This window comes from Phycisphaerae bacterium (assembly GCA_019636475.1).
GTDB lineage: Bacteria > Planctomycetota > Phycisphaerae > UBA1845 > UTPLA1 > JADJRI01.
The window spans coordinates 1-57,671 of the sequence record JAHBXN010000009.1 but is presented as its reverse complement, the minus strand read 5'-3'; the positions used below and the strand labels follow the sequence as shown (position 1 = coordinate 57,671).

General features: G+C 59.5%; 46 protein-coding genes and 3 tRNA genes (1 of these 49 running past the window's edge). 32 read left to right on the top strand and 17 right to left on the bottom strand.

Annotated features, from left to right (window positions below; all coding sequences use genetic code 11):
• The 13 genes from KF841_14130 to KF841_14070 all read left to right on the top strand — a co-directional run.
• On the top strand, positions 1–348 hold the 3' portion of the coding sequence (locus tag KF841_14130) for a hypothetical protein (GenBank protein MBX3396495.1). 297 nt of this gene lie to the left of the window's left edge; 348 of the gene's 645 nt are visible here — the last part of the coding sequence; its start codon lies off the left edge, out of view; the stop codon is at positions 346–348.
• Positions 345–836 carry a hypothetical protein gene (locus KF841_14125; GenBank protein ID MBX3396494.1) on the top strand — a complete coding sequence of 164 codons (492 nt, stop codon included), beginning with the start codon at positions 345–347 and terminating at the stop codon, positions 834–836. The genes KF841_14130 and KF841_14125 overlap by 4 nt, the downstream gene beginning before the upstream one ends.
• A complete protein-coding gene (locus KF841_14120; GenBank protein ID MBX3396493.1) occupies positions 829–1,374 on the top strand; it encodes a hypothetical protein in 546 nt (181 codons plus the stop codon). Before KF841_14125 ends, KF841_14120 begins: the two co-directional genes overlap by 8 nt.
• A gap of 6 nt (positions 1,375–1,380) precedes the next feature.
• Complete coding sequence (locus KF841_14115) at positions 1,381–2,205, top strand: hypothetical protein (protein ID MBX3396492.1); 825 nt, start codon at positions 1,381–1,383, stop codon at positions 2,203–2,205.
• Positions 2,205–2,936, top strand: a complete 732-nt coding sequence (locus KF841_14110) for a hypothetical protein (protein MBX3396491.1) — start codon at positions 2,205–2,207, stop codon at positions 2,934–2,936. Before KF841_14115 ends, KF841_14110 begins: the two co-directional genes overlap by 1 nt.
• Positions 2,937–3,089: 153 nt before the next feature.
• Positions 3,090–3,848: a hypothetical protein gene (locus tag KF841_14105; GenBank protein ID MBX3396490.1), complete on the top strand. Its 759-nt coding sequence runs from the start codon at positions 3,090–3,092 to the stop codon at positions 3,846–3,848.
• A gap of 290 nt (positions 3,849–4,138) precedes the next feature.
• A complete protein-coding gene (locus tag KF841_14100) occupies positions 4,139–4,744 on the top strand; it encodes a TetR/AcrR family transcriptional regulator (protein ID MBX3396489.1) in 606 nt (201 codons plus the stop codon).
• A 37-nt stretch (positions 4,745–4,781) separates the two neighbouring features.
• Positions 4,782–6,368: an SRPBCC domain-containing protein gene (locus tag KF841_14095; protein MBX3396488.1), complete on the top strand. Its 1,587-nt coding sequence runs from the start codon at positions 4,782–4,784 to the stop codon at positions 6,366–6,368.
• A gap of 306 nt (positions 6,369–6,674) precedes the next feature.
• The gene (locus KF841_14090) at positions 6,675–7,337 is read left to right on the top strand and encodes a DUF1579 domain-containing protein (GenBank protein MBX3396487.1); all 663 of its coding nucleotides are present in this window, start codon (positions 6,675–6,677) and stop codon (positions 7,335–7,337) included.
• A gap of 67 nt (positions 7,338–7,404) precedes the next feature.
• Positions 7,405–7,896, top strand: coding sequence for a VOC family protein (locus tag KF841_14085; protein ID MBX3396486.1), 492 nt, complete (start codon positions 7,405–7,407; stop codon positions 7,894–7,896).
• A gap of 323 nt (positions 7,897–8,219) precedes the next feature.
• Positions 8,220–10,250 carry an elongation factor G gene (locus KF841_14080; protein MBX3396485.1) on the top strand — a complete coding sequence of 677 codons (2,031 nt, stop codon included), beginning with the start codon at positions 8,220–8,222 and terminating at the stop codon, positions 10,248–10,250.
• Complete coding sequence (locus tag KF841_14075) at positions 10,247–11,311, top strand: lysophospholipid acyltransferase family protein (GenBank protein ID MBX3396484.1); 1,065 nt, start codon at positions 10,247–10,249, stop codon at positions 11,309–11,311. Before KF841_14080 ends, KF841_14075 begins: the two co-directional genes overlap by 4 nt.
• A gap of 132 nt (positions 11,312–11,443) precedes the next feature.
• Positions 11,444–12,310 (top strand): HAMP domain-containing histidine kinase, encoded by an 867-nt coding sequence (locus KF841_14070; protein ID MBX3396483.1) that lies wholly within the window; start codon positions 11,444–11,446, stop codon positions 12,308–12,310.
• Positions 12,311–12,443: 133 nt separating this feature from the next.
• Here KF841_14070 and KF841_14065 read toward each other — a convergent pair whose 3' ends face one another.
• The 6 genes from KF841_14065 to KF841_14040 form a co-directional block, all read right to left on the bottom strand.
• A complete protein-coding gene (locus KF841_14065; GenBank protein MBX3396482.1) occupies positions 12,444–13,271 on the bottom strand; it encodes a carboxypeptidase regulatory-like domain-containing protein in 828 nt (275 codons plus the stop codon).
• Between the two features lie 134 nt (positions 13,272–13,405).
• Positions 13,406–15,682, bottom strand: a complete 2,277-nt coding sequence (locus KF841_14060) for a DUF3488 domain-containing protein (protein ID MBX3396481.1) — start codon at positions 15,680–15,682, stop codon at positions 13,406–13,408.
• The gene (locus KF841_14055; protein MBX3396480.1) at positions 15,679–16,968 is read right to left on the bottom strand and encodes a DUF58 domain-containing protein; all 1,290 of its coding nucleotides are present in this window, start codon (positions 16,966–16,968) and stop codon (positions 15,679–15,681) included. Before KF841_14055 ends, KF841_14060 begins: the two co-directional genes overlap by 4 nt.
• Before the next feature lie 128 nt (positions 16,969–17,096).
• Positions 17,097–17,191: transfer RNA gene (locus KF841_14050), tRNA-Sec, on the bottom strand.
• Between the two features lie 135 nt (positions 17,192–17,326).
• The gene (locus KF841_14045) at positions 17,327–18,007 is read right to left on the bottom strand and encodes a hypothetical protein (protein MBX3396479.1); all 681 of its coding nucleotides are present in this window, start codon (positions 18,005–18,007) and stop codon (positions 17,327–17,329) included.
• A 171-nt stretch (positions 18,008–18,178) separates the two neighbouring features.
• On the bottom strand, positions 18,179–20,266 hold the full coding sequence (locus KF841_14040) for an elongation factor G (GenBank protein MBX3396478.1): 2,088 nt from the start codon (positions 20,264–20,266) through the stop codon (positions 18,179–18,181).
• Between the two features lie 667 nt (positions 20,267–20,933).
• Between KF841_14040 and KF841_14035 the strand changes: the two genes are divergently transcribed.
• The 11 genes from KF841_14035 (at position 20,934) to KF841_13985 (ending at position 36,907) form a co-directional block, all read left to right on the top strand.
• Complete coding sequence (locus KF841_14035; protein MBX3396477.1) at positions 20,934–22,907, top strand: hypothetical protein; 1,974 nt, start codon at positions 20,934–20,936, stop codon at positions 22,905–22,907.
• Between the two features lie 305 nt (positions 22,908–23,212).
• Positions 23,213–26,524 (top strand): VCBS repeat-containing protein, encoded by a 3,312-nt coding sequence (locus KF841_14030; GenBank protein ID MBX3396476.1) that lies wholly within the window; start codon positions 23,213–23,215, stop codon positions 26,522–26,524.
• A 256-nt stretch (positions 26,525–26,780) separates the two neighbouring features.
• Entirely contained in the window at positions 26,781–27,299 is a 519-nt protein-coding gene (locus tag KF841_14025; GenBank protein ID MBX3396475.1) for an Rrf2 family transcriptional regulator, read from the top strand.
• A gap of 87 nt (positions 27,300–27,386) precedes the next feature.
• On the top strand, positions 27,387–27,719 hold the full coding sequence (locus KF841_14020) for an iron-sulfur cluster assembly accessory protein (protein ID MBX3396474.1): 333 nt from the start codon (positions 27,387–27,389) through the stop codon (positions 27,717–27,719).
• 92 nt (positions 27,720–27,811) lie between these two features.
• Positions 27,812–29,263: a Fe-S cluster assembly protein SufB gene (sufB, locus tag KF841_14015; protein ID MBX3396473.1), complete on the top strand. Its 1,452-nt coding sequence runs from the start codon at positions 27,812–27,814 to the stop codon at positions 29,261–29,263.
• A gap of 136 nt (positions 29,264–29,399) precedes the next feature.
• Positions 29,400–30,161 carry a Fe-S cluster assembly ATPase SufC gene (sufC, locus tag KF841_14010; protein MBX3396472.1) on the top strand — a complete coding sequence of 254 codons (762 nt, stop codon included), beginning with the start codon at positions 29,400–29,402 and terminating at the stop codon, positions 30,159–30,161.
• Positions 30,162–30,235: 74 nt separating this feature from the next.
• On the top strand, positions 30,236–31,633 hold the full coding sequence (gene sufD / locus KF841_14005) for a Fe-S cluster assembly protein SufD (protein MBX3396471.1): 1,398 nt from the start codon (positions 30,236–30,238) through the stop codon (positions 31,631–31,633).
• Entirely contained in the window at positions 31,569–33,320 is a 1,752-nt protein-coding gene (locus tag KF841_14000) for a SufS family cysteine desulfurase (protein MBX3396470.1), read from the top strand. Before sufD ends, KF841_14000 begins: the two co-directional genes overlap by 65 nt.
• A 32-nt stretch (positions 33,321–33,352) precedes the next feature.
• Positions 33,353–34,174: a 4-hydroxy-tetrahydrodipicolinate reductase gene (dapB, locus tag KF841_13995; protein ID MBX3396469.1), complete on the top strand. Its 822-nt coding sequence runs from the start codon at positions 33,353–33,355 to the stop codon at positions 34,172–34,174.
• An 82-nt stretch (positions 34,175–34,256) separates the two neighbouring features.
• Positions 34,257–36,683 (top strand): tetratricopeptide repeat protein, encoded by a 2,427-nt coding sequence (locus KF841_13990; protein ID MBX3396468.1) that lies wholly within the window; start codon positions 34,257–34,259, stop codon positions 36,681–36,683.
• A 150-nt stretch (positions 36,684–36,833) separates the two neighbouring features.
• Positions 36,834–36,907: transfer RNA gene (locus KF841_13985), tRNA-Arg, on the top strand.
• Between the two features lie 102 nt (positions 36,908–37,009).
• On the opposite strand, the gene KF841_13980 is transcribed toward KF841_13985, so the two are convergent.
• Complete coding sequence (locus tag KF841_13980) at positions 37,010–38,053, bottom strand: DUF89 family protein (GenBank protein MBX3396467.1); 1,044 nt, start codon at positions 38,051–38,053, stop codon at positions 37,010–37,012.
• A 195-nt stretch (positions 38,054–38,248) separates the two neighbouring features.
• On the opposite strand from KF841_13980, the gene KF841_13975 reads away from it, so the two are divergent.
• The 4 genes from KF841_13975 (at position 38,249) to KF841_13960 (ending at position 42,759) form a co-directional block, all read left to right on the top strand.
• On the top strand, positions 38,249–39,541 hold the full coding sequence (locus KF841_13975) for a HEAT repeat domain-containing protein (GenBank protein MBX3396466.1): 1,293 nt from the start codon (positions 38,249–38,251) through the stop codon (positions 39,539–39,541).
• A 159-nt stretch (positions 39,542–39,700) separates the two neighbouring features.
• Positions 39,701–41,581, top strand: coding sequence for an ABC transporter permease subunit (locus KF841_13970; GenBank protein MBX3396465.1), 1,881 nt, complete (start codon positions 39,701–39,703; stop codon positions 41,579–41,581).
• 162 nt (positions 41,582–41,743) lie between these two features.
• The gene (locus KF841_13965; GenBank protein ID MBX3396464.1) at positions 41,744–42,196 is read left to right on the top strand and encodes a DUF4265 domain-containing protein; all 453 of its coding nucleotides are present in this window, start codon (positions 41,744–41,746) and stop codon (positions 42,194–42,196) included.
• An 80-nt stretch (positions 42,197–42,276) separates the two neighbouring features.
• Positions 42,277–42,759 carry a hypothetical protein gene (locus KF841_13960; GenBank protein MBX3396463.1) on the top strand — a complete coding sequence of 161 codons (483 nt, stop codon included), beginning with the start codon at positions 42,277–42,279 and terminating at the stop codon, positions 42,757–42,759.
• 8 nt (positions 42,760–42,767) lie between these two features.
• Here KF841_13960 and KF841_13955 read toward each other — a convergent pair whose 3' ends face one another.
• From KF841_13955 to trpB, 3 genes are all read right to left on the bottom strand, one after another.
• A complete protein-coding gene (locus KF841_13955) occupies positions 42,768–43,895 on the bottom strand; it encodes an aminotransferase class V-fold PLP-dependent enzyme (GenBank protein MBX3396462.1) in 1,128 nt (375 codons plus the stop codon).
• Between the two features lie 1,094 nt (positions 43,896–44,989).
• Positions 44,990–45,799, bottom strand: a complete 810-nt coding sequence (gene trpA / locus KF841_13950) for a tryptophan synthase subunit alpha (protein ID MBX3396461.1) — start codon at positions 45,797–45,799, stop codon at positions 44,990–44,992.
• 4 nt (positions 45,800–45,803) lie between these two features.
• Positions 45,804–47,015: a tryptophan synthase subunit beta gene (gene trpB, locus KF841_13945; GenBank protein MBX3396460.1), complete on the bottom strand. Its 1,212-nt coding sequence runs from the start codon at positions 47,013–47,015 to the stop codon at positions 45,804–45,806.
• Positions 47,016–47,188: 173 nt separating this feature from the next.
• Here trpB and KF841_13940 point away from each other — a divergent pair, with 173 nt between their 5' ends.
• From KF841_13940 to KF841_13930, 3 genes are all read left to right on the top strand, one after another.
• Positions 47,189–47,671, top strand: a complete 483-nt coding sequence (locus tag KF841_13940; GenBank protein MBX3396459.1) for an acetolactate synthase — start codon at positions 47,189–47,191, stop codon at positions 47,669–47,671.
• Positions 47,672–47,795: 124 nt separating this feature from the next.
• A tRNA-Val gene (locus tag KF841_13935) sits at positions 47,796–47,868 on the top strand.
• Between the two features lie 115 nt (positions 47,869–47,983).
• Complete coding sequence (locus KF841_13930; GenBank protein ID MBX3396458.1) at positions 47,984–49,252, top strand: site-specific integrase; 1,269 nt, start codon at positions 47,984–47,986, stop codon at positions 49,250–49,252.
• A 110-nt stretch (positions 49,253–49,362) separates the two neighbouring features.
• On the opposite strand, the gene KF841_13925 is transcribed toward KF841_13930, so the two are convergent.
• Entirely contained in the window at positions 49,363–49,647 is a 285-nt protein-coding gene (locus KF841_13925; GenBank protein MBX3396457.1) for a DUF1580 domain-containing protein, read from the bottom strand.
• A 447-nt stretch (positions 49,648–50,094) separates the two neighbouring features.
• Between KF841_13925 and KF841_13920 the strand changes: the two genes are divergently transcribed.
• The gene (locus KF841_13920; GenBank protein ID MBX3396456.1) at positions 50,095–50,892 is read left to right on the top strand and encodes a hypothetical protein; all 798 of its coding nucleotides are present in this window, start codon (positions 50,095–50,097) and stop codon (positions 50,890–50,892) included.
• Positions 50,893–50,897: 5 nt separating this feature from the next.
• Here KF841_13920 and KF841_13915 read toward each other — a convergent pair whose 3' ends face one another.
• From KF841_13915 to KF841_13890, 6 genes are all read right to left on the bottom strand, one after another.
• Complete coding sequence (locus tag KF841_13915; protein MBX3396455.1) at positions 50,898–51,536, bottom strand: hypothetical protein; 639 nt, start codon at positions 51,534–51,536, stop codon at positions 50,898–50,900.
• Positions 51,533–52,981 (bottom strand): TraM recognition domain-containing protein, encoded by a 1,449-nt coding sequence (locus KF841_13910; GenBank protein MBX3396454.1) that lies wholly within the window; start codon positions 52,979–52,981, stop codon positions 51,533–51,535. The genes KF841_13915 and KF841_13910 overlap by 4 nt, the downstream gene beginning before the upstream one ends.
• A gap of 165 nt (positions 52,982–53,146) precedes the next feature.
• On the bottom strand, positions 53,147–55,246 hold the full coding sequence (locus KF841_13905) for a hypothetical protein (GenBank protein MBX3396453.1): 2,100 nt from the start codon (positions 55,244–55,246) through the stop codon (positions 53,147–53,149).
• Entirely contained in the window at positions 55,236–56,009 is a 774-nt protein-coding gene (locus KF841_13900) for a protein phosphatase 2C domain-containing protein (protein MBX3396452.1), read from the bottom strand. The genes KF841_13905 and KF841_13900 overlap by 11 nt, the downstream gene beginning before the upstream one ends.
• Complete coding sequence (locus KF841_13895) at positions 56,006–56,677, bottom strand: VWA domain-containing protein (GenBank protein MBX3396451.1); 672 nt, start codon at positions 56,675–56,677, stop codon at positions 56,006–56,008. The genes KF841_13900 and KF841_13895 overlap by 4 nt, the downstream gene beginning before the upstream one ends.
• A 535-nt stretch (positions 56,678–57,212) precedes the next feature.
• On the bottom strand, positions 57,213–57,671 hold a 459-nt coding region (locus KF841_13890; GenBank protein ID MBX3396450.1), incomplete at its 5' end, for a hypothetical protein.

Sequence of the window (57,671 nt, the reverse complement as noted above, 5' to 3'; positions counted from 1 at the left end):
GGCAACTCGGGCGTAAATGCGCGGCATAAGTGTCTGGCGACGGCGCCGCCTTCAGACCCACCTGATTGGTTCCCACTCTATGCGATCGTTTACCCCTTCGCCGTTGTGGGCGGGCAGCAAATCTTCGCCGTCTACCTTGGCTACCTGGATTACGTCGAGGGGCAGTGCGATCCGCCTCTTTTCCCGACCAGTGATTTTGTCGCGTTCTTCGCGCAGTTCAATTCAGTCACGCAACTCTTCTGCGAAGAAGAGGTGAATGAGAACAATGAGGTATTAACGCCATACACCTGCTCGCTCGGTTCACAGCACATTGCCTATGGAGGGTCGGTCGCGATCAACCCGCTATGAGACTGCCGCTACCGATCATTCAAGCGCGCGTGCGGGCCTGCAAGGGCCGGGGCAGAGACACTGCGTGCGAACATTATCTCGGCGAGTGGCAGTGCAGCGTGATTGGCAGCCTGACATCCGCGCTCAAAAAGAGCGAGCGAGGCCTTTGTCCCAAGGGGCTGCATCCCGATTCGCCAGCGGAAGTCGAGCCGGCATCGAAGCCGATTCGATGGCCGTTCGCCAGGCGGATCGTGCATGGAGCGGCGAGGCTGTTGGAATATGCCATTCGGCGGTGCAGGCCGTCGAACGCGATCGTCGAGTTTCGGCGGCGGCAATGCGCGACGTGCGATGCCCGGCGATCGATTGCGACGGTCAGTGGCTGTCGACTGTGCGGCTGTCTGACTCGCGCTAAGACGGCGATCGCGACGGAGCGATGTCCCAAGCGGCGATGGGCGGCCGTGAAAATCGACGGCTGTGGCAGCAAGTGCGGAGGATGCGGTCATGGCTGACTACACCGTCGCACATCGCCAGCCTCTTGTTCAGATTCCTCGCATTTCCGGCGTAGAACCCGGCGCGATGATCTCGCTGTATTGGAACGGTTCGACCGCTCGCAATGGTGATGGCTATGTGCCGGCGGGCGGCGCAGACGTCAACTTCTCGCGGCCGCTGTTTGGGCCGTCCCCGATGTGGCTCAAGGGTCATCCGTTTTTGTTCGGCGGCGGCTTCGGCCTTGGTGGATTTGGCGAGCCCGGATGCGACTTTTTCGACGGGCACGGCTTCGGCATGGGACCGTTTGGCGTCGGCGCGTTCGGTGTTAATGGAGGATTTTGGACATGGCGGCCTGCAAACAACTGGCGCAATGGAATCTATCGAATTGTCGCGCGCCTGAGAGACGCCATCGGAAATGAGCAGGCGGCGGCGATGGCAGACATCACGATTGAGGTGGCAGCGCCGCCGAGACCCGTGCCATCGGCGTGGATTGTTTCGAGTACATCAACAAAGGTGACTATTGCTTGGAGGCACTCTCCGGACTTTGAGCCGGCGTGAAAAAATATGCCAGAACAGACGCGAGAACAGCATCAACTCTTGGGCGGGACAGCGCTCAACACGGCCGGTTACTTCGGCGGGTTTATTGCCGCGCTGGAAAATCTGTACATGCCGGCCAAGGCGGAACAGTCCAACGGAAATCATCACATGTCGCTCGTGAATCTATTCGATTCGCTGATGCGCCGTGTGTCGAACACGTTCCGAGGATACATCTACAAGAACAGTGCTGATGCAGCCAATGAATTCAGCGTGAAGCCATTCTGCGTCACGCATCGCGGGCTCGATTACTCCCACGCCGGGTCCGTCAATCTGGGACCGCTTGCGACTGGCGTCAACAATATATGGGCCGTGATATCGAACACGACCGGTACGATTACAATCGGCGTTGGTACGGCTTGGCCGAGCATCCCGCACCTGCGGTTGGGCTATATCGACATGCCGGCGTCGGGTCACTGGCTGCCGGATGATCTGCTGCCCGCCGCCGACAGGCACATCACACCGAGTGGAACTACCAAGTTTTTCAAGAAGCTTCTGCACACCGACACCGGCGCTCTCGACATCGGCCGCGTGCCGGCGAACGCGATCGTTGCGCAGGCCAAAGTTTTTGTTAAGACAGCGTTCAACGGCGCAACACCGACACTCAAGATCGGCGATGCCGTCGATGATGATCGGCTTGGCGAAACCGGCGACTTCACGCTGGCGACACCGGGCCTCTATACCGCCACGCGGCCATACCAATTCACGGCTTTAACGACGCTCCGGTCGACGCTGTCGATCGGCGGAAGCCCGTCCGCCGGCGAGCTTTACATTCTGATGGAGTATTGGTTCTGATGGCGCTTCCCGCACTTCCAACCGCAGAGAACGAGCTCGGGTCTGTCGTCGATGGCGTTAACCTGGTCAATGCAGCGCACGTGAATACGCTTCGAAGACTCATCGAAGCGCTTTCGATTGCTCCTCGCGCTTTCGGAACCGCGCCGAATCAGATCATCGTCGACCCCGCGAACAGTCGCATTCAATATACCGGCACATGCCGGCCAGTCGATCACGTTGAACTTGTCTATCAAAACCTACTCGCGTCAACCTCATCATCTTCATTTGATGGCGGCGGTTCGGAAGCTGCGAGCTTCGTTGAGGCCGCAGTTGGAATTGATGCTGCGAATCTGCGCGGATTTCGAACGCGGGCTATAACCATTCCGTGGTGGATGGATGTGAGCGACACAATCGAAGTTCGCGGCTGGTTTCAGCCTCAGGTGGTTGTGGCCAGCGCCGTCATTGTATTCGGTTGTCGCTACGATCGTGTGCGCGAGGGCGACTCGACGCCAATCGCCGAGAATTCGAGCCTTGTCAATCTCTCCAGTGCTCAAACTGTTAGTTATCGCCAGCAGCAACAATTGTTCGGCACCTTCCCCGGTGGCACGTTTGCTGTCGGCGATCACATCTCGTTTGCAATATTTCGGGACGGAAGCCATGCCTCCGACACCTATGACACGGCTGGTGGCGCGAGCGGGACATGCCGCATAAGCACCAGCGCATTTCTGAGGGGAAGGAGAAAGTACGCATAATGTTGACCCCGCGTGAAGAGCAATGGGTAAAAGACCATGTCGCGGCCGCAGACGCGATCGCATCACATGAAACGGCCGTCGAAGCGCGGAGGCTTCGAGTGATCGCACTAAAGCAGCGGCTTCGCACTGACCCGCAATACAGCCGGGAGCAGTATGCGACAGACCTGGGCGCAGACCCCGAGCCTGTCAAGCCCGCGCCTGGCCCGCGCGGCGGGGAAGTACAAGAGGAGGCTCAGCGATAGCATGCCGCAGTTTGGGGAATTCGTTTATGGCGGCGGGCTGTACGGCGAGCAGGCCGAAGGCTATCGCATTTACCTGCGCAAAAGCGCGGCTCCGATCTTGGGCGTCGATTCTCCGCTCATCACAACGACAGATTTGGTGAACCTGCAGGACGTAATGCTCGCGTTGCTGCCAACAGTTGCGGATTCGGATTACTTTGGAATCGTGACGGCGTTCAATGCATTCGGTGAGTCGGACGCGATCGCTCATTTCGAATTCCGCACGGATGAGACAGGCAGGCCGATGCTGGTGCCATCACCGATTACGAATCTGCGCGCTACAGCGTTGGCCGGCGGTGTCATCGAATTGGAGTGGGACTATTGGGAAGTCAATGCGGTTGGCGTTGTTGCGGACGATTTCTGGATTATTGGTTCGCTAGAACCGCTGCCGGTAATTCAACCCTTCGAGGCTGGACTTTGGGAAATTCAAGAGATCGTTCCTCACTTACAACCGCGAAGAAGGTATGCGTTGCAAGTGCAGCTGGACCCGTCGCCGTTCGATGTGGAGTTTCAATTATATCTAAGGGTTCTTTCGCGCCGCGACGGTAAGTTCGAACCACATGTGTCAGACGTGGTTGTCCTGGCTGATGCGGCCGCGCCCGCCACGGTTGCGGCCGAGATGTCGGTCTCTTAGAGCAGGACCATTGAGCCGCTTTCGAGACCCGGTCGAAGGCGGCTCGACGGCCCCGCAAGAGGCAGCCGGGATAGGATGTGGAACTCACAGAGCGAGCACCGAAAGGCTGGCCGCTCGCTTTCTGCGCCGGTTTTTTGTGACAAAATCTATGCGCAAAATGACAAAATCTTTTGCGCGCACTAATTCAAATGGTGGCAAATTGACTCGGCGTGTCGTTGTTGTTACGCTACTTGATTGAACGTTCAATTAGGAGCCTGGGGGCTGGCGGGTTGGCGTTTTCGGTGTGACGCATGACGGACAAGTCGACACGAGAACGATTGCTGGATGTCGCGATGCGGTTGTTTCATGAACAGGGATACGCCGCGACTGGGGTTTCAACGATTCTGCGTGAGGCCGACGTCAACAGCGGCAGTCTGTACCACTTCTTCCCTTCGAAGGAAGCGCTGCTTGAGGGCGTGCTGAATCGATACATGGAGCTTTTGTGGCCGATGGTTCTCAATCCGGCTTTTGCGAAGACGGATGATCCGGTGGAGCGCGTGTTCGCGGTGCTGGATGGATATCGTCAGATGCTGGTGATGACGAATTGCACAATGGGCTGTCCGATCGGGAATCTGGCGCTGGAGTTGAGCGACACGTATCCGATTGTGCGTGAGAAGGTGAAAGGGCTGTTCGAGGCGTGGTGTGCCGGGATTCGGACCTGTCTGGACGCGGCCGCGGATCGGCTGCCATCGCATGTCGATCGCGAATCGCTTTCACGTTTTATTCTCACGGTGATGGAGGGCGGCATGATGCAGGCCCGGGCACATCGATCGTTGGATCCGTATGACGCTTCCGTGGCACATTTGCGAGAGTACTTCAAGCAACTGCTGGCGGAGCGGCGCGGCGGCGCCGCCTGAGTGATTGGTTTGAGTCACTTTTTCAAGGTGGATTGCGATGACGGGGAAACAGTACATCCAGGTGATTGGCCGGTGCATTTTAATCGTCGTGTTGACCGTTGAGGCCGGTAGGGCGCTGGGTGCCGCATCAGAGGCACAGGCACCGACCGCCAAACCAGGTCTCTCGGAGACGCCGTTCATCGAATGGAGTGACGGCAGCGACAGGATTCTTCGCAAAGAGGTGGTCATTCACGCGACGATCGATGAGGTGTGGCATGCGTGGACGACGAGCGAAGGCATCCGGTCTTTCTTCGTTCCTGACTCGAATGTTGATCTGCGAATCGGCGGGCCGTTCGAACTTTTCATGGGTATGGATGCTCCGGACGAGTCCGGACTGCGCGGTTCAGAAAGTTGCCGCATCCTGAGTTATCTTGACCGGGAGATGCTCGCCTTCGAATGGAACTTTCCGCCGGCCGTGATGAGGCTGCGCAAGAGCGGGGCAAAGACGCACGTTGTCATCCGCCTGCGACAGGTCGACGGCGGCAGGGTCAAGGTCACGTTGTCACAAGCCGGTTGGGGCAAGGGCGAGGACTGGGACGCGGGGTATGCCTATTTCGACTCCGCCTGGGGGAAGGTGCTGGAGTTGTTGAAGTCGCATTTCGACGGCGTCCAGGGGACATCGGTTTCGGCGACGAAGTCGGCCCCCGCGACCACGACCGTCGAGAAGCATGTCACGGTGACGGCATGGGACCGGCCGGAGCGCCGTCAGGATTTTGAGGTCATTGTTCCGTCATCCGTCGATGAGGTCTGGGAGATTCTGTCGACCGGGAAGGGGCTTGAGCGGATCGGGGGTCGTAGCGCGAAGGTTGAACTGAAGCCGGGCGGCAAGTGGGAATTCTGGCAGGGTTCGCCAACGCGTGTGCAGGTTTATCTGCCGAAGGAGTTGCTTGCATGCACCGGCAGCGCGCCGTCGCAGTTTCCGGAGGTGCAAAAGGGTGGGCACTGGGGCGTCTACTTCCTGGAGCCGATCGATGGCGGCCGCACGAGGTTGCGGTTGAGCGTGGTGGGCTGGAAGGAGGGCGAGGAATGGGACAGGGCGTTTGATTATTTCCTTAAGAACAACGCGGTCTTCATGGAGTGGATCCACGACGCGCTGGCGTATCCGGTGCGGGTGGATCGGCGGGCGCGAACGATGGATTTGTCGTGCGTGGTGGCTGCTCCGCGTGAGGCGGTGTGGAGGGCCTTCACGACGAAGGAAGGTATCGAGTCCTGGATGGTTGCGAAGGCGGATCTTGACTGGCGAATCGGTGGAAAGTGGCGAACCCATTACGCCAAGGACGGCGAGATCGGCGACCCGAACACGATCGAGAACATCATTCTTAGCTACGAGCCTGAGCGCATGTTTTCGTTGCAGATCGGGAAACCGCCGGAGAACTTTCCATTCAAGGGTGCGGCGAAGCATGCGTGGACCGTGGTGTACTTTGATGATGCGGAAGGCGGCGGGACGCGGGTTCGATGCGTCGGATTGGGCTACGGAGACGATAGCGAGTCGCAACAAATGATGGATTTCTTTGAGCGGGGCAATCGTTGGACGCTTCAGCGCCTTCAGGAGAAGTTCGCGGAGACGCATTCAGCGGGGCGTTAGTTTCGATGCTGGGGACAACGGGGTGACCTGCCGGAAGGCGGGCAGAATCGGGCGAGCGGAAATGGGGCGCGTTGCGAGACTTGGAAGGTGGCCCATTTCCTCCGGCGGGAAATTTTTGTTTTGACCGCTTGTTCTCCGCTTGAAGTTTGGTTAAAGTACGGTTTCGGTTTGAGCCGGATCGACGAAGGTTCGCAGGAAATACGCACGGAACACGGATATCGACGCAGCGGGCGTGTGCGGGTTTGTTGCCCGGCTTTCCCGCGATCGTCTGGTGTGATGGATTTTTCAGGAAGGAACAGGTGCGCGATGAAGTTTCGAGTATTTGCAGGAATGTGTCTGGGTCTGGGGCTTTTTGCATATGTGTCGGCCAGCGCATTTTCAGGCGACGATAAGCCGGTGCCGGCCGGCGGCATGCCGCAGATGACGCCGGACATGCTCGCCCACATGCAGGAGTGCATGAAGAACATGTCGCCGAGCGAGCATCACAAGCTGCTGGAGCGGTCCGTCGGAACATGGAAGACGACGACGAAGATGTGGATGATGGGGGAGGCGGGCGGCCCTCCCATGGTCACGGGTGGGACAGCCGAGATGAAGATGGTGCTTGGCGGCCGGTATCTGATGCAGGAATTCAAGGGTGTGATGAAGATGCCGAACGAGAAAGGCGAGTTTTCGGAGATTCCGCATGAAGGGATCGGGCTGACCGGCTATGACAACGACCGAAATCTGTATGTCGGAACCTGGGCGAGCAGTCCGGGCACCGCGCTGCTCAACATGCGAGGCAGCGCGAGTCGTGATGGCAAGTCGATCACGTTCTATGGCGAGATGGATGAGCCGTTCATGAAGGTCTTCGGCCGGTATGTGAAGTATGTGCTGAAGTTCGTGAGTAATGATCAGATCGTGTTCTCGATTTACGATCTGCACGCCGGCGACGACTACAAGGTTGTCGAGGTGGTTTACGATCGGAAGTGAGCCGGATCAAAGGCACAGGTTTCAAGGCGAGCATTTCGTAAGTGAGTTTTTTTGAACAGGAGAGTCAATGATGTCCAGTGGTGTGAAGGCGATTCCGGATGGGTACCAGTCGGTGACGCCGCATATTGTCGTGAAGAACGGGCGATCGGCACTTGAGTTTTTCAAGAAAGCGTTCGGCGCGGAGGAGATCATGGTGATGCCCGGTCCTGACGGGCAGAGCGTGATGCATGGAGAAGTTCGGATCGGCAATTCTGTCGTGATGTTCGCGGGCGAATGGCCGGGGGCGCAGACACAGTCTCCCACGACGTTGAAGGGTACGACGGCTGCGATCATGATCTATTCTCCGGATGTGGACGCGGCATTCAACCGGGCGGTTCAGGCGGGTGCGACGGTGGTGATGCCGCCGACGAACATGTTCTGGGGCGATCGCTATTCGCAGGTGAAGGACCCGGAGGGGCATGTCTGGTCGATTGCCACGCATGTCGAGGATGTGCCGCCTGAGGAGTGCGCGCGGCGGATGAAGGAGATGTTTTCCCAGGGCGGCGGTTCGTGCAGCTGACGCCCGGAGGGCTTTCCCGCCTCAAGCGGCGGCGGGATCTTTCGTCGCTGGTCCGGGCGGCGATTGAGTCAGGTTGATTCCACTCCACACTGAAGGCCCCGGTCCCTTTGCGGCCGGGGTTTTCATTTGTATGGACGTTCCGGCTGTGGTGCCTGGGCCGTCGTGTCGGATTCGACCTGTCCTACTTCTTGTCCCGAACTTCATCGATCGTTAGCATACCTGATCTTGCAGTCGACACGGACCCGCCGTTGTTGAAGAGGGGTTTCGCTGTTCGAGCGTGAGCCTCCGTCCGTGTGGTCCATCCTTCTCTACAGGAGGCGTGCATGCCCAGTTATACCACGCAGGACATCCGTAACATCGCTGTCGTCGGTCACGGTGGCGCGGGCAAGACCTCGTTGTGCGAGGCATTTCTGCACTCGACGGGAGTGACAAACCGGCTTGGCAGCGTGTCGGCGAAGTCGAGCTATCTTGACCTCGACGAAGAAGAGAAGGAGTCCGGGCATTCGATTGATTCGCACGTGATTCATGTCAACGCGAACAACCGCTTGTTGAACATCATCGACACTCCCGGCGCGCCGGACTTCATCGGTCCGGCCGTGGCGGCGCTGGCGGCGGTGGAGACGGCGCTGGTTGTTGTGAACGCGGCGGGCGGCATTCAGGTTAACACGCGCCGCATGCGGGACAACGCGAAGCAGTTCGGTCTTGCGCGTGTGATCGTCGTGAACCATATCGACGCGGAGAATGCGGATCTTCCGGGACTGGTGAACATGCTGCGGAAGAGCTTCGGCGATGTCCTGTCGCCGGTGAATCTGCCGTCCGGGGGCGGCAAGGCCGTGGTGGATTGTCTGGCCAATGAAGGCGGCGAGACAGACTTTCTGAGCGTGTCCGAAGCTCACACCAACATCATCGAGCGGGTGTCGGAGTGTGACGAGGCGTTGATGTCGAAGTATCTGGAAGAGGGCACGCTTTCGGTCGAAGAGGTTCGAGCGAATTTCGTACGGGCCCTTGCGGCCGGCACGATCGTGCCGATCCTGTTCACGAATGCACTGAAGGATGTCGGCATAAAGGAATTGCTGGCGTTTCTTGCGGAGTGCTGTCCTTCGCCGCTGGAAGGTAAGCAGCGCGTGATTGTAAACGGCGACAAGGAAACGCCGATTTCGGTGAATGGTCCATTTGTCGGGCAGGTTTTCAAGGTGGCGATCGACCACAAGACGCATATCAAGTATCCGTTTGTCCGCGCATTGGGCGGCACGCTGAAGCCGGACGGGCAACTGGTCGTCGCCGGAGATCGCAAGGGTAATCGTCCCGGTCACATCATGAAGTTCCAAGGCGGCGACCACAAGGACATCGATGCGGCGATCGCCGGTGATATCTTCGCCGTGGCCAAGCTGGAACTGCACGTGGGCCAGACCGTGTACGCGGATGCGGGTGACGGCCTCGTGCCGCTCCCGAAGATGCCGACGCCGATGTATTCGCTGGCTGTCAATGCGAAGTCACGCGGCGACGAGGCGAAGATCGGCGATGCCGTTCGCCGGTTCACGGACACCGATCCGTGCTTCAAAGTGGTACACGATCCGCAGACTCACGAGATGGTCATCAGCGGCACGGGCGATCAGCATCTTCGAATGATTCTTACGAAGATGCACAAGCAATTCAAACTGGATGTCGAGACCAAGCCGCCGAAGATTCCCTATCGCGAGACGATCACTGCGAAGGCTGACGGCCATTATCGTCACAAGAAGCAGACGGGCGGCGCGGGGCAGTTTGGCGAGGTGTATCTGTCGGTCGAGCCGCTGTCGCGCGGGAGTGAACCGACTCTCAGCTGGAACTGGGACATCTTCGGTGGAACGATTCCGATCAACTTCGAGCCCGCGGTGAAGAAAGGCGTGATGGAGTTGCTTACCGAAGGCGCGCTGGCGGGCTTTCCGCTTCAGGACATTAAGGTGTCGATCACCGACGGCAAGCATCATCCGGTGGATTCGAAGGAAGTGGCCTTCAAGATCGCCGGCAAGCTCGCGTTCAAGGACGCCATCCTCAAGGCGAAGCCGGTGTTGCTCGAGCCCATCGTGAACGTGGAAGTGACAGTCCCGGCGTCAAACGTTGGAGATATCACCGGCGATCTGGCCCAGCGGCGCGGCCGGCCGACCGGCCAGGAGATGCTGCCCGGTGATCTGGCGTTGATTTCTGCGGAGGTGCCGCTGGCGAAGCTGTCGGATTACCACTCTCGTCTCAGCTCGATCACGGGGGGCAAGGGCAGCTACTCGATGGAGTTCTCGCATTACGAAAACGTACCGTCGATGGAGGCGCAGGCCGTCATCTCGAAGTATCAACCGAAGCAAACGGAAGAAGAGTGAGTCGGGAAACGGCGGCAACAATGGAGCAGGCCACTCGCGATAAACGCCCGCCGGACGAGGGTGCGGCCGGAACCCTGTCCTCAAGCGATGCGGGGGGCGGCCCCGGGGGGCGGGAACTGCGCGGTGCCGAGTCTGCGGCACCATCTGCGACGCTGGATCCGGATGCGAAGCCGGTGCCGTGGTTTACGGCGTTCCGGATTGCGACGGTTCGCGGGTTTCTGGTGCTCTGGTCGCGGTTGTTCGGCTTGTCAGGTCTGTACATGCTGGGCCGGTTCTTCGGCACGTGCGAGTTTCTTGTTGATTACAACCGTCGCCGGCGCGTCGTGCGGAAGCTGACCGAGCTGCTCGGTGATGAACTCACTCCTGGACGCCGGCTCGCCCACGCGCGGCGTTACTTCATGCGGATTCGCTGCGACAAGATGTTCTACACCATCATGGATCGAATCCCCCGCGCGAAACTGATGAATCGCATCAAGTTGATTGACGGCCACCTGATCGATGAGGGTCTGGCTCGGGGCAAGGGCGTGTATGTGGCGTTGTGTCATTTCGGATCGCATTACATCGCCGGCCTGATGATGTCGCTTCTCGGCTACACGGTGTCGGGCTTGCGCGATCCGAAGGAAAGTGCGGTACGTCGCTACATCCAGCAGAAGTATCGCGAGACATTTCCGGAAGTTGCAACGATGGCGGTTTTTCCCGCGAATTCGTTTCCGCGTCAAGTCTATCGGCGATTGCAGAACAACACGTTGGTGGCGAGCCTGATTGACCCTGACAGGAAGCGAAGCGAAAACGCCAAATGGACCACCGTGACCATGTTCGGAGCGGAACGGGAATTGCTGGCGGGTCCTTTGCAGATCGCGTTTCGGTGCGGGGCGACCACGTTGCAGGGCTTCGTGGTATCGCGAAAGAACTTCTATTACCAACTGATCGTCAAGCCGCCGCTGGTGGAGCCGGGGACGGAGCGGGACGACGATGATTCGATACGGCAGGCGGCGCAGCGCTATGCGGTGCAGGTCGAGAAATTCGCCCGGAAATATCCGCATCACATCATGAACATCTAAGGCGCGCTGACGGGGCTTGCCGGAGTTTGCCGATATCTTCAGTGAGGGTTCCGCGCGCGTATCGAAAGTCGCTGACCGCGACGGTGACCGCCTTCCTGATGCGACTCGCGACGCGGAATTGGGTGGCGATTCATGGCAATGGAGAATGGGTTGGAGCGAGGTCTGGCGATGTCACCGGTCTCCGCGACCGAGCCGGCCGCGCGCAAGGAACCGGCCGCCGCCAGCGAACTGTTCGAGCGACATCTCGCTTCGCTGGAAAGTCAATTCGGTGACCTTCAGCGACAAGTGCAGCAGCTTCAGCGAATGGCTTCGGTCGGCACGATGACGGCCGTGCTCGCGCACGAGATCAATAATCTGCTTACGCCGATAATCACATACACGAAGTATGCCATGTCGAAGGATGATGTGGGGCTGCTGCGTACCGCCGTTGAAAAATCGAACAAGAACGCGGCCAAGCTGGCGGCATTGTGTCGGCGGATGCTGGGCTATTCGGGCGGCGGACCCGGTTGTGCTGCGTCGGCGCTGCCGGTCCGATCGCTGCTCGTCGAGGCCGTAGAGACGGTCGGGCGCGACCTGTCCAAGGATCAGATCGCGCTCACGATTGATGCGCCGGATGAACTGCGGGTGCAGTGCGATGCCGGCGCGATCGAGCAGGTGCTGTTCAACCTGGTGATAAACGCGTGGCAGGCGATGGCGGATCGTGCCGGTAGGTTGACACTAACCGCCTTTTCGATCGATGAGGATCGGGTGTCGATCGAGGTGTCAGACACGGGAACCGGCATTTCGCCGGAGCATCTGCCGCGCGTGTTCGAGCCGTTCTTCACGACCAAGGGCAGTGCGTCGAAATCGTTTCTCCGTGGTTCCGGGCTGGGACTGCACGTGTGCCGTCAGTTGATCAATGAGCAGGGCGGAACGATCGATGTGCGCAGCAGGCCGGGCGAGGGGACAACCTTCACGGTGACGCTGCCGCGTGCGAGTGATCAGGGCGACGCGAGTTGACGAACGCGAGCTGGCCGCTGAATGACGGCGCGGCGGACATCGCGGACGGTCACGATCAATCCGGATTTTCCGTTGGAGTCCGCCCAAACCGCCCAGCGCGTTCGGCGATGATCGTGCCGCGCGGCTTGTCTGCCTACGGCTGCGACACTTTGCCGTAGGTGAAATTCAGATCTGCCGTTTCGCCGGCCTTGAGCGTGATCTGTGACTGCTGCTTTTGGAAAGTTTCGTGCCAGATTTCGACGGTGTATTGTCCGGCGGGCAGGCGGGTGATCTCGAATTCACCGGTATCGCTGGTGACGGCGAAGAACGGGTGATTGAGGACACCGGCGTATGTGGACATCCAGCCGTGAACGTCGCATTTCACCTTCACCATGATTTCTTCTCGGGTGAATTTTTCGTTGCGGGTCATTCCGGCGGTGGGCTGTGCGAAATTGAACTTGTTGTTCTTCGTCGCGAGGCTGTGAACGTTGTGCGCGGTCGGGTCGCTGTTGCGTATGGTGAGGGTTTGTCCGACCTGAATCCCGAAAACGTGCGGCACGTACATACACCCGACCTGGTCGAGCAGAACCGGCTCGGCCGGGGCGGGATATCGCTGCGATATGCCCTGCTTGATGTACACGAAAACGTTCGGAACGGTTCCGTCAGGATTGACGATCTTGCTCGGATCGAGAACGGCCGCAGCGCGTGAACAGACTGCGTCGCCCGACATGGGCAGGGGCTTGGGCACCGGCCGCGTGCCCTCGAAGTGAACTTTGCCGCGAATGGCGGCCGTGCCGAACAGCTCGGCCGATGCCGGACTGTCCGCATCGTTGCCTGCCGGAGTAGATGCCGAGTCATTGGCATTTGATGCGGTCGGCGTTGACGGCTTTGACGGCGCGGTCGTGCTCTGCGGCGGGCTGGAGCATCCGGCGAGCATGGAAAGGATGAGCAGGCCGTTGAAGGGTTTTTGGATGCGTGTCATGAGCATGGCCTCCAATATCGGGTTGGCGAATGTCATCGATTGCGCCTGGCCGATTCCGTTGCGGTGGACCTTAGATTAGCGTGAAACGGCGATCGCCGGAAGTCTCGGCAGAGCGCAGCGGATTGAGTCAGGAATCAGGCGGCGCCGAACGACGGATCCTCGCGCAGACGTCTCAGAAATTCACGAACGCGCTCGAGCCGGGAGCGCCCCAGGGTGTGTCCGCCATATTGCACTTCGTAGAACCAGTCGACGATTTCCGGCACCATGGCGAGATCATGGTTGGATCGCGATAGCCGTTCGGCGAACTCGCGTGGCGTCGCGGTGGCCGGCTTGACATGGCCTTTGTTCTCAAGCAGGACAATGAGTCGATCGTAGAATCGGGCGTCCGCCTTGCGGATGATTGCTCGCGGGCGCAGCTTTCCCTTCGGCAGATATTCCCGCAGCATGAGCGAGACGATCCACAGCACGCGCAACGCCACGACGATGAGTGCGATGCACAGCAGAAGAAGCAGCCAGTAGAGCGTGCGCTGCCACACGGCGAGAAACTCCGGCCCCCAGAGCAGGCCGGCAAAGAGGTCAGCGACGCTGCGGTTTCCGTCATGGCCGTGCAGAAGGGCATCGAGCCACGCGGCGATGCCGTCAGCCAGTTCGGCGCGACTTCGTTCATCGAAGGAAACGATGGTGGTGGACCATTTGAATTCCAGAAACTCAAGGAACCGATTGATATCCGCCCAAAGCGTTGTGCGATCCCGCCGGGCGCCGTCAGTGGAGGGCGGGGTCGGATCGAATGCGGTCCAGCTTTGCTCGGGCAGCCACACTTCGACCCAGGCGTGGGCGTCTCGCCGGCGGAACTGATAGAAGCCTCCGACTTCGTTGAGTTCGCCACCGTGATAGCCGGTGACAAGCCGGGCCTGCATGCCGAGCGCCTGGCACATGAGCGTCATGGCGGAAGCGAAGTACTCGCAGTGGCCGCGGCGGGTCTCAAATAGAAAATCGATGATCGGTTCGGCGGATCGCGTGGCGTCGCGCCGGTCGAGCGTGTACTCGAAGGGTTTTTCGCTGAGGTAGTCCCGAATGGCGCGAGCGATCGATTCGTGCGTCTGCGGATCATTGGTATCGACGCCGGAAGGCACGAAGGTCCGGGCCAACTCCTCGACACGGCGTGGGATGGTGGATTGACCGTCGCGCGGCGATTGCGGCCGGCGGAGCGTCGTATTGAGCAGCCGGAAGATCGGCTCGTCCGACGACCAGATCGTGTAGTACGCCGCCTTGCGCGAGCTGGAATTCGCCTCGATGACGAGGTCTTTTCGGTCGACGCGAATTCGGCCGACGTCGTCCGATCCGAAGACCAGAGGCGGGTAGATTCCGAAGAGCACGCCGCTTCCAAGGGATTCGAGCCAGATTTCCTGCCTGATGAGTCTCGACATATCCGCATCGCGACGCAACTCGATGATGGGCAGCGGCGCGTCGCGCGTGGCCTCGGCCAGGACGCGCGGATAGACCGACGGCGTCCGTTGCCACTTTCCCCGAAAGTACCGATCAAACGTGAGTCCGCGGAGATATGGTTGAAAGTCAACATCGGTGATCGGTTCGCTGCCGATGAAGAACCGGGCGCGCATGACGGTGGTTTCGTCTTCGGTGATGAGGTTATTGTGAAGCTCGACGGCGTCGCTGAAGCCGGTTACGGATGCGGGTACAAGTCCGTGCATGCGGCTGAAGATTCCGCCGCGCCAACCCCGGGGCACGACGATGAAAAGGCACGCCGCGCTTAGTGCGATGAAGGCGGATGAGAGTGCAACGGCCCGCTTGATACCCACGCCGCGAAACTCCGCAGGTTGTTCAATCAACTCCGGATGCTGCGGCGCGGTCTCCGCGGGAAGCCGATCAGGAAGCCGGCCCAGCGCGCGACTCAGCGCGAGCGCCTGCCGGCGATTGACCGCATCGGCCTCGCGTCGCGTGTGAAAGTGGAGCAGCCAGGACAGTCCGAATGTGATGTCAATGATTGCGGCCATCGCGAAGAGCGGGCTGGCCGTGACGAAGGCACTGATGACCATGAGGAGAAACGAGATCATCGCGAGGAGTCCCGCGTCGCGATAGTTCTGGAAATCGAAGAATTTGCAGCAACCGAGGAAGATGATGAAGTGTGCAAGATCAATGATGTGGACCGTCTGCTCCTGGTCCTGATAGAACATTTCGTAGATGAGATAGACGGTTGCCGCGGTGACGCCAAGGATGATGACGGGCTTCGGCGCCGGCGCCTTGCGGCTGAATCGAAACCAGATGCAACTGAGCACGGCCGATGCGAAGGCGATGGCGAAGACGCCCCACGAATCCTCGGCCTCGACGGCGGGCAGAATGTTGATCATGACGAGGGCGAGCAGCGCCAGATGCATACGGCTGAGCGGCTTCATCGCGCGACTCCTTCCAGCGGAGTGCGCCGCACTCGCCGACCGACGCCTTTTCGAACTTCGGCCGGGCTCTTCTGAAGGTTGAGCGATCGAAGTGCGTTGTAATCGGGCCGATAGGGCCACTCAAAGAGATTGTCGAAGGCAGGCGTGCCGGGAACGAAGATGGTCGCCGGGCCGATTGTGCGTGTCAGGGCCCGGGCCGCCGCCCGCATGTCTTCATCGTGATTGGCCCCGAAGACAAAGCACGGGCAGTGCCATCGGGCCGGCCAACTGAGCCGGTGAATCTGGGATGCCAGTTCGTCTTCCGTGTTAAGGCCGCGGATCGCCAGCTCGGTCAGCAGGCGGGGCCGAAAAGCGCGACCTGTTCCGGGTGGAAGAACGACGAAGGGGTCGCCGTTGCATATCAGTCCGATGCGGGCACCGCGTTCGAGAGTTTCACACACGAATGTGGCCGCGGCGCTGATCGCGCAGTCGAGGCGCATCGCCTGGTCCGCATCGTGGGGACGGGTGAGACTGTTGACGACGCACCAGAGTTGAAAGCTGCGGGGCTGCGCCATCTCGCGAATCATCAGTTGGCCCGTGCGGGCGCTGCGACGCCAATGGATGCGGCGGGGATTGTCGCCTTCGCGATATTCGCGAACGCCGTAGAATTCCTCATCGCCTTGAGACCAGCCATAGTTGCCACCGAGTCCGGCGTTTTCGGTTGCGCGGGCGGCGATTTTGATTTCGCCGGTCATTTGTCCGAGCGGCGGAAAGACAATGACCTCCTGCGCCATTTCCCGCCGGACCCACTTGACGAAGAGATGCATCGGAAAACGGGATGAAACGATCATCGCGTTGAAGGTGAGGCGTCCCCGGCTGACGGCGGCGACGGTTGTCGAAAGCGTGACGGTCTCGCCGGGCGGTAGCGACTCGATAAAGACCTCGGGTTGAGACAGCGGACTGCGCCGCGGGAGCACGTCCGTTAAGTGAATGTTTCTCGCGACGGCCAGTCGGCTCCGATTTGTGACGGCATATCGAATGACGAACGGTTGCCCGGCAACGGCCGTCTCCGGGACGATTCGCCGGACGGTGAGCATCGGCAGAGTCCGCCAGCCGTGGAGAATGTTGATGATGAGCGCGCCGATGCAGCAGCCGAAGATGGCGAGCAGGAGATTGACGTCGGCATCCATGGCGGCCAGACCAATGACGCTGATGCCGAAAATGAACCAGATGCCTCCGAGCGTCGGGCGAATGCCGATGGGGGAGAGGTGTCGTTTTCCTGGGAGCCAGGTGAAACTTCGGGCCATGTGTGACCTTCACCGATGCGAGGCCGTCGCGGAAGTCTCGATGAACTCAGATCAGTCCAGTCGTCTCGCGGATCGCTTAACGGCCGCGGAAGCGCTTCGTGTGTGGACCGCGAAGCGCGCGAATGTCACGGGAGCGGATGGGAATCGAACCCACCAGACACTGCAAAGCAGCGTCTCGACGGCTTTGAAGACCGCGGAGCCCACCAGGAACCCGGACGCTCCCTCCTGATGGTGGAGAGTGTAGCGAAAGCGCGGGGGAATTTCCCTTGCTTTTTTTGAGCAGGCTTCGACGCCCGGTGGTGACTGATGCGGGTGAAAGGCCGCCCCCGCCGATCGCGAGCGGCCATGAGTCCATGGCTCAAATCGTGGCGGAACGGGTAACGCGGTCACGCACCCAGTCGAGGGTGACGCCCTTCTCCGCGAGCATCTGAGCAACGAACGAATCGGGTTCGCGAACCAGTGCGAGGAGGAGATGTTCGTCTTCGATCTCGCCGTGCCCCAGCCGGTTGGCCGAATCGACCGCGAGGACCAGCCGATGCCAGAACCTTGAAGAGCGAAACGCCTTGGCCAGTTCCTGCTGGTGCAGCCACTCGTGCGGATCGTGACCGACGGCGGTGCCGCTGTGATCATCCGTCGTGCTCGAGCGGAGAATGGTGAGGATTTCGTCTCTGACCCGCTCGATTTTCAGGCCGCGGTCCGCGACAGCCTTTGCAGCGATTCCGTCACCCTCGCGAATAAGACCGAGCAGCAGGTGCTCGGTGCCGACGTACTTATGACCGAACTTCCGGGCTTCATCGATGGCGAAATGAATGGCCTCGCGCGTGTCGGCGCGCTGGGCGAGCTTTGTTTGGTTCATTTCACGGGTGCCCGGCTCGATCTGCTTGTTGATGTCGTTTCGGAGAGCCTCGATGTCGATGTCCAGGTTGCGCAGGACGAGCGTCGCGACGTTCGACCCCGATGCAAGCAATCCCAGCATGATATGGACCGGGGCGAGATAATCGTGATGTAGTTTGACGGCCTCCTGGTTGGCGATGGCCATCGCCCGTCTTGCTCGGTCGCTGAATCTTTCGTGCACGGCGTATCCTCTCAATCTACTTTGAAGACAACTTTCACCAGCCATCCGTCATATGCACCCGCCGACGAACAGGGTCGGCGTGCGCGTCGGCACGATCGGGCCGCGGGGTCATCCTAACCGCAAAGCCCCGATCGATCACTTCTTCTGGGCAGCCTCTTTCGCCGCCGCGATGATCTCGTCCTGTACGACTTTGGGAGTTCGCTTGTATGAATCGAATTCCATGCTGAAGCCAGCCTTGCCTTGCGACATGGATCGCACGTCCGTCGCATAGCCGAACATCTTCGCCAGCGGGACGAGCGCGGTGACGACCGTGATCGGCCCCATGGTCTCGGTGTTCTGGACGAGTCCGCGGCGCGACGACAGGTCGCCGATGATGGAGCCCTGAAATTCGTTGGGCGTTTCGACGACGACCTTCATGATCGGTTCAAGAATGATCGGGCTGCTTCGCAGGAACGTTTCCTTGAAGGCGTCCCGCGCACAGATCTGGAACGCCATGTCGGAGGAGTCCACCGCGTGGCTCGATCCGTCTTCCAGGATCATCTTGACGCCGATGATCTCGTAACCGGCGACCGGTCCCTTCGCAAGCACGGACTGGAAGCCCTTGTCGACCGACGGGATGTATTCAGTCGGGATGCGGCCGCCGAAGACCTTGTTTTCGAATTCGTAGTTCTTTTCGCTGCCCTCGGGGAGCGGCTCGAGTTTTCCGACGATGTGGGCGAACTGGCCCGAACCGCCGGTCTGCTTCTTGTGCTTGTAGTTGTATTCGACAACCTTGGAAGGCGCCTCGCGGTAGCTGACGCGCGGCTGTCCGACTTCGAGTTCGACCTTGTATTCGCGGCGAATGCGCTCGCAATAGACGTCGAGGTGAAGCTCGCCCATGCCTGAGATGATCGTCTGTCCCGTTTCATGATCGGTCGAAACGTGGAAGGTCGGGTCTTCCTTCGAAAACCGCGAAAGCGCTTTGGAGAGCTTGTCGCGGTCCGCCGTCTTCTTCGGTGCGACGGCCAATGAGATCACGGGATCCATGATGTGCATGGATTCCATCGAGAGATTCGTTCCCTCGGAGCAGAACGTGTCGCCCGAGATGCAGTCGATGCCGACGACGGCCACGATGTCACCCGTGGATGCCGAGTCGACATCCTCGCGATCGTTCGCATGCATTCGCAGAATTCGCCCGAATCGGGCATTTTTCGTCGTGCGGGTGTTCACGTATTTGTCGCCGCGCGTGATCCTGCCCTGGTAGATTCGCATGTAGGTCAACTGGCCGAATGACTCGTCAACCAGCTTGAATGCCAGCGCGACGGTGGCGGCATCCGGATTGGATTCGAGCACGGTTTCAGCCTCGCCGTTCGACAGGTCGAGGGCGTACACCTCGCGGTCCAGCGGCGAGGGGAGGTACCGAACCATCGCATCGAGCAGGAGTTGGATGCCCTTGTTGCGATAGGCCGAGCCCATCAGGACCGGCGTAAATTCGTTTGCGATGGTGCCCCGCCGGAGGATGTTGTGAATGAAATCGTCGGGGACGGGCTTCTCCTCAAGCATCATGGCGAGGAGTTCGTCGTCATAGAGCGAGAGGGCATCGAGCATGCCGGTTCGAGCGTTCCGGGCTTCGTCCGCCATGTTCGCGGGAATCTCTTCCCAGCGCACGCGTTCGCCCTTCTCGCCGTCGAAGTAGGCGGCCTTCATCTTGATGAGATCGACGACGCCCTCCAACTGATCGCCCAGTCCGATCGGGAGCTGGATCTGGATCGTGGTGAGTCCGAGCTTCTGCTCTATCCCCTTGATGACGTTGACCGGATCCGCGCCGGCTCGGTCGAGCTTGTTGATGAAGCTGATTCGGGGAACACCGTAGCGCTTCATCTGGCGGTCAACGGTGATGGACTGTGACTGCACGCCGGCCACGCCGCAAAGCACCATGATCGCGCCGTCGAGCACGCGGAGAGATCGCTCGACCTCAACGGTGAAATCGACGTGCCCGGGGGTGTCGATGATGTTGATTTTCGTTTCGTTCCACTCGACCTGGGTGGCCGCGGAGGTGATGGTGATGCCGCGTTCCTTCTCGAGTTCCATATGGTCCATGGTCGCGCCTTCACCCTTCACTTCCTTGATGGAGTGAATGCGGCCCGCATAGAACAAGATTCGCTCGGTCAGCGTGGTCTTGCCGGAGTCAATGTGGGCGGAAATGCCGACGTTTCGAAGGCGGCTCAGGGGTGAATCGCTCATATCGATGCTCTTTTCCTTCAACTGCAGTTTCGTCGTCACCGACATCTTACTACAACTCCCGACGACGCCGGCAAACCTGCCGGTCACGTCCGATTTTCGGCCATTTACAAATAGAAGGCCGGCCGAATCACCGTCCCCTTGCGGGGCCCGGCTTGTCGTTCGCGACCGTACACCGAACCGCGTCGGCGTGTTCCGTCGCGCACGACCTATATCGTGCCGTTCGTATCGGTCCTTGACCGTTACGAACAGATCAATTCTCAGTGAGGATTTGCCGGAAACAGATGAGTGGCGGACCCTCGATCAGCCGGATGAAATCCCGTTCATCGCGACGCCGCCTGCGGCTTAACCCCATCCTAAGCATTTGTAGGCTAAGGAGTTAAGGCAAACATCGCCCGGCCAAGCCGATCGCGAGCCCTACTTTATAACGTCGAGTGGTGTGTTGTGTCAACGAAATTCCGCTTTCCGCCTTCGGATGGGGGCTCCTTTATTTCTGATTGGGGCGTGGTCCGGTTTGGCTGGGAGGAATCGGGATAGCGGACATGAGAAGTGATCTCAAGTTGCATTGTGGCGATCCGAGTTTGATATTTGCTGGGAGCGGTTTGATTCGAGGCGAGGGTCGATGGGCTGGGTTGGGCGGGTGCTCGACCGGAATAGAGGGAAGGATCTCTTGGACATTTCAAGGCGATCACTGACGTGCAGCGGGTTTTGCTGCGCGTGGATTTTCGCGACGGCCGTTCCGGTGTCTGCCGCCGTTCGAACGTGGACCGGCGGCGCTGGTAGTTCGAATTGGAATGTGGCGGGGAACTGGAGCGGGAACGCCATTCCGGGCAGCGGAGACACTGCGCAGTTTGATGCGACGTCCTCTAGCGATTGCGCATTCAAAGCCAATGTCTCAATCGCCGGGTTGATCATTGCCTCGGATTATGGCGGAAATCTCTCGCAGGGCTCGGGTGCGACGCTGACCGTCGGCGGCAGCGGTATCTCGATCATGGGCGGCACATTTCATGGCAGCGATGCGCCGATCGATTGCAACGGCGCGTTTACCATGACGGGCGGGTCGTTTCGCGCGACCTCCGGGACGTTCTACGTATACAAGAACCTGACGATCTCCGGCGGGTCGTTTGCGCACCACGGCGGCAGCGTCACGCTCAATGGCTGGGACAAGACCGTCAATGTTGGTGGCGCGGTCCTGAATGATCTGATCTATGACGTTGGCGGCAATAGCGTCACCGTCAGCGGTACGATCGTTCTTGACGGGAATCTGACGATTCAGTCGGTCAACTACATGAACGGCGGCACGATTCGCGTGCGAGGAAACGTGACGTCGAACGACACGGCGATCATCGGCTACCCCGGAACCATTCTGATGTTCGATCAAGCGGGTGACCAGAGCCTGATTGCGGGTGCGGCCGACGCGCTGGTGCCCAGTGTCACCATCAATAAGCCGAGCGGGACGCTGACGATCCAGGGGCCGATCGGCGTCTTTAATCATTGGTCGCATATATCGGGAGCGGTCGACTGTGGCGCCCAGCCGCTGAAGTTCGTGGGATACGACAAGACCATCACGGCTGGGACGATGAACTACGGCAGTGTCTTGTTCAGTACCGGCGGAAACAGCATCACAATCAGCGGCATGATGGACGTGAACGGTGATTTGACAATTCAGAGCGTGAACTATCTCAGCGGTGGTGTCATCACTGTGGCTGGAAACGTCCTGACGACCGACACAAGCGTGAATGGCTATCCCGCGGCCACGATACGATTCGACGGCATCGGTGATCAATCGCTCTCGGCGGGTGGAGCCTATGGCATGGTTCCGAGCATCGACATCGACAAGTCGAGCGGCAAGCTGACGATTAGCGACCAGATCGGCGTGCACAAGGACTGGAAGCACACGACGGGAGATGTTGACGCCTCGGGGTCGATCGTGCGTTTTGTGGCATTCGACAAGACCATCGACGCTCAGGGGATGGCGTTCAACAATGTCGAGATCGCGACGGGCGGCAACAGCGTGATCGTCGTGGGTTCGATGCGGGTCGGGGGGGATTTTCTTCTGACCTCCGTCAACTATTTTCAGGGCGGAACGATTTTCGTCGCGGGAAATTTGACGAGCAATGATACGGCGATTCAGAGCTACCAGGCCGTGACGATCGTTCTGGACGGCGAAGGCGATCAACTCATCACGGCCGGTGTGAATGCCGTGTTTCCGAAGAGCATCACCATTAACAAGACGCGATGCACCGGCGGTGCGGCACGCTTGGCATCGGATCTTCGGCTCAATCAAAGTGGGCAGAATCTGACCGTCGTCGAGGGCCGATTGGATCTGAAGGGGTTTTCACTTGTGGTGAAGGGTTCCTCCGGCAAGTTTGTGATTCAGGATGGCGGCATTCTGGAATGCGAGTCAGGCGCCACGATCGCGACGAATCTCTCCTATCCTGAGCTTCAGTGCGGAAGCATGGTCGTTGTCACGGATGTGACCAGCTATGCCTTTCCTGGAAACACGGTGTCGGACCTCGGCGGCACATGTGGTAATTCGAGCTGGTTCGCCTCGGTGGGGTGTGCCGCAAGCACGACACCCGTTGCCTGCACGGCGACTTCAACGCGGCCGCGCGTCGTGTCCTGGCGCGAGGTCAAGCGATAACACGCCGTCGATTGAGTCCTTTCCGGCCGATTGAGTCGTGATATCCTGATTTTCCGGCATACCTCTTTTCTTCGCCGGAGTGGTTTTTCGGGCGTGGGCCGATCAGGGCACGTCTCATTCCGCGACATTCCGATGCAGCGCCGCCGGCAACGGCGACTTCCAGCCCACTGTCAATCACGTCTGGTTTTCGGTCGTGTTGCGAGGCATATTGGCCATTACGCGACCTGAATGTGATTCTTTAGTTGGTCGATGTTCATCTGGAGGTATGGGCGTCGCTCGGACGATGCCCGTGGAGCGAGAAAGGCGTGAAAATCAACCGATTACTTCTGCTGCTCTGGCTTCTGCTCACAGCGTTGGTCGTACCGCGCGAGGCGACGGGCAACGACCTGACACCGGTGGTCGCCACCTTCAGCAGAAAGTCCGCGACGAGTCCTCGATATAGTACGCTGAGTGGTTCGAACTGGAGTTCCTCCGCCGCGATGCCAAGCGTCGGTCGCGAGCCGGCGTGGGTGGTCGCAAGAAACTGCCCGACCCGCAACGAAATCGCGTTCGGTTCGCTCGATTACGACGAGGACGTCAATCTGCTCTTCTTCAACGGCTCGACATGGAGCTCGCCAATCGAAGTCTGTTCGAATACGGGCCAGTTCGCCAAGCGCGCGTTTGATCTCGCTTACGAACAGGCGTCCGGGGATTTACTGGCCGCCTACTGGGCAGAGGACGCAGGCAAGAAGAAGGTTGGCTATCGCACCTATTCCGGCGCTTCGGTTTCGTCCGAGTCATTTCTCACGCTGCCGGAAAGCAATCAGGTTTGGTTCATCAGCCTGACGCCGCAGCCGGATAGCAACGAAATCATGCTGCTCGCAGGTAATTCAAACGGCAAGTTGTACGCCGCCATCTGGAATGGCGCGAGTTTCGGGTCGGTCACCACGATTGAGACGAACTCCGTCAAGGATTACGAGAGTTTCGCCGCGGTGTACGAGTCCAAATCCTCAAACTGTCTGATCGCCTATTCCAATGCGTCGAGCAATCAGCCGCGTTCGATCAAGTGGAATGGCAGCACATGGTCGTCGGTTACGAACATGCCCTCGGTCGGCTCGCAGCCTCGATGGATTCGGCTGGCAGCCGACCCGACCTCCAACAAGGTCATTTGCGGCATTTTGACTGGCGGCTCCGAATATTGGGCGAACGCGTGGAGCGGCAGCGCATGGGGTTCCGCGACTGAGATCGAGTCGAAGGCGCCGTTTAATGATCGCCGGGCCTTCGATGTCGCGTTCGAGCCCTGTGGGAGCACCGGTCTGTATGTGTATTGCAAGGATGCCGGCGCAAACTCCCGTCGGGCGCGCACTGCCACCTGGAACGGGAGCTCATGGCAGTGGGACGGGGGTTCAGGATCCGATCTGGCCGATAATCTCCAGGTCGTTCAGTTGGTGCCGAATTCGGCTGCCGGAGAGATCATCGTCGCGATCTCTGACGAGACGAACAACCTGAACATGGCGCGATGGTCGGGCGGATCGCTCGGCTCTTTCTCACAGTTGGAGACCAGCCTCGGAGGCTCAAACGCGACCGAACGGTACATGATCGCGGCGCCGACTGCATCATGTCTGATTCCCGCGAATACACCCTATGTCAACGACTTCGAGGGCAGCGTGGGGCCGGAGTGGTCGAATACGACGGTGACGAATAACGCCACGTTCACGAAATTCCTCGGTCAGCACCGGAACAACTCGGTGAAGCTGGCATTGAATACGACGCCGGGCACGGTTTACTCACTGACATTCGATCTCTACGCGATTGATTCATGGGACGGAACGCCGGGGCCTTATGGTCCCGACGCATTTCAGGTCAGCATGGATGGAACGATAATCTTCAATCATACGTTCATCCACGATTCCGGCTGGATTAACGATGGCTACTCCTATCCATACCCTCCGGACCAGAGCGGGCATTACGGCTTCAGCAGCAATTGGAAGGACGGCATCTTCCGCACGGTGGAAGTCGTGTTCACGGCGTCATCCAGTGTCACGACGCTGGCGTTCATGGGGGCGTTGACGGACGAATCCGGTGGCGGGATGGCTGACGAATCCTGGGGAATCGACAACGTCAGCGTGAAAAGCGCCCGGTTCATCGATGTGTCATCCGCTACGGGCTTCGCGGTGTCGTCCTCGTCAAATGCCGACACCTTCGCCGCGGCCGCTCACTGGGGCGACTTCGACGGCGACGGTGACTTGGACGTGATTCTGACCGGCAACACCGCGAAATTTCTGACCAATAACAACGCCGGAGTCGGCTTTACAAGTGCCACGTTCGGCGGCGGCAACAATTATCGCCAGGGCGCGCTGCTCGATATCAGCAATGACGGTCACCTTGATTTCTGGATCTCGTGTGCGAACTCCGGCTATGACACGGAACGGCTGTATACCAATAACGGCTCCGGCGGCCTGTCCAGCGCAGGAAACGCCGGATTCTCCGCGCCGACGAACAACGAAGGCGTCGCGGCCATCGACGTGAACCGCGACGGCTGGATCGATATCGTGCAGTGTTCGGAGAACGGCAACTACATCGGACTCAATCAGGGTGGCACATCGGTGTCACTGGTCGGTACGAACGGGTCCGGGTACGGACTTCATACCTCGGGCAATTTCGGCAATGGAGATTTCATCAGCGCCGGAGATGTCAACAACGACGGGTATGTGGACCTCTTCTATCATTACTCCGGCGGCAAGCTGTTCGTGTCCAAGGGCGAAGGCACCTACGCTCGCAACAACTATGGCATCTCCGTCGTGACCGGGAATGACAAAAAGATCGGTTCGGCCTGGGCGGACTATGACAATGATGGTGATCTGGATCTCTATGTGCCGCGCTTTGAGAAAGGATACAGCGGATATCTGTGGCGAAACAATGTGAACTGGGCCACGCTGAGCGGGACATTTGCGAACATCAACGGCAGCTCCGGAGTCAATCTCAATCCCGGTGTGGGTTCCAATGGCGCAACCGGCATGAGGACGTGCGCCTGGGGTGACCTTGATAACGATGGTGATCTTGATCTGGTCATTGCCGGCCCCGAAGGCAAGCTGCTTGTCCATGAGAACCAGGGTGACGGCACGTTCAAACGCATCGGAGCTGGTCTTCGGGCAACAGGCGATATCATGGATGTCGTCTTTGTGGATTATGACAACGACGGCGATCTGGATCTCTCCGTCACGCGCGTCGGTGCGTCCGCGATGCTCTTTCAAAATCAGACCAACAATGCGGACTACTTGAAGGTCCGATTGATTGGCCGCGGAGAGGGTGCGACGAACTGCGCGGCTGTGGGCGTGCGAGTGGAATTGTGGAGCGCGAGCGGAAAGACCTATCTCGGGCGCCGGGATATCGGCACGGCCCGAGGCTTCTCTGGCACTGAGCCACTTTGGGCCCATTTCGGCGGTGTGAATCCGAACACCTCGTACAAGCTGAAGATTTACTTCGATAGCCGGTCTGTAACCGATCCATATGTGGTGAGCGTGACGCCCTCTGCCGCGAGCACGACGATCGGCGCTCGCGTCATCCCCCAGATGATCACAATCACCGAGCCGAACCCGAAGAAGCGCGTGATGTCCTGGTCGGAATTGCGCAACTGACGACCAGACGAGCACTTCAGCAACGACGGTCGCGGTGGAGCCCTCGGGCACCGGCTGTCGGAATCTGCCGACTGCCTCGCCAGCGTCTGAACCGGGCTGCCGCTGAACCAATTCAGCCGCTTTCAAATCATGTCCAGCCGTTGATCAAACCGCGCCTTGAATGCGTACCGGTTCGGTACTATATTGTCTCAGCTCTTGGGTTTTGGGATGGCCGGTTGTCGGCCGCTGATCCGAGGGTTCCTGAAATGGGTTTGACGTGTTTGCGCTAACCCGAAAGACGGATTACGCGATCATTGCGCTGGCCCATTTGGCGCAGAATCGTGACCGGCTGTGCACGGCGCGGGAGATTGCTGAGAAATTCCGCGTTCCGACCGCTCTGTTGATGAACGTGCTTAAGACGTTGAGCCAGAGCGAGTTGGTTCGATCGATTCGTGGTGCCAAAGGCGGCTATTCGCTGGCGAAAAGTCCCGACGCTGTCACGCTATCGGCAATCATCCAGGCGATTGAGGGGCCGATCCGCTTCGTGCAGTGCTCAAATCATTCGCCGATGCCTGATCCGGTGTGTGAGCTTTCCGAGCTGTGCCCCGTGAAGTTGCCGATTCAGCGCATCCAGGCCCGGCTGGAGAATTTCCTCCTGCAAGTCACGCTGGCTGAGATCGTCCGTGATGCGAAGGATCCCCAATCCGCCGCGACACTGACGGTTCACGGCAGCGAGTGCAGGTCGGCCGCATGTCGAACCAGCGAGGTGACCGGCGGCGCGGCCGTTGAGGTGTGAATGAAAGCAGCGGGCTCGCGTTGGCGCGGGCCCTGAGTGGATGTCGTCGCCGCCCAGCAGGCGGCGTGACGCGAGGAGAAATCGACGATGCCGATTGCACTGACCGAACGAGCGGCTGCCGAAGTCAAGACGATCATTGCGGACCAGAAGCTGGACAATGAAAAGACCTACTTGCGTGTCGGAGTCAAAGGCGGAGGCTGCAGCGGATTTTCATATACGCTCGATCTGACCGAGGCACGGAACGAGAACGATGAGGAATGGGACGTTCACGGCGTAAAGGTGATCTGCGATCCCAAGAGTCAGATCTACCTGGATGGCGTCGCCGTGGATTTCAAGGATGAGGTGATGGGTCGGGGCTTTGTGTTCAACAATCCCAACGCGACGCACACCTGTGGATGCGGCAGCAGCTTCAGCGCCTAGACATCGGCCGTGACCGGATCGGGTCGGCGACTGATGCCGCGCGGACCTGATTAACCACACCGGCGAGCGGCGAGATTGGGAGTATCGGCTTAATGAGCAGCGGTTCCACCGAGACACTGAATAAATGGGCCTCGCAGGAGTACAAGTACGGCTTCGTGACCGACATCGAAGCCGATGCTGCTCCCAAGGGCCTCAACGAGGACATCGTTCGCTTCATCTCCGCGAAGAAAGAAGAGCCGCAGTGGCTCCTCGACTGGCGGCTGAAGGCGTATCGCCATTGGCTGACGATGAACGAGCCGAATTGGGCGAATCTGAAATACCCGAAGATTGACTACCAGGACATCATTTACTATTCAGCGCCGAAGCAGCAGAAAGACCGCCCGAAGAGTCTGGACGAGGTCGATCCGCGGCTGCTTGAGACGTATGAGAAGCTCGGCATTCCACTGAACGAGCGGGCGGCGCTGGCGGGAGTCGCGGTCGACGTCGTTTTCGACAGCGTGTCAGTCGGTACGACGTTCAAGGAGAAGCTGGCCGAGCTGGGCATTATCTTCTGCTCATTCACCGAGGCGGTTCACAATCATCCCGAACTGGTTCAGAAGTACCTCGGATCGGTGGTGCCGATCACGGACAATTTCTTCGCTACATTGAATTCCGCTGTTTTCAGCGACGGCTCTTTCGTCTTCGTGCCCAAAGGCGTGAAGTGCCCGATGGACTTGTCGACCTACTTTCGAATCAATGCCCAGAGCACGGGGCAGTTCGAGCGGACGCTGATCATCGCCGAGCAAGGCGCAAGCGTCAGCTACCTGGAGGGCTGCACAGCGCCGATTCGCGATGAAAACCAGCTGCATGCGGCCGTCGTGGAACTCGTTGCGCTCGATGACGCATCGATCAAATACTCCACCATTCAGAACTGGTACCAGGGTGATAAGGATGGCAAGGGCGGAATTTACAATTTCGTCACGAAGCGGGGCAAGTGCCAGGGCCGGCGATCGCATATCTCGTGGACGCAGGTTGAAACGGGATCGGCCATCACCTGGAAATATCCGAGCTGCATTCTGCAGGGCGATGATTCGGTGGGTGAGTTTTACTCCGTCGCGCTGACCAGCCGCCGGCAGCAGGCCGACACCGGCACGAAGATGATCCACATCGGCAGGAACACGAAAAGCTACATCATCAGCAAGGGTATTTCGGCGCAGCGCGGCCAGAACACCTATCGTGGCGGGGTGAAGATCAATCGCGGCGCGGATAACGCGCGCAACTTCACCCAGTGCGACTCGATGCTGATCGGCAGCGAGTGCGGAGCGCATACCTTCCCTTACATCGAGGTCAAGAACAGCACGGCTCACATGGAGCACGAAGCCACCACGTCGAAGATCGGCGAGGATCAGCTGTTCTACTGCAATCAGCGCGGCATCCCGACAGAAGCCGCGGTGGGGCTGATCGTGAACGGATTCTGCAAGGAAGTGTTTCGTGAGTTGCCGATGGAGTTCGCCGTCGAGGCGCAGAAGCTGCTCGAAGTGTCGCTCGAAGGAAGTGTCGGCTGAGGACGTTTGCCCCGCGTGGAACCCGGTGGGATTTAAATCGAATGGAAAACAGGCCTGTGCGCCCGGCGCAATCGGGATGCCTGAGACGGGCCTCTGAGGACCGCGGCGATTTATGATCGCGGCGATGGGATCTGACATGCTGGAAATCAAGAATCTGCACGCAACGATTGACGATCATGAAATCCTCAAGGGCATCGACCTTGTCGTTAAGCCCGGCGAGGTGCATTCGATCATGGGGCCGAATGGCAGCGGAAAAAGCACGCTGGCGTCGGTGCTCGCGGGAAACGAACAGTACGAAGTCACCGAAGGGCAGGTGATTTTCAACGGGCACGACCTTCTCGCGATGCCGCCGGAGGAGCGCGCGTGGCTCGGCGTGTTTCTCGCGTTTCAGTATCCGGTCGAGATTCCTGGCGTCAGCACGACGTATTTCCTCAAGGCCGCGATCAATGCGATGCGCAAGAGTAAGGGGCAGCCGGAAATCGACGCCAACGAGTTTCTAAATCTGGCACGCCAGAAGATGAAGCTGGTGGATCTCGATGACAAGCTCATGACTCGCGCGATCAATGAGGGATTTTCCGGCGGCGAGAAAAAACGAAACGAGGTCTTCCAGATGGCCATGCTGGAGCCGAAGCTCGCGATCCTCGACGAGACCGACTCCGGACTCGATATCGACGCGCTGAAGATCGTCGCCAAGGGCGTCAACGGTCTGCGCGGCCCGGATCGCTCATTTATTGTCGTGACCCACTATCAGCGGCTGTTGCAGTACATCGTGCCGGATTTTGTGCACGTGCTCGTGGACGGCCGAATCGTCAGGAGCGGCGACAAGGAATTGGCGTTCGAGCTGGAAAAGAGCGGATATGTCGGCATGGTGAAGGATGTCGCCCAGCCCGTTGGCTGATGGCTGAGCGGAAGACTGCATACCGCCTGCGATGGTCGGCGGCTCGAGAACGAATCGACGTGAAGAGGCATTGAATGATCGAAACCCGCACAGGTACAGACGCATGGCTTGTCGACTTCGAGCAGGCCGAGGCGAACGCATCGGATGCGTTTCGCGCGGTTCGAAAGGCCGCATTCACCGCATTTGGGAAGCTCGGTTTTCCGACGCTGCGCGACGAGGAATGGCGATTTACCAATGTCTCCCCGATCGCCCGGACCGCATTCGAGCGTGCCGCACCGCCGGCATCGCCGGTCGAACCGGGTGAGTTGCGTGATTATCGCTTCGGTGAGCCGGAGGATCAGCTGTTCGTTGTCGTCAACGGTCGATTTGAGCCGGCGCTCTCGTCGCGGAAGCCGATCGAGGGCGGAATCGTCGTATGTAGTCTCGCCGCGGCCGTCACGTCGCATCGATCGCTCATTGATTCGCACCTGGCGCGGCACATCGACGGGCGGACCGAGGCCTTCTCGGCGCTGAACACCGCCTTCCTTGACGACGGCATCTTTGTTCATGTGCCGCGCGGCGCGGTTTCAAAAACGCCGATTCACCTGATGTTCGTGACGGTTCCCGGAGCGCAGCCGGCCGTGACGCATCCACGCCTGCTGGTTGTGGCGGACGATCACAGCCAGGCGACGATCGTCGAGACGCACGCGGGCCTGTCCGATGCGACGTATCTTACCAACAGCGTGGCGGAGTTCGTGCTCGCCGAGAATGCGATCATCGACCACTACAAGGTGGAGCGCGAGAGTGACAGCGCCTATCACGTCGCGACGCGTCATGTGCAGCTCGACCGCAGCGCGAATATGTCGTCACACACGCTGTCGTTCGGCGGCGGCCTCGTTCGCAACAATGTCCATGCCCATCTCGGCGGTGAAGGCTCGAACTGCATGTTCAATGGCCTGTCCGTTCTCCGCGGCAGTCAGCATGTGGACAACCATCTGCGAGTCGAGCACGCCAGCCCCCATTGCAACAGCTGGGAATATTACAAGGGCATCCTCAGCGATCAGTCGCGCAGCGTCTTCACCGGGCGAATCATTGTCCACCCGGGAGCGCAGAAGACCGATGCGAAGCAGTCCAACGCGAGCCTGCTGCTTTCGCGGGAGGCTTCGGTCGACACAAAGCCCCAGTTGGAGATTCTGGCGGACGACGTAAAGTGCACCCACGGTGCGACGGTCGGTCAGTTGGACGATGAGGCGATCTTCTATCTTCGCACCCGTGGCGTGAACATCGATGCCGCCAGGAGTCTGCTGATCTACGCGTTCGCAGGCGAGAGTATCGGTCAGGTTCGCGTGCCGGCGCTGCGGGACAGGCTTCAGAATCTGCTGGCTGCGCGGCTCGCGCACGGCGAGTCACTGACTTTTGGACGGCCATATGAGTACAGCGACGACTTCGTCGAACTCGTCCGAAACGCGGATCGACGACGCCACACTTCCTGACGTCCAGCGTATTCGCGCGGACTTCCCGATCCTTGCACAATCCGTGCAGGGCAGGAGGCTGGTCTATCTCGACAACGCCGCGACCACACAAAAGCCGCGAGCCGTCATCGATGCCACAACGCGATACTACGAGGAATACAATTCCAACATCCATCGCGGCGCGCACTCCCTGGCGGTCCGGGCGACCGATGCCTACGAAGCCGCCCGGCGAACAATGCAGGCGTTTCTGAATGCCGCCCGCGAAGAAGAAATCGTCTTCACGCGCGGAACCACCGACGGCATCAATCTGGTCGCGGCGAGCTACGGCCGGCTCGAACTCGGTCCGGGCGATGAAGTCCTGCTCACGCAGATGGAGCACCATTCCAACATTGTGCCGTGGCAGCTCATCTGCGAGCAGACGGGCGCGCGCATCGTCGCGGCCCCGATCAACGATCGCGGCGAGCTGATCTTCGAGGAATTCGAGAAGCGGCTGTCGGCCCGCACGAAGATTGTTGCCGTCACGCATGTGTCCAACGCGCTCGGAACGATCAATCCGATACGCTCGATCATTACGGCGGCGCACGCCGTCGGCGCGGTGGTCCTTGTGGACGGAGCGCAGGCCGTGGCGCATTCGAAGGTGGACGTGCAGGCCCTCGATGCGGATTTCTATGTCCTTTCGGCACATAAGCTGTATGGCCCCACCGGCATCGGCGTGTTATACGGCAAGTACGACCTGCTGAACCGGATGCCGCCGTATCAGGGTGGCGGTTCAATGATTCGCAGTGTCAGTTTTGAGAAAACGACATTCCTCGATCCGCCGCTCCGATTTGAGGGTGGCACCCCGAATATCGCCGGCGTGGTCGGCATGGCGGAAGGCGCGCGCTATCTTCAGTCAATCGGCGTTGAACGCGCCGCGCAGCATGAGCACGAGCTGCTCGAACTCGCGCACGCTCAACTCGGCGGCGTCGAAGGGCTTCGCATCATCGGTACGGCCGCTGAGAAGACGAGCATCATCTCGTTCGTTGTCGAAGGCATTCATGCTGACGATATCGGCCGCATGCTCGATCGTGAGGGCGTCGCAATTCGTGTGGGGCATCACTGCGCCGAACCCTTGATGAAGCGATTTGGCCTGTCGGCGACCGCTCGGGTGTCCTTCGCGGTTTACAACACGCGCGACGAGGTGGCGGCATTAGTCGCGGCGGTGCGCAAGGCGGTGAATGTGGCTCGTGGGTCCTGCGCCGTGCAGAAGGTCGAAGTGCGGCCGTCCGCCGAAACAATCGAGCAGACCCAGTCGCGAATCCTGAAGGAGTTTGAGAACTGCGGGGACTGGGAGGCGAAGTATCAGCGCATCATCGACATCGGTCGATCGCATCCGCACATTCCCGAGGAGCTCAAGCAGGATCGTTTGAAGGTGAAAGGCTGCCAGTCAACCGTCTGGCTGCATGCGAAACCCGAGAATGACAAGGTCGTGTTTGCGGCGGAGAGCGACTCTCTGATCGTCAACGGTCTGGTCGCGTTGCTGCTTCGCGTGTACTCCAATCGAACGCCGGAAGAGATCATCGGAACCGAGCCGCATTTCATCGCGGACATCGGGCTGGCGGAGAATCTGTCGCAGGTACGATCGAATGGTCTTGCCGCGATGGTTCGCGATATCAGGAACTACGCCGTCGCTCTCAAGCAATTCATGGCGCTTCGAAAGAAGGCGTGACGCGCTCGCCCGGGTCCGCCCGTCGCCTTAGAATGCCGGACATGGTCACCAGGATCGCAATGGCCGGCGCGGCCGGTCGAATGGGTCGCCGTATCATCGCCCTTGCGGCGGACGATGCGACTGTCCGATTGGTTGCCGCGCTGGAAGGTGCCGGTAGCCCGGCGCTCGGCGAGGATGCCGGCGGGCTGGCTTGCGGCCGATCCTCGGGTGTGCCCATTTCACAAACGCTGGACGCTTCACCGGCCGACGTTCTCATCGAATTCACATCACCGTCCGGGACGCTTCATTGGCTCGATCTCTGCGTTGCACGCGGAATGCCGATTGTGATCGGCACAACGGGCCATTCGACGGATCAGCTTGCGCGAATCAAGCAGTCCGCATCCAGGATCGCAATCATCAAAGCCGCCAACATGAGCGTCGGAGTGAATGTGCTGTTGCGCGCCGTTCGAATGCTCTCCCAGACGCTCGACCTGTCATACGATGTGGAGATCGTCGAGTCGCACCATCGCTTTAAGGCCGATGCACCGAGCGGCACGGCGCTGGCGCTGCGCGATGCCGTGCTCGATGGCAGGCGCGATGCCGGGAATGAGGCCTCGCCCATTGTGTACGGCCGCCATGGTCATGCCACCGAGCGACCGGCGGGCGAGATCGGAATTCACGCCCTGCGCATCGGCGACACCGTGGGCGAGCACACCGTCGCATTCGGCAATCTCGGCGAGACCATCACGCTGAGCCACTCGGCGCATTCACGCGACACCTTCGCTATCGGCGCGCTGCGCGCTTCGAAGTGGATCGTCGGTCGGCCACCCGGACTCTACAACATGCAGGACGTACTGTTCGGCGGCGAACAATGACGGCAACCGCTGCGGCCGCGTTGGGATTTCTGGCAACCAATCTCCCGAGCGATGATCGCACGCAAGAATCATCGGTGAACTGATGCGGAGGACCGACGGATATCTGCTGATCGGAGTTCTGATCGTTGGCGCGGCCCTGCGCATCGGGTATCTGGCCGAATTTGCGCGCGGACCAGATTTTGCGTCGCCCGGTGTGGACGCGGAGTTTCACGACTACTGGGCACGCGGCATGGCGACCGGCGACTGGACACCGCCGGCGGACTATGAAAATCCGAATATTCAGGGCACTCCTTTTCTTCGCCCCCCGGGCTATCCCTACTTTCTCGCCGCGATCTACCGCTGCTTCGGCACAGGCTATCTCATGCCGCGTGTCGTGCAGATGGCGCTCGGCCTGGCCGGCGCGGCGCTGGCTTTCATTGTGGGTCGGCGGTGGTTCGGCCGTGTGACAGGTGCCGTATGGGCGGCATTGATGGCGGTCTATTGGGCGTTCATCTACTTCGAGGCCGAGTTCCACGCCCCGGTCCTGATGATTTTTCTGACGCTGACGTTGACTTTCGCAATGGGTCGCTGGGCCGAAAAACCCTCACCGGGCCGAGCCGCCCTGAGCGGCGTGTTGTTCGGCCTCTCTGCACTCGTGCTTCCGAATGTGCTGTTGTTCGGACCCTTTGCCTTCGGGTGGATGCTCTTCGTCACCCGCCGTCGTGCCGCGGCGCCGCCGACAGCGATTTTGAACGATCACGGCCGTACGGCTTGTCGAGAGGATGTGCCGGTCTCCCCCTTTCTCCGGGGACTGCTGCACGCCATCGTGTTTTCGGTCGCGGCTGCGGCTGCGATCTCGCCGGCAACAATTCGTAACTACCGCGTCTGTGGTCAGTTCATTCCAATTACCACGAATGCCGGGATCAATCTCTACATCGGCAATCACGATGGAGCCGAGGGGTATTGCCTCGTGGAGATTCCCGAGCTGGGCAGGTTTGAAACCTGCTTCGACTATCCCGCGCTCGTGCGGCGCCTCACCGCAAAGCTCGGTCGGCCCCTGTCCGATCCCGATGTGGATCGGTACTTTCGGGATGAGGCCATGCGGTTTATCCGTGAGCACCCCGCCGAGTTCGTCCGGCTGACTCTCCGCAAGGCCCTCATGTTCTGGGGGCCGTCTGAGGTTTCGCATAACAAGGAGGACGAACTGGAGCGTCGACATTACACGGCGCTGCATGTCGTGCCGATAGGGTTCGGATTCGTGTTTGCGACGGCGGTGGCCGGTGTGGCCGTATTCGTGATTGGCAGGCGGGGATCGAAGGAAGCGCTGCGGAGGATCCGGGGTGTCGAGACTGTTCGATCATCGCGGAGCATCAAGGATGACACGAGCGGACCTACGGAGATCGGAGCGGCTCTGCAACTGCCGCTGCCGCGGGCGATTGCGGGTCTGATGCTGCTTTATATTGTCTCGTTCTTTCTATCCATACTGCCGTTTTTCAATGCCGGACGATACCGAGTTCCGATTATTCCTTTTCTGCTATTTTTCTCCGCGATTGGCGCAGCGAGTGTCATGGAATTCGCGACGCGGCGCCGCGCTGCGGCGTTCGGCGTCGTCGGCGTCTGTGCGGCCGCCTGTCTGGCGATGGTGCTTTGGCCGTTCCGGCATGAGCCGGATGTATCGAACTGGCATTACGCGCGCGGTCTGTGTCTGTCTCGAACGAATAGGCCGGAAGTCGCCGTGAAGGAGTATGAGGCGGCGATTCGTGCCGACAGTGCCAACGCAAAGGCACACTACAATCTGGGACTGCTGATGCAGGCGCGCGGCGATCTGGCCCTCGCGGCGGCGCATTTCGACGCCGTCGCCGCGACCGGACAGTACCAGCTCGAATCCCAGCGGCAGCAGGCCCGCATCCTGTACCAGGCCGGCCGTCTTGATGATGCGGCCGCGCTGCTCGAATCGCTCGCGGCCGCCGTGCCGGACGATGCCGATTCGGTCCTGATGCTCGCCGCCGTTCGAATGGACCAGCATCGCTGGGATGATGCGGCGGCCTGCTATCGCCGGTTGGTGGCCCTGCGTCCGGACGATGCGGATCTCAGATACAACCTCGGATCAATCTTGTCGGATGCGGGCCGAACGGAGGAATCCGTCGATTCCTATCGAGCCGCGATCGCACTGAAACCCGCATTCTTCGAGGCGTATAACAACCTTGCCGCCGCGCAGGTGCGATTGAATCGACTGGACGAAGCGGCTTCCGCGTTTCGATCCGCCGTGGGTGTCAATCCCGGCTCGCGCGAGGCCAGACTGAATCTGGCCTATGTACTCGGGCGGCTCGGAAGGCACGACGAGCGAGTTGCGATACTCTCCGATTGGCTCACCCAATACGGCGACGATATCGAAATACGCCTGCGGCTCGGTGATGCGTTGCTTGATGCCGGGCGTCCGAATGACGCGGTCCCTCACTTCGAGGCCGTCCTGCGTGCTGATCCCGGAAATGCAGCGGCGACGGAGCGGCTGGCGAATCTACGCTCGTGATCGCCGCAGGTGCGTCGACGTTGGCGGCCGCTTGTCGATCGGGACGATATCGGCTACGTTAGAATCTTCAGATTGGGACTGCATCGCGGTCGTCGGGGACAAATGCCGGGCGGCATTGGAACTCATCAGATCGTGATCCGCCCGCTGAATGCGCCTGTAGCTCAATTGGACAGAGCACCGGTCTTCGGAACCGGGGGTTGGGGGTTCGAGTCCCTCCGGGCGCGGTCTTCGAAGAACACATCCCTCCGGCGATTTTCAACGGTCTCCCCGATGTGGACACCGGTCCGCTCGGCGATGAACCGCGCAGACACGAGTCTCGCCATCTGTCATTTCTTTGGCGCCTCGAACCGAAAGACGGGTTCGAACAACTCGACACCGAGAATCTCGGCCACCATCGAATCCTTGACCAGCGCGATCTTCAGCGTATCGATTGAAAACCGCGCATCGTAGTTACTTTCGATCGCCCGGCCCATGCCTTCAAGCACGAGCAGATCACTCTCCGCTGCCGCATCACAGCACGCCCGGCTGAGTTGCCCGAGATCGATCAGCGGCGACATGCAGCCCGACGCCACCACGCGAACGCCGTGAATCAGTGACGCATCGATTCCTCGCAGGCGATCGAGCAGCACCGACAACTCCGCGGCCGTCACGTCGTTCAGCGCCGGTGCGCTGTTGGCGGCAAGGACAACTTGCGTTCCGCGCCGGCATAGCTCGCGAACGAACGGCATGACGCCCAGCACGATGTCCGGCCCCGCGTTGTCGACGAAAAAAAGGCACTGCCGATATCGATTCGATTCGATGCGATGCAACCATGCGTCCAGATCGTCCACGGCCCACGGTCTGGAACGGACACGCGACCGCGCCGTCGCAAAATCAACGCCGCCGTCTCGCGCGAATGCGGCAACCGCCGCCTTCGAGCCCATGTCGAACAGATTCCCGGCGAACAATCCCCGGATCAACTCGATGTGACGCTGTCCGGGGACCATCGCATCCAGGTCGGCCACCACCTTCGGATACTGGCGAATGGCGATCTCGTTCTCACGCAGCTTCAATTCGTGAAACGGGTCGCCGAACGAGAATTCCGCCAACTTCTCGTCGCGGTATCGTGTCAATTCCAGTACGGTGAGACAGCCGCGCGCGTCGGGCTGCGCGCGAAGCCGATTGATTCCGTCCAGATAGGCTTCGCGAAACGCATGCCATGCGGGGCATTGATCCAGCCGACTGCCGTTGACCGGCAGCGCCGCAAGCGTGTCGATGTGCCGTTCAAAGAGCGAAAGCCAGTACTCTCGCACGCGATCACCGTCGGTCAGCAGGTCCTGAATGCACGGGCGATATCGCCCCGGATCGACGATCAGTGGAAGCATCGGCATGCGGACAGGTTCTCCATGCGACGCTCGAATTCGGCGCAGCGGGTTGATACGTCGGCGACGGGTGGGGCCTGGCGACTTCGTCCGGGTCCGCACCTGACCTGCCTTGAGAGTATAATTGATGATTAAGCCGGGAGGTGGACTTTGATGCACTGTATCACCCATTGCCGGTTCGCCATCGTCGCGGAGCGAATTCGGATGATCGACCAAATCATACCGTGCAGCGCTTTCTCCGGATCGAATCGGCGGTCGGGCAATGTGATTCGTGCGACGACACTGCTTGTCGCCGGTCTCGTCTCAATGTGGGCCGCGTCCGCGTCCCGGGCCGACATTTTCGTGACAACCTCCGGCGACGAAATCGAAGCGGAGCTTCTCGAGGATCTTCCGGAGGCGTACCGGCTTCGCACGCGGCTGGGCATTGTCGATCTCGAAAAAGACCGCGTGACGAAGATCATCGCGAAGCGCTCGCCGTGGGCCATGTATGAGCAGCGACGCAAGAAATGTGCCAGCACCGCGGACGCTCATTTCAAGCTGGCCCAATGGTGCGATCGGCACGATCTGGGTACCGAAGCTCGCGATGAGTTGGAGCGTGTGATTCAGCTCGACCCGAATCATGCCGCCGCGCGCGAAAAGCTCGGCTATGTCCGGGATGACAAGGGCCGCTGGAAAAAGCCCGGGTCGGCACGCGCGCCTTCCGAACAGGAACGCCGCGAGCGTCGGCAGGCGGCCGAAGAAGACCGGCTCGTCCGAAAACTGGTCACGAGCTGGTTCGTGAAAATCAAGGCGCTTCACAAAGGCCGGCTCGGCGGTGCCGGCGGTACCCATCAAGCGGATCTGTTCAAGGACGGGCGCGAACAGATACTCGCCATTCGCGATCCCCTGGCAATTCCGGCGCTGGCGGGCGTCCTCAGCACCGGCCAGGTCGAGACGCGGTTGCTGATGGTGGAATCGCTCTCACGGTTTCCCGAGGACGAGGCCACGATGAATCTGCTGGTTGCGTCGCTCCTCGATCCCGCGGCGACGGTACGAAGCAGCGCCGCGGCAGCGCTCCGCCCGCGTGATGACGACCGCGTGGTGCACCGGCTGGTGAATGCCCTGTACAGCGACGAAGAAGCGATGATCCGCCATGCGGCCGTCGCGTTAGGCGTGCTCAAGGCCGGTTCGGCTGTTGAGGATCTGATCAATGTTCTGTCAAAGGAGACCCGTCAGAAGGTGTCCGTTGCGCGGCCCGTGTTCCTTGACGGCGTGCGCTGCGAGTTTGGCGGAATCATTCGCTATCACTCAGGCACGAGGCTGCTTCGATATCAGCCGGCGACGATCGGGTGTCTTGGTCCAGGCACTCTGATCGGGACGATCCAGACCGTTGAGACGCAGACACTCATGGTTCACCGGACCGAGGTGCAGGAGGCGCTCATCGCCATCACTGGGCAGAACTTCGGCTTCGACGCCTCTGCCTGGCGAAACTGGCTGGCCGGGCAAAAAGGCCCCTGACGGCCGGCCACACTTCGTTCGGCTTGTTCGAGGCGATTGGCGGGGCTAACATCGTATCCGGAACTTTGACCGTGCCTGCCCGGCCGAACGACCTGCGGCTTCACCAGCCTGATCGAAGGGGGAACGGGCGGACTACTTTTTGCAACTGCGCTTCATTCAATGGCCGGTGCACTCTCAGACTTTGGCCGATGGTTCTGGCGGCTCGTTCCCGCAAATCCGATCTTCCTGCGCGTCGTGCTCGCCGGAGGTCGGCGAGATCGGCATTTCTGGATCCGCACGGGCTATCTGTTCGTTCTCGGGGCCGTCACGATCCTGGGTGTTTTGCTGACCCATCCCGGCGCCAATGCGTCGCTCGCCGTGCTGGCCAAGAGTGCGACATCCGTCTTCAAATGGGTCTCGTTGATGCAGCTCTTCATGATCTGCGTCATTGCTCCCGTTTTTGCGGCCGCGGCAATCACGCAGGAGAAGGACTCCCAGACATTCAACGTGCTGCTGTCCACCCCGCTGTCCAATGCCCAGATCGTTCTGGGCTCATTGCTCAGCCGGCTTTATTTCGTGCTGGTACTGTTGATAGCAGGCATCCCGCTCTTCTGCATCCTGATGGTCTATGGCGGCGTCACCGGCGACAAGATCGCGCAGTCCATCTTCCTCTCTGCCGCGACGGCGCTCATCACCAGCACGCTTGCAATCGCCATCAGCGTCATCAAGATCGGAACGGGCCGTACGATTTTTTCTTTTTATCTCGCAATCGCCACCTATTTGATTTGCGTCTACGCCCTCGGGATACAGGACTGGTTCATTCCCCCGGAGTCGACGCCTGCTCCGGGACAGTTCAGCCGAATGAGCTGGCTTGCCGCATTTCATCCGTTTCTCGCGATGCGCGTGGTGCTGGGTGAAACGCCCGCGCCAGATATCGGCGCCGTTTCGCATTATGGCTTTCCGATCAAGCAACTGCTCGCTTATCCGCAGTACGCGTTCATGACGCTCTCGGCAATCGCCTCCGTGTTTCTGTTGGCGGCGAGTCTGTGCTTCGTTCGGCGCGGTCTGAAGGAAGGAGAACCCTCTTTCTTCTCGAAGCTGTTTCGCCGGGAACCGCCGGAGAGCATTACGCCGAACGAGCGGCAGCCCGCGGAGGAGAATGCCCCCAACCGGGGACGCAAACCACGCCACGTCCTGCGCAATCCCATCGCCTGGCGCGAATCCGTGACCGGTGCGGCGCAGGGGGGCGGCAGTTTGACGCGAATCACGCTGCTGGCTGTTGGCATGGCCTCGGCACTGCTGTTGGTTGTGCTGTACGCCAATGGCGCAATGTCCTTGATCGAGGTGAAGGCCTGGCTTTACACCCTCGTCATGATTGAGGTGGGAATCGCTTTCTTCATCGCAACCACCACGGCCGCGACCTCCATGACCCGCGAGAAAGAGTCGAACACGCTGGAGCTGGTGCTTGCGACGCCGCTGACCAGTTCTCAGATCATCCATGGAAAGATTCGCGGGCTCGTCGTTGCCGCGGGTCCGCTGCTTTTCGTCCCGTATGCGTCGGTCGTGATGTTCATTCTGCGGGATCTGTTCGCCGGGAGGTTGTTCGGAGCGTCGAGTGAGCCGGTGGTTCACTGGGAGGCGCTGATTACCGTGCCCCTGTTGCTCGTCGCCTTCACGCTCTTTGCCTGCATGATCGGCCTGCGCGCATCCATTCGGCAGAAGAAGACCATCAATGCGGTCTTCACCGCGATGGCTGTTGTCCTGATGGTCTTCGGCGGGGCCTCGATATGCCCCTTCAGCACCTTGAGCGCCAATGCCGATGGCGGGTTGATTGCCGCATTCATGACGATCACACCCGTCACCGCCTTCGGCATCGTTCTCGATCCGGTGAACGCTGCATTCAGCGGCCGTACGATCAGCGCCGCTGAACTGGACAAGTACCGCGCCATTGCCTCGATCATGTCTGTCGTTGTCGCAGGCACCTACTTGCTGATCGGCGCGTCACTGCACAAGAATATGGTGCAGTCCTTTGACATGACGATTCGCAAACAGAGCGCTTAGCAGCCCACACACCCTCCCGTTGCATGGCCCATGTGACTATTCGCACGATTCGTAGGATTTTTCCTGAAGTGGGGCCTCCGACTATTGGATCCATAATTGGCCGCCGATAACATCTCCGCTTGACAGCCGAAACGGGCTGCAAACACGGGAGCAGATGATCGAATGCACCAGCCTCCGGAGCCCGGCCTCTTTGAAATTCATTTCCCGATCGATCGAGAAGATGATGGGGCAGCGGTTTCAAACTTCGAACCGCTCTGGGCCTCCCGAAACGACGATGGAACCTATAGCCTGCGGAACACGCCGTTCTTCGTCAGCGGTTACGCCAGGCTGGATGTGATCGAGGCGACGGAGCTTGACGGCCGCCTGATCTTCAAACGCCTCATTCGACCGTCCGGCCGAAGCACGATTCGTGTCACCTTCGAGGACGTCAGCCGAATCACCGGCATGTTGTCCGATATGGAACGCATGGGTTGTTTTCGCGAATTCCATGCCGCGGACAAGGTCTATGCGTTCGACATCCCCCTGTCGTCGGATCTGCGGGCGGTGGTCACCTACCTGAGCGTCGGAGAAGAGAACGGCTGGTGGTCGGTCGATCATGCCTGCGTCTTCCGATGATCGCGAATCGTCAGCGAAGCTCCGCGGACATGAACCCCCGGGTGATCCTCTCCGGCCTCGTGCGGATATAATCGCTCGTCATGCCTGAAGTGAAAGTCATCGGCATTCATCCCCTCGATTACTCGGACGAGCTGTTCGACGAGGCAGTGACGCGCGATCACGGGCTGATCGCGCTCAATCCCAATCGGACGGCGCGAGAATTCGCCGACTACGCGACCCGGCGCAACCTCCGAAGCATCGTGCTGGTGGAGATGCTCATTCGCGGCCGTGACAGGACGATGTACATCGGCGATTTCGGTCAGTCTTCCACCGGCGATCTGATCGGGCCGGATGATCCGGTCGCCTACGAAGAGGTGTACCTGTCACCCGACGGCGAGCACCGCATCGCGAATTATCTGGATCAGGTGCCGGGCAACGACGTGCGGGTTGCTTTCTACCTGCACGGCTATCGGCCCGATCGCCCCATCCTGACCAGCTACGGCGCGGCGGAAGCCCCACCGCTTACGGCGATGCCGTCTCGGCTGCGGCGACTCGCTCCCTATCGTCTGCCGCGCGGGAATTGAACGCCCGCTCAATGGCTCGGCAGATGCTCAATCAGTTGATCGATTTCGTCTTCGGAATTGTAGAAATGGGGACTCACGCGGATGCGGCCGAGGCGAGCCGCAACCACGGTGCGATATTCCTGGAGCAGGTGGTTCACGATGCGCGTGTGGTCGTGCTGATCCGACACGAAGGCGACGATGCCGCTCGCTTCAGTCGGCTCACGCGAACTGACCACGCGATAGCCCTTGTTCCGAACGCCGGCAACCACGCGGTCCGTCAGCGATCGAACGCGCTCCCAGACCTTGTCGATGCCAAGCGCCAGAATCCACTCGATGGACGCCCCCAGCGCCGCGATGCCTGCGAGGTTGTAGCTGCCGCAGTCGAACCGCCGGGCGTCATCGCGAAAGTCCATGTCATATTGGCCGAAAGTCATGGAGTTCTTCACGCTGAGCCATCCGACGGTCGTCGGCCGCAAGAGACCGAGCAATTCATGGCGGCAGTAGAACAGTCCCGCGCCCTCCGGACCGAGGAGCCACTTGTGCCCGTCGGCCGCCAGGAAGTCGATCTTCATGGCGCGGACATCGACAGGCATGACGCCGAGCGACTGAATGGCATCAACGAAAAAGAGCACGCCGCGCTCCTGGCAGATCGTGCCCAGTTTTGCCAGATCGGTGCGAAACCCGCTGCCGAACTGTACGGAGGAAATGGTGACAATGCGCGTTCGGTCGTCGATCAGCTCGACAAGCCGCTCCAGCGGAATGCGACCCTTGTCCTCCGGCACCATCTTCAGCGTCACGCCCTGTGCACGCAGATTCATCCACGGATAGATATTCGCCGGAAATTCCACGCCGGATGTCACAATATTGTCACCTCGGGAGAATTGCAGCCCGTTGGCGACCAGCGAAATCCCGTGACTCGTGCTCGGAATGAACGTGACTTCCTCGGCGTGACAATTGAGCAGCTTTCCCGCGACCAGACGCGTGCGCTTCGTGACCGGGTACAGCTCGCCGCGCGTGTGGCCGTGATGCTCGGCTTCGTCCGCGTATCGCCGCAAGGCCGCCGCGGCGCGGCCGGAGATCGGGCAGACCGCCGCGTGATTCAAGAAGTTGTAGTGCCGTGTGACCGGCATTTCGGCGCGAATGGCGTCGAGTTCCATCGTACGCTGCTTCCGTTCGTCGCTCGCCACTGGGCCGCTGAGGCCGCCGGCCGGGCGACGGTGTTTGTTCTCGCACACAGATCGATTGCCGCTTTGTCGCGATCGACTGTTAATGTAGTGTATTCCGATTCGCGGCGCGATTCCACGCGAATCCTTACTGCCTTATCGGCGAAAACAGCCGACTGGTCGCGGAATTCGCCCGCGACGGCGACAAGCCGCAATTCTCGGAAAACGCCTCTGTGGCTCTGCGCGCATCGTAAAAAAAATGGCGCACGACTTGCCTTTGACACACGGGGAGGAACAATACTTCAAGAGGCCCATAAGCAGCGCGGTCGGGCGACGACACCCAGCGTGAAGCCCCCGGCGCCATGCAACGCGAAGTGGATTTCTCATGCTCTCGGCCGTATCGAGCGCGGGTCGTATGCTCGAGCGCGGCTCGCGAGAGGGGCGAACGACCTCGCACGTCTCCCATCGCCCCCGTCGATTGTCGCCAAGTACTCTGGCGGCCGTCGCGCAACGAAACGAACAACTTGTGGAAAGAGGCGTTCTATCGCGCGATTCCCGCGCCATCCCGGCGGCCAGACCGGCCGGGATCGGGGCGGTCCGCGCGAGAGTAAACGAACTTCCAGCAGGGAGTCGCGAGATGGTGTGCGCATCGCAATCAATCGTGTACCGGAGGGTGGGTACGCATCCGCATGACGCGCCGTCGAGCGACTTTCTGCTGATTCAGGATGCCGTCCGATGCGCCTGCAAGGACGCCGCCGCGCGTCATGCATCCGAATCGCATCGCACGCCCGACAGGGGCGTACACGCTGCGAGATCGCGGACGGACGCGGCGAATGTCGAATCGTGACGCGGGAGGGGAGTGGGAGCGACCGCGCGCCGGGGGGGGCGCGCGTGTCGCAGTGGCGACGACATATTTCAAATACGCGGGGCACGAAGCTCTCGAGGCTTTCCGTGGGGGACAAGGGGAGGCAGGGGTGGTCGGGGCGGGAAAGAAGCAATCGTGGATGGGTCGTCGTGGCGGAGCTGCGGGGTTATTCCTTCAATGTGGGGGGGCCGCCACGACCCCATTTTGCTCACGCGGCCACTGACTAGTCATCGCACAGTCCACGAACAAACGATACAACCGATTCAACTGCCGCATCATCGCCGGCGCCAGCGCGATACGACGTCTGCATCTCCCGAACGATCGCGCTGCCGACGATCGCCCCATCCGCATATGCGCACACTCGCCGCACATGCTCGCGCTGACTGATGCCGAAGCCGACCATCACCGGCATGGCACACGCGTCCCGAACACGCCGGATGTTCGCCTCCAGGTCGGCCGGCAGCTCCATTCTCGCGCCGGTCGTACCCTGCACCGAGACATAATAGAGAAACCCGGAAGCGATCCCGGCGATTCGCTCCCGGCGCTCATCAGGCGTCGTCGGTGCCACCAGCATCGGCAGCCGGAGCCCCGCGTCGCCCGTGGCAGCCGCCAGGCCGGAGGCTTCTTCCAGTGAAATATCCGGAACGATCAGCCCATCGACGCCGGACGCCGCCGCACGCTCAACGAATGCCCGCACTCCGAGGCGATACACAATGGATGCCGAAACCATCGCGATGATCGGCACTTCCACCGACCGGCGCGCTGCTGAGATGGCCGACAGGACGTCCGCCACGCGAGTGCCGTTCGCGAGGCTCTCCGCGAACGCGGACTGAATCACCGGCCCGTCCGCGATCGGATCCGAAAATGGAATGCCGATCTCGATGCCGCGGATCGGAGCGCTCGCCAGCGCCGCCAACAGGCCGGTCGTCCCCGCCGGCGTCGGATATCCACCCACGACGAACGGCCACAACCCGGGCGCTTGCGAACGCATCGCCTGATCAATCCGGCTGCCATCGCCGCGAGGTGTCGTCATGGAGTCACTCCAGTGCGCGTCCCCGCAGCCGGGCGACTTCGACGCAGTCCTTGTCGCCTCGCCCGGAGAGGTTCACGAGCAGCGTCTGTTCGGCGCTGAGCATCGGCGCCAGCTTCATGGCGTGGGCGATGGCGTGCGCGCTCTCCAGCGCGGGGATGATGCCCTCGCTCCGGGACACCTGTTCAAACGCGTCCAGCGCTTCATCATCCGTCGCCGATACATACTCGACACGGCCGATGTCTGCCCAGTGCGCGTGTTCGGGTCCCACACCGGGATAGTCGAGCCCTGCCGACACCGAGTGAACCGGCAACGTCTGCCCGTCCTCATCCTGCAGGACAAGGGTCTGCATGCCATGCAGCACGCCCGGTTTGCCGCGGGAGATCGTCGCGCTGTGACGCCGGTCCAGTCCCTCCCCCGCCGCCTCAACGCCGATCAACCGCACTCCGGCATCATCCACGAACGGATGAAAAATGCCCGCCGCATTGCTCCCGCCGCCCACGCACGCGCAAATAACGTCGGGCAGACGGCCGGTCTGCTCGACCATTTGTCGCCGTGCTTCACGCCCGATGACACGCTGAAAATCCCGTACCATCATCGGGAACGGATGAGGGCCCATGACCGACCCGATGATGTAATGTGTCGATTCAACGCTCGAGATCCAGTCCCGCATCGCTTCGTTGATGGCGTCCTTGAGCGTGCGCTGACCGCTTTCAACCGGCGACAGCCGCGCGCCGAGCAGTTCCATCCGATACGCGTTCAGACGCTGCCGCCGAATGTCCTCCGAACCCATGTACACCACGCACTCCAGGCCGAGCAGCGCCGCCGCCGTGGCCGTCGCGACACCGTGCTGGCCCGCGCCGGTCTCGGCAATCACCCGCGACTTGCCCATTCGGCGCGCAAGAAGCGCCTGTCCCAGCGTATTGTTGATCTTGTGGGAGCCCGTGTGGTTCAGATCCTCCCGTTTCAGATAGATCCGTCCCCCACCAAGGCGGCCCGTCAGTCGCTTCGCGAAATAGATCGGACTCGGACGCCCGGCGTAGTTGGCAAGGTAGCCGTCGAGTTCCCTCTGAAATGCCGGATCAGATCGAACCGCTTGGTAGGCGAAGTCAAGCTGGTTCACCGCAGCCATCAGCGTCTCAGGGACGAACTGCCCACCATAGCGGCCGAATCGGCCGTAGCGGTCGGGGGTTCCGTCGATCGTCTTCGGCTGGGTCATCAGGTCCGTTTCTTCAGGGTAGCCTGCGGGCATCAACGCCTCGATGTCGAGCCAAATAAGCCCCACATGGCCGGTGGTGGCCCCGGCCGGAATCGTGACAGGCCGGACCCACCCGCGTCGGGCGGACAAACATTACTGTTTTAGGGTCGCCGGACACCCGATAGAATACTGTCATGCCAGCAAAATACGATTTTGAGACAGCCGGAAAGTTTCGATCTCCCACCGTGCGGCAGATATCGGTCTTTCTTGATGACCGTGTCGGTGCCCTCTCCAGACTCTTCCAGGCATTCGATGGGTCGGACGTCCGTGTCGTCGGAATGTCCGTCGTCCATGCCATCGATTGTGCCATCGTCCGAATCATCTGCGATGACAATGATACCGCCGTCAAGGCGCTCAAGAGCCGCGGATTTCCCACCAGCGAGACCGAATTGGTCGTGGTCGAGGTCCCCGCCGGCCATGGACTGAGGTCCATCTGCTCCGCCCTGCTCGCCGGAGAAGTCAATATCGACTACGCCTATCCTCTGCTCACCCGTCCGACAGGGCGGGCCGCACTCGCGATTCACACCGACGAGATCGAAACGGCCATCAGGCTGTTGCTGAATCGTCAGTTCACGGTGATGACCGAGGAAGACCTCGGCGCCGGCCCACTCCGCTGAGTGGGCTCGCCACGATAAGATTCGAATTCCGATCGCCTTCACCCGCGATGCCCCGCCCCGCCCGGATTGTGAAACCGGACCGCGCTGATTAGGATACGAACGAGTTCAACCCGGTCGATCATGCGGGCGATTAGCTCAATTGGCAGAGCACCTCGTTTACACCGAGGGGGTCGGGGGTTCGAGTCCCTCATCGCCCAATGACACAACATCTGCCGAACGCTTGATTTAGCGTACCGGCTCCGCGTGGAGTCGTGCGGCCTGAAGCTTGATTCGGACGGTACATACCGTCCCGTGCTTCCGGAGACCGCACCGATGCCACGAAATTCTGTCAAAACCGCGTCCCCGTCACAAACAAAAGTCCCTCTCTACCGGCTCCATAAGGCCAGCGGCAAAGCTGTCGTTACGCTGAGCGGCCGCGACCACTACCTCGGCACTCACGGGTCCGTGGAGTCGCGTGAGCTGTACCAGGAGATCGTCGGCCGCTGGCTCGCGAACGGCCGAACGCTGTCCGACGACACTCCTCGTGGCGGGTTGAGCGTTGCCGAAGTCCTGTTGAAGTACGTCGAGCATTGTGAGCAACGATACGCTCCACGACGACGCTTCCATGAAATCATGGAGCGCATCAAAGCGTCCGTAAAAGTCGTCCGCGAGTTGTACGGCCTGTCGCTCGCAGCAAGCTTCGGACCAAAATCACTGTCAACTGTGCGGCATCGGATGATCGGCTCGGGGCTGACGCGAAGCACGATTAATGATCGAATACGAATCGCTAAAGCCGCGTTCAAATGGGCGGTTGCCGAAGAGTTCATCCCGCCGTCAGTGTGGCATGGGTTGTCTTCACTGGACGGACTGCGAGCCGGCGATTCCGTGGCGAAGGAACCAAAGCGAGTCAAACCCGTTCCGGCCGATTTTATTGACGCGGTCCTACCCTTCATGCGTCCGCCGGTTCAAGCGATGGTGCGATTGCAGTTGCTCTGCGGTGCTCGGCCCGGCGAGCTTTGCATCATGCGAACGGCCGACCTTGATACGACTGGCAAGGTGTGGGTCTATCGACCGCCCCTGCACAAGACCGAGCATCGCGGCATCATCCGCGAAGTCTTCATCGGGCCAACCGGGCAGGAGATACTACGACCGTGGCTTCGCTCGAATCTGTCCGAGTATATCTTTCGACCTGATGAGGATGAGGCAGTGCGAAGGGCCGAGTTGAGCGCCAAGCGCCGCACGCCGCTAAAGTACGGCAACCGTCCCGGCTCAAATCGACGCGAGCAGCCGAAACGGAAGCCCGGGGATCATTACGACGTGCATTCCTATCGACGTTCGGTCCACAGCGCGTGCGATAAGGCCGATGTAGAAACAAAGCGACGGCTTGCGGCCGCCGGAAAGGAAATCCCTGAGGGACGGCTGATCCCCCGGTGGTCGCTCCATGCCCTACGGCATAACTTCGCCACGCAAGTCCGTCGCGAGCACGGCATCGAGACAGCCCGACTGTTGCTAGGACATCAATTGGGAAACCTTAGCGTGACCGAGCGCTACGCCGAACGGGATACGGCAATAGCGCACACCGTTATGCAGAAAATTGGGTAAGCCTATTGTCTTGGAACCACTTGAAACCTGTCGGGATATGAAAGGGAATCAAGTAGCCGTTCTGCGCAATTTGAGAAGGAATGACTCGCCGTTTGCTCACGAGTCATAGTTCAGCAACCGAGCGCGGCAAGTTGTTCCATTGCCTTTTCGGCTTGTCGATCCGGCGGTTCCGGCACCGCGCTCGGCTTATCGGCGTTGAGACTCTTGAGAAACCGCGCGATCGCCTCGTGCGACGTGTAATGCACGCCACCGATCCGGATCGCTTCGAGTCTAGCTCCAGCGACACCTTTCTTTATCCACCGCCAAATAGTTGCCGTGTGTACCGGCCGTCCTGGATTGACGACTCGGCACGCCTTGGAAAGCGGAATCATTGTTTCAAGATTTACGTCGATCATTTCATAGAAATAACGACGTGATGATGGGAAATGGAAAGCAAAACTTGATTGGACTTCCGCGCACCTATCAGCGCGGCACGGTCCCTGAAACGATCAATTGCTGCAGGCCGCTCTTGATGCACTCAATTTGCTGTTGTTTCCATTGCGTCCGCTGCGCAAGAGTCTCGCGGTCATAATGATACCGCCATAGCGCATCATGATGCGAGATTATGTCGCTCTTCAGTTTCTCGATTTCCGTCCGTTTCTCGGCGCATAGGTGAGGCGAGGCAAGTCTCCGATCCATGTCGAGAACCCATGCCGCGCACTTGGCAAGCGATTCGCGCACTGGTCTGCATCGGGATTGATTGTCGTTCGAGGCCATTTCCATACATAGCATTCCTTGCAACAAATTGCATCTGTTTTATGTTTCGCAGAGCAACATTCCAAGCGTTATTTCTATTGACGAGCATGGGTAATCAGATGAAACCCCCAAAGCAAAAACTTCCCGACAAGCCATTCGAGGAAAACTCACCTGTCGGAGGCGGAGGTGGCGGCGGTGCTTCACTCACGGGCATTCGGAATCTACTGATGAACTCCCCGACAGAAGCTGCCTCGGCAACGCCAGAAATCGCTTCGGAAGTGGCTATCGAAACTCCCTCTCAATTGACGGACATGGAGTCGTTACAGGTCCGCGTCGAGGGGATCGAATCCCCCTCGAACATTGGGCCCGAGGCTACCGCCGATTCGATGAGCGCCACTTCTGAATCCGCATCACAAGGCACTTGGGCGGAGCGAGTCTCCGAATCGGAATGGAATGGCGACCAAGGCCCGCGTGAGCAAGGGAGATTCCCCTGGCAGCAACGAATCGAACAGGACGTGGGCGACGACTCCATTTCTCGTGGCGTCGCTCCCGCTCTTGGGATTGGCTCTGCTATGCTCGGCTCCGAAGCGCTTGCAGCACAACAAGATCAATCGTCTTCGCCAACCTCTGCGGACCCTGAAAGCCACCCAGTAAATCCAACAGGATTGCGAATCATCGAAAGCGATTCGATGTTTCGTCAGGCGGAAGAATCCCGACCTTCAGGCCACGAACCTCGCGCCGACGATCGCGCGCAGGACATATTGCTAGACTCCTTTACTCTCTCGGGCCATTACTATCGATCCAACACGCCGGATGCTTCGGCCCAATTCCTCATCGACGACATCGAATTTGAGCATGAGATCGGCGGATTCGGTGATGGCGATGGAGGAGATGGCGGCGATTGAAATCCTTACGGCATTCTGCCCCTTCCCTGCATTACCTCTTTCGCCCAATCGGCCACTGATTCACCGTTTTTATGCCGCTCGCTGAAGGCTCGGAGTCCGGCGACAAACGTCGCAATTCCCAGCCATCGCATCAGTCCCGCGAATACAGGATCAAAACTCTCAATCAGCCACGGTATCGCAAACACAAGAAGCGCCGGCTCAAGCAACAGCATCGAGGGCGCTGCCAACTGAGGCTTGCGAAACAGCCACGCGAGCCACGGCACGCCTTCGTACTTGACGTGCGGTTCGGCCGCGATCAAGGGACCGCGAGCTTTCATCGCACGCTGAATGACATATTCATGCCAGACGCAGAGAATCGAGGCCGCGATAAGAAATCCTAAAGTCGCTTGCGTTGCGGCCTGATGCGGATGCAGCAGCGCCACAATCCCCGAAAGCAACCATCCGATCAAGAACAGGAACGGTGCATTGAGCCATGAGAAGTTTCCCAGGCGCGCCGCTCCGAATTCTCGTCTTAGAAAAACTTCGGCCACCGGCACCGGGAGGTTAATCAGCGCGGCCACGAGTTTTGACGTCACCGTGTAGGCAAACTGAATCGTCGCCAGACTTGGCACCAATTGTCGCGGATCGGGAATAATGTTGTTCATAGCATTTGCTCGAAAGTGTGCATGAGGTAGTTTTCGGCCAGCGGTCCGTTCCACGTACGCCCGCTTTGAAAGATCATCGCATCGACTTTGAAGTCATTGGCTCGACCGCCGGTTCGAAAGCGTGTGAACGTCTCTGATAGCACCTTATCTATAACTTCTTCGTTCATGCCGCGTGTATGCGACGGACTGCTCGGCTGGAAAATGGACTTGGCAATCCCATCGGAGCCTTGGGTATAAGAGCGATTACGCCTGATTCGCCAGGCACGACCAGCTAAGCGCGACGCATAATCATTCGTTTGAGAATCACCCTGACTGTGGAAGACTCTCGTGTTGAGATTACCGAGCAGACTCATCACGGCCGGCTCGGCGCTGGGACCACCCATTTCGTCGATATAGCTGCATAGATTTTGCGTGAGATAGACCGTACACGCGCGTTTGCTTCTCGCCGTACTTTGGAATTGTGCGTCAAAACTGGTTACGAAATTCTGAGACTCATCGGCAAATAGGAAAGTTGGCTTGGGATGTACGGAAATATCTCTTCGCTCCAAATCCATTTGCCAGGCATATTTGAACACGGCCTGTGTATAGCGGCCGACGTGGTGAAACTCCTTCACGGGCAAATCAATGATTATGATCGTATCATCCGTGAATGTGTCGGACGGCTGAATCGTATCGGGCTGATCGCTACAGAAGATCTCGCGTATCGGAGACGACAACAGCGCCATCGCAATGCCGGTGAAGTGCGCGATGATCGACGACTGGGTCCGCGCTCCCATTGTGGGAAAACGTCGCTGCCAGTAAATCGCGGCTTGAAGCAGATCGCGATATTTTGCATCCGGCACTTGTCGTTGCATCAGTTTCGTTTGAGCATCTCGCAGACACTCGTAAGCGAACGACAACTTGCCCGGCTGTTTGCTTTCAGCGCGTCTAACTTCAGCCTCCAGCATCGCAGGCGTGCTGGGAGCGGTGCTGACAAATTCGTACAATTCCGGCAACGTCAGCCGGCCGCGCGCAAACGTCAAAATTTCTATAGCCTGCACCAGCATTTCGTCGCGGGCGAAATCCCAGAAAGGATCAGCTTTTCCCCGGCTGCTCCGGCCGGACCCCACCTCCGCGACCGTTCCTAACATATAGACGAGGTTATGTGTGAGCCCGCCGCCCGGTCCGGCGCGAGTCAATTCACGATTGAGAAAATTAAACCGCTCAACCTTGGAACGATAGAAAACATAGTCGCGTTCACCCGTTGTGATGACTCGCACGTCCCCCAGACGGCCAGCATCCAGGCACGCCTTGAGGTAAACTGAAGCGTCATCCGTTTTGGTTGTTAGAATGAGCCCGCCAATCCCCATTTTTAGAAAAGCATGGAGAGCGGCTTTTCCGCTCGATGTGGACTTGCCCGCGCCGGTGGCTCCAAAAATTTGCAGTCCCTCATAAGCATCCCGCAATCTCCAGACATTGTCATTTCCGAAGTCGAGGATTGGATAGTCGAAATCGTCAGGTCCGATCGCGCGACTCGCCGTCGGAGATGGCCGAGTCGCACCTTGAAATCGCTTCAACATTTTGCGGAGCATTGTCTCACCTTTCATTTGTGAATAGGAATCCCGTCGGCCTCAATTGTTGACGGCGTAGCTTGTTCGACAGAATGCTTTGCGGTCTGTCGCCAGCGCTTCTCTCCATTCATTTGTCCGCCAGTCCATAAGGGCGCTTTCGCAGACACTTCCATCGTCATAAGAACGCAACAGAAGAGGCACGCCGTCAATCAAGCCAAGAGTCCAGTTCCCGGTAACAACTTCCTTCCAGCCGTCATCCTCTTGAACTAACGCTCCGAGCTGCTTGCGCTGAACATCGACACGTCTAAGTTCACTGGCTGGCAGATTGGAGCTGTACAACTTTTGGTGTTCGATGAATGATCCCGTCGGATCGAAATGCATGAGAGCAGCACGAAACAAATATCGATCCCGTGTTCGTCCTTCGTCGCGTCCCTGCACCCAGCGCCCCTCCGTCAGGGCCCGTTCCAGGGCAGCCCAGGTTTCTACGCGATGCGCCCCAAGTCGCGTTTGGAGCTGCGCCGAATCAAGAAAGGGAACGAGTTCCTTCCATCGCGCGCCATTTACCGCCGTGAATTCATAACAATCGAACTCGTCATTGCCGCCCAGCCGGACCCAACGGCCGCGCGCGACCGAAATCTCAATTGATGAGAGTGTGTATTGTTGGCCAATCCACTCACGTTCGCCGATCAAACCAAGTGGAAATCGTTCAGACGACGTGCCCTCAGCGACTTCCAGAGTGAACGTTCCATCACCGACCAGCTCATATGTGCTGAGCCGATGCAGGTATCGGCTGCCCTTCATCGAAACACGTTCAACTTCAATAGAGCGGTTCTCATCATCACCGAAAGTCCACACGGCATTCTCATCCGGTCCATTCGTTACCTGGTTCCATGCCTCCTTAGCCTTTGCGAAAGCGAACTTGGTTGCCTTGTAGCAGCCCAGAGATGCAAACAAGAGAAACATGCAGCATAGAACTACGCGGCGTAGGAACTTTGTACCGGGAGAGGGTCGCGGTGCCGGCAGCACGGCGACGCGCCTTTGTCTAATTGGCGCTGGCTGTCCTGCTCTATTCAGCGGCTGCGCAACCGCCCGTTGAAACGGTATGGGCTGAAGAAATGGCCGTCGCGGTCGATTGACAGACCGTCGCGGCACAGGGCGGCGTCGCAAACGGGGCCGTACCTTGATGGAGAAAATATCCTTTCCGGTTTTCGCCGCCTTTTCACACCATGGGCAGCGTCCATATGGCTGCCAATACAGATGCTGCTTACGGCGTTTGCATTCGACAGTCCGTTGGATGATGGATGAAAGGCAGGCGATCCATTCCTGCGTAGACGGCCTCTTAGCTTCCGTAAAGGCCCGCTCGAAGAGTACCTTCGCCTCGCCTAACGCGCGCGCGGGCACATGGTCAGAGAAAATGCGGGGAACGATTTCCTTGCCGCGCCCGGTCGTTATTTTTTTCCATAATTCGGCCGGGCCGTTCAGTTCAGTAAGACCAAGCCCAGGATTGTCGCTGACGCGAAGAAGCTGATAGCAGAGGACTGCGAGACCGAACGCATCCTGGTTGGGCGTAATCGGACCGGTATGAGCGCCGCACTGCACCTCCGGCGGACAATACTCCGGCACATGGCCCTGCGCCCGGAAGATTCGGCCGTTATGCTGTATCTGAAAAGAGTCACAATCGATCAGGCGGATTCGGCCATCGGGACGCAGCATGAAGTTCTTTTGGTTGACGTCGCCGATCACGCAGCCCGCCCTATGAACCGACTCGGCGATGAAGTACATCGATCGCGCGATGGTGCAGAGTGTCTTCCATGTCGGGCGAGAGAAGTTTGGAGGGACGCAAATTGGATTGTATATTTCGCCGATCGTCACCGAGCCGCCGAAGAAGGGCATGACGAATCCGATCGGCATTCGGCGGCGCGGTTCAAGCACAATCGCCGTTGGCCACGCCGTCACCGCTTGAAGGTTATGCGTGCCAACGGCGATCATGGCCCGAAGTTTCGAGATTTGATCGGCAGTGCGAAGGCCCGGCTTGTAGATTTTGACTACATTCGTGTGATCATTGGCTACTCGCCGGACCTCCCCCTGCCCTCCCACCATCGCTTCACCGGTGAACGTGAGCACGTCTCCGCGTTCAATGATGACCCGGTCAAGCGGCATCGGAAGCTCTAACTGCTATCACGAGCGTCGTGTCATCATCCGTTCGCTGCGTAACTCTCGCCGACCGCAGGAATGCGTCGATCTCCGTTTTCCGCTGTTCCGGGCATTCCGTTTCCCGAAGCCATCGAAACAGCCCCGATGCAAACGCGGCATCAACGGATTCCTTTGGATAATCGAGCAGGAAATACTGCATCCCATCGGTGCTGAGAATCACGCCGTCCACGTTTTCGAGCGAGCATATGCAGGCTGATTCGATTTGTTCGCGGTTGGTCATGGTATAGGTGACGTTTGCGAATTCTCCCTGCATCGGCCAGAACACCTGCCGGATTCCGTCATTCGCTCGCGCGACGATTACACCGTCGCCTAGCTGCCCGAAGACCGAGCCCTTCGGCCCGCACAAGGCAAACAGTAGCGTGCAGGCAAGATCGCGAATCGGACATCCCAGCAATTCCGCTTCGTCCTCAAGAGCCCGGTGAACCTCGTCGAACCATGTTCGCGCATAGGTCTCCGTCATCAGTTCATCGCAACTGCTGCACCGGGCCGTGCTGCGTTCGACCACCTCAACCAGTGCGGAGCAAGCTATCTTCGACCCATGAGCAGCCATCCGTGCCGAACCCATCCCATCGGCGCAGGCCAGCAGCAGATAACGCTCGCCCGTGGGAAGAGTCCTGCTTCGCATTATCGCGGCGTCTTGACACGCGATGTCATGGCGCTCGTGTGACACGCCCGCGACCGAATGTCCTATGAACTTCCACAGGGTCATGCATACACCGTTCCAAAAGTGACGGCTGGGGTCTGAATGCTGACGCCGGTCTGCGTCTGCGACACTCGACTCAAGCTGATCGTGAGCCACAGAAAAAAATCGCGAAAGTTAACGCCGTTCAGCATAACTGGCGGGCGGCGGGAGATTTCTGCGAGCTTCCGCATGTTGGCGCCATCGACGCCGACAGCGAAGAATTGAAGCTGGGGCCGCTCACCGGAGTCGAGTTGTCTCACGCGCGCCGCGGCTCTTTCGTACGAGTCTGTCGGCTCCCCGTCCGTGATCAGGAACACCCACGGAACGAAGGCTTTCGGCAATTTGTGGTTCTGATAGTAGGCAAGCCGCCCTAATGCGATGTCGATGCCCTGGAGAATTGCTGTCCCCATTGGTGTGTTCCCCGCCGCGCTAAGCATCGGCGGATCGAACTCAGGAGCCATCGTGAATGGAGTGGCTGTCGCAACAGTTCCACCAAACGTGACAATCGCGAGGTCCACACGCCGTTGCGCGTACGGATCTTCCATCAACGCGTCGCGAAGCACATGAAGTCCCGCGTTCAATTGCGCAATCTTCTCGCCTTCCATCGAGCTTGATGTATCAAGGAGAAGAACGAGCGGCACTCGCGGATCACGGTTTACATCTGGATCATTTGTTTTGACATATTCTTCAATCATGGGTTCTCCTTTGAGAAAAAGTATTGTCTATTGCGTGAGTCACATGTCTCACAGGGCTTACATCCATAACGCTGCAAGATTCAATTGTGAGAACAAAGTGCGGCTTTTTTATTGCCGTTTGGCTTGTTCTATGCTAGCTGTGGAGGATGACAGAGAGGCCAGATCATGATGCGCTGAAACGCATTGACGAATTCCGGAAGCTTCAAGAGCGGATATTTGGTCAAGCCGTCATCAAGACGTTTTTTTCATTCGGGCTCGAAAAACACATGCCCCAGCTGTCGCTACCGCTGCCGCCCGAAGTTCGAAGTGCTCTTAGAGATTGCAAAGGGCGCACAATTAAAGTGGGACACCGACATCTTGACGGCTTGTCGCTAGACTCTGCGCGAGCAGAGCTTGAAGCCATTCGTGAGAGGCTTATCCAAGAGCTTCGCTCTCCAGAAGCGCCGCATGAAATCGCAATTGCATACGCCAAAGCGGTGGAGTCAGCGAAGTTATCGCCAGAACAGGGTCCCCGCGAACGCTAAAAGTCGCTAGCTCATGCAAAGCCGAGGCGTCGATGAACAGCGATACGTAGTTTTTCGAACGCGACTGTGAATCGCCTTTGTGCAGTAGGCGGGGCTACGCCAAGCACCTTGCCGATAAAGCGGAATGAGTGTTCCTCGCAGATTCGCATGTTTACAATCTGGGCTTCCCAAGGTTCAAGGCGAGTAATTTCCTCTTCAACGATGGAGAATTCTTCGCCTTCCTCAATCAACTCTAACCCAGTCGGCTCGTGGCACACGCGATTAGCTTGAAGCGTTACGGCATTGTCTCTGAAGCGATCGGCGCGGATTCTCGCCTGTCGAGCGTCTCCGCAACGACGTTTTTCGAGAAGCCAGCCATGCGTCCAAAGCAGCCGTTCCCGCTGATCCGAGGGCAGGTGGTCGTAAATTTCCGGAAATGGATAGGTACATGCTGCCATTCCAAGTGCGCTGACGACTTCTTCATAGCTCTC

Excerpts from the sequence above, each read along its gene's own strand:
- KF841_14000 (MBX3396470.1), top strand. The coding sequence starts at position 31,569 with ATGAGTACAGCGACGACTTCGTCGAACTCGTCCGAAACGCGGATCGAC.
- KF841_13925 (MBX3396457.1), bottom strand. The coding sequence starts at position 49,647 with ATGATCGACGTAAATCTTGAAACAATGATTCCGCTTTCCAAGGCGTGC.
- KF841_14060 (MBX3396481.1), bottom strand. The coding sequence starts at position 15,682 with ATGAAGCCGCTCAGCCGTATGCATCTGGCGCTGCTCGCCCTCGTCATG.
- KF841_14090 (MBX3396487.1), top strand. The coding sequence starts at position 6,675 with ATGAAGTTTCGAGTATTTGCAGGAATGTGTCTGGGTCTGGGGCTTTTT.
- KF841_14120 (MBX3396493.1), top strand. The coding sequence starts at position 829 with ATGGCTGACTACACCGTCGCACATCGCCAGCCTCTTGTTCAGATTCCT.
- KF841_14105 (MBX3396490.1), top strand. The coding sequence starts at position 3,090 with ATGCGACAGACCTGGGCGCAGACCCCGAGCCTGTCAAGCCCGCGCCTG.
- KF841_13920 (MBX3396456.1), top strand. The coding sequence starts at position 50,095 with ATGGGTAATCAGATGAAACCCCCAAAGCAAAAACTTCCCGACAAGCCA.
- KF841_14100 (MBX3396489.1), top strand. The coding sequence starts at position 4,139 with ATGACGGACAAGTCGACACGAGAACGATTGCTGGATGTCGCGATGCGG.
- sufC (MBX3396472.1), top strand. The coding sequence starts at position 29,400 with ATGCTGGAAATCAAGAATCTGCACGCAACGATTGACGATCATGAAATC.
- trpB (MBX3396460.1), bottom strand. The coding sequence starts at position 47,015 with ATGACCCAGCCGAAGACGATCGACGGAACCCCCGACCGCTACGGCCGA.
- KF841_13990 (MBX3396468.1), top strand. The coding sequence starts at position 34,257 with ATGCGGAGGACCGACGGATATCTGCTGATCGGAGTTCTGATCGTTGGC.
- KF841_13930 (MBX3396458.1), top strand. The coding sequence starts at position 47,984 with ATGCCACGAAATTCTGTCAAAACCGCGTCCCCGTCACAAACAAAAGTC.
- KF841_14095 (MBX3396488.1), top strand. The coding sequence starts at position 4,782 with ATGACGGGGAAACAGTACATCCAGGTGATTGGCCGGTGCATTTTAATC.
- KF841_13965 (MBX3396464.1), top strand. The coding sequence starts at position 41,744 with ATGCACCAGCCTCCGGAGCCCGGCCTCTTTGAAATTCATTTCCCGATC.
- KF841_13970 (MBX3396465.1), top strand. The coding sequence starts at position 39,701 with ATGGCCGGTGCACTCTCAGACTTTGGCCGATGGTTCTGGCGGCTCGTT.
- KF841_14070 (MBX3396483.1), top strand. The coding sequence starts at position 11,444 with ATGGCAATGGAGAATGGGTTGGAGCGAGGTCTGGCGATGTCACCGGTC.
- sufB (MBX3396473.1), top strand. The coding sequence starts at position 27,812 with ATGAGCAGCGGTTCCACCGAGACACTGAATAAATGGGCCTCGCAGGAG.
- KF841_14045 (MBX3396479.1), bottom strand. The coding sequence starts at position 18,007 with ATGGCCATCGCCAACCAGGAGGCCGTCAAACTACATCACGATTATCTC.
- KF841_14110 (MBX3396491.1), top strand. The coding sequence starts at position 2,205 with ATGGCGCTTCCCGCACTTCCAACCGCAGAGAACGAGCTCGGGTCTGTC.
- KF841_13905 (MBX3396453.1), bottom strand. The coding sequence starts at position 55,246 with ATGCCGCTTGACCGGGTCATCATTGAACGCGGAGACGTGCTCACGTTC.
- KF841_13900 (MBX3396452.1), bottom strand. The coding sequence starts at position 56,009 with ATGACCCTGTGGAAGTTCATAGGACATTCGGTCGCGGGCGTGTCACAC.
- KF841_14115 (MBX3396492.1), top strand. The coding sequence starts at position 1,381 with ATGCCAGAACAGACGCGAGAACAGCATCAACTCTTGGGCGGGACAGCG.
- dapB (MBX3396469.1), top strand. The coding sequence starts at position 33,353 with ATGCCGGACATGGTCACCAGGATCGCAATGGCCGGCGCGGCCGGTCGA.
- trpA (MBX3396461.1), bottom strand. The coding sequence starts at position 45,799 with ATGACGACACCTCGCGGCGATGGCAGCCGGATTGATCAGGCGATGCGT.
- sufD (MBX3396471.1), top strand. The coding sequence starts at position 30,236 with ATGATCGAAACCCGCACAGGTACAGACGCATGGCTTGTCGACTTCGAG.
- KF841_14085 (MBX3396486.1), top strand. The coding sequence starts at position 7,405 with ATGATGTCCAGTGGTGTGAAGGCGATTCCGGATGGGTACCAGTCGGTG.
- KF841_14055 (MBX3396480.1), bottom strand. The coding sequence starts at position 16,968 with ATGGCCCGAAGTTTCACCTGGCTCCCAGGAAAACGACACCTCTCCCCC.
- KF841_13915 (MBX3396455.1), bottom strand. The coding sequence starts at position 51,536 with ATGAACAACATTATTCCCGATCCGCGACAATTGGTGCCAAGTCTGGCG.
- KF841_13960 (MBX3396463.1), top strand. The coding sequence starts at position 42,277 with ATGCCTGAAGTGAAAGTCATCGGCATTCATCCCCTCGATTACTCGGAC.
- KF841_13955 (MBX3396462.1), bottom strand. The coding sequence starts at position 43,895 with ATGGAACTCGACGCCATTCGCGCCGAAATGCCGGTCACACGGCACTAC.
- KF841_14040 (MBX3396478.1), bottom strand. The coding sequence starts at position 20,266 with ATGAGCGATTCACCCCTGAGCCGCCTTCGAAACGTCGGCATTTCCGCC.
- KF841_13895 (MBX3396451.1), bottom strand. The coding sequence starts at position 56,677 with ATGATTGAAGAATATGTCAAAACAAATGATCCAGATGTAAACCGTGAT.
- KF841_13975 (MBX3396466.1), top strand. The coding sequence starts at position 38,249 with ATGATCGACCAAATCATACCGTGCAGCGCTTTCTCCGGATCGAATCGG.
- KF841_14065 (MBX3396482.1), bottom strand. The coding sequence starts at position 13,271 with ATGACACGCATCCAAAAACCCTTCAACGGCCTGCTCATCCTTTCCATG.
- KF841_14125 (MBX3396494.1), top strand. The coding sequence starts at position 345 with ATGAGACTGCCGCTACCGATCATTCAAGCGCGCGTGCGGGCCTGCAAG.
- KF841_13940 (MBX3396459.1), top strand. The coding sequence starts at position 47,189 with ATGCCAGCAAAATACGATTTTGAGACAGCCGGAAAGTTTCGATCTCCC.
- KF841_14020 (MBX3396474.1), top strand. The coding sequence starts at position 27,387 with ATGCCGATTGCACTGACCGAACGAGCGGCTGCCGAAGTCAAGACGATC.
- KF841_13980 (MBX3396467.1), bottom strand. The coding sequence starts at position 38,053 with ATGCCGATGCTTCCACTGATCGTCGATCCGGGGCGATATCGCCCGTGC.
- KF841_14080 (MBX3396485.1), top strand. The coding sequence starts at position 8,220 with ATGCCCAGTTATACCACGCAGGACATCCGTAACATCGCTGTCGTCGGT.